General features: G+C 63.4%; 34 protein-coding genes, 2 other RNA genes and 3 pseudogenes. 12 read left to right on the top strand and 27 right to left on the bottom strand.

The features are described from left to right. Window positions 1–163: 163 nt before the first annotated feature. The 9 genes and pseudogenes from NX05_RS02645 to NX05_RS02620 form a co-directional block, all read right to left on the bottom strand. Window positions 164–2,059, bottom strand: a pseudogene (locus tag NX05_RS02645) (peptidase domain-containing ABC transporter); the annotation flags it as partial. Between the two features lie 3 nt (window positions 2,060–2,062). After that, complete coding sequence (locus tag NX05_RS21565) at window positions 2,063–3,106, bottom strand: rhomboid family intramembrane serine protease (protein WP_230597609.1); 1,044 nt, start codon at window positions 3,104–3,106, stop codon at window positions 2,063–2,065. A 329-nt stretch (window positions 3,107–3,435) separates the two neighbouring features. Then, on the bottom strand, window positions 3,436–3,837 hold the full coding sequence (locus NX05_RS02640) for a hypothetical protein (protein ID WP_126922605.1): 402 nt from the start codon (window positions 3,835–3,837) through the stop codon (window positions 3,436–3,438). A gap of 50 nt (window positions 3,838–3,887) precedes the next feature. Next, complete coding sequence (locus tag NX05_RS23505; RefSeq protein ID WP_126922602.1) at window positions 3,888–4,085, bottom strand: hypothetical protein; 198 nt, start codon at window positions 4,083–4,085, stop codon at window positions 3,888–3,890. A gap of 203 nt (window positions 4,086–4,288) precedes the next feature. Beyond that, window positions 4,289–5,008: a S49 family peptidase domain-containing protein gene (locus tag NX05_RS24650; RefSeq protein ID WP_253956507.1), complete on the bottom strand. Its 720-nt coding sequence runs from the start codon at window positions 5,006–5,008 to the stop codon at window positions 4,289–4,291. Window positions 5,009–5,101: 93 nt separating this feature from the next. Next, window positions 5,102–5,242, bottom strand: coding sequence for a hypothetical protein (locus NX05_RS23500; protein WP_155282145.1), 141 nt, complete (start codon window positions 5,240–5,242; stop codon window positions 5,102–5,104). 153 nt (window positions 5,243–5,395) lie between these two features. Beyond that, window positions 5,396–6,640: an HlyD family secretion protein gene (locus NX05_RS02630; protein WP_039431015.1), complete on the bottom strand. Its 1,245-nt coding sequence runs from the start codon at window positions 6,638–6,640 to the stop codon at window positions 5,396–5,398. Beyond that, entirely contained in the window at window positions 6,637–6,915 is a 279-nt protein-coding gene (locus NX05_RS02625; protein WP_039431017.1) for a hypothetical protein, read from the bottom strand. The genes NX05_RS02630 and NX05_RS02625 overlap by 4 nt, the downstream gene beginning before the upstream one ends. A gap of 323 nt (window positions 6,916–7,238) precedes the next feature. After that, window positions 7,239–7,446 (bottom strand): annotated as a pseudogene (locus tag NX05_RS02620) (hypothetical protein); the annotation flags it as partial. A gap of 343 nt (window positions 7,447–7,789) precedes the next feature. Here NX05_RS02620 and NX05_RS02615 point away from each other — a divergent pair. The 3 genes from NX05_RS02615 (at window position 7,790) to NX05_RS02605 (ending at window position 13,675) form a co-directional block, all read left to right on the top strand. Continuing rightward, complete coding sequence (locus NX05_RS02615) at window positions 7,790–9,253, top strand: glycoside hydrolase family 125 protein (protein ID WP_039431018.1); 1,464 nt, start codon at window positions 7,790–7,792, stop codon at window positions 9,251–9,253. Between the two features lie 140 nt (window positions 9,254–9,393). Next, the gene (locus NX05_RS02610) at window positions 9,394–11,736 is read left to right on the top strand and encodes a GH92 family glycosyl hydrolase (RefSeq protein ID WP_039431020.1); all 2,343 of its coding nucleotides are present in this window, start codon (window positions 9,394–9,396) and stop codon (window positions 11,734–11,736) included. A 97-nt stretch (window positions 11,737–11,833) separates the two neighbouring features. Next, window positions 11,834–13,675, top strand: coding sequence for a glycoside hydrolase family 35 protein (locus NX05_RS02605; protein WP_039431022.1), 1,842 nt, complete (start codon window positions 11,834–11,836; stop codon window positions 13,673–13,675). Window positions 13,676–13,724: 49 nt separating this feature from the next. On the opposite strand, the gene xopK is transcribed toward NX05_RS02605, so the two are convergent. Next, window positions 13,725–16,382, bottom strand: coding sequence for a type III secretion system effector XopK (gene xopK / locus NX05_RS02600; RefSeq protein WP_268989050.1), 2,658 nt, complete (start codon window positions 16,380–16,382; stop codon window positions 13,725–13,727). Between the two features lie 504 nt (window positions 16,383–16,886). On the opposite strand from xopK, the gene NX05_RS02595 reads away from it, so the two are divergent. Then, on the top strand, window positions 16,887–17,087 hold the full coding sequence (locus NX05_RS02595; protein WP_017113102.1) for a hypothetical protein: 201 nt from the start codon (window positions 16,887–16,889) through the stop codon (window positions 17,085–17,087). Between the two features lie 56 nt (window positions 17,088–17,143). On the opposite strand, the gene NX05_RS02590 is transcribed toward NX05_RS02595, so the two are convergent. Beyond that, window positions 17,144–17,470: a RebB family R body protein gene (locus NX05_RS02590; RefSeq protein WP_039431027.1), complete on the bottom strand. Its 327-nt coding sequence runs from the start codon at window positions 17,468–17,470 to the stop codon at window positions 17,144–17,146. A gap of 425 nt (window positions 17,471–17,895) precedes the next feature. Between NX05_RS02590 and NX05_RS02585 the strand changes: the two genes are divergently transcribed. Continuing rightward, on the top strand, window positions 17,896–18,999 hold the full coding sequence (locus NX05_RS02585) for a sialidase family protein (protein WP_039431028.1): 1,104 nt from the start codon (window positions 17,896–17,898) through the stop codon (window positions 18,997–18,999). A gap of 411 nt (window positions 19,000–19,410) precedes the next feature. Further along, on the top strand, window positions 19,411–21,111 hold the full coding sequence (gene xopL, locus NX05_RS02580; RefSeq protein ID WP_039431030.1) for a type III secretion system leucine-rich repeat domain-containing effector XopL: 1,701 nt from the start codon (window positions 19,411–19,413) through the stop codon (window positions 21,109–21,111). Window positions 21,112–21,212: 101 nt separating this feature from the next. Here the strand turns inward: xopL and NX05_RS02575 are convergent, their stop codons facing one another. Then, entirely contained in the window at window positions 21,213–21,944 is a 732-nt protein-coding gene (locus NX05_RS02575) for a copper homeostasis protein CutC (RefSeq protein WP_039431032.1), read from the bottom strand. Next, a complete protein-coding gene (locus tag NX05_RS02570) occupies window positions 21,941–23,005 on the bottom strand; it encodes a glycosylasparaginase (protein WP_039431033.1) in 1,065 nt (354 codons plus the stop codon). The genes NX05_RS02575 and NX05_RS02570 overlap by 4 nt, the downstream gene beginning before the upstream one ends. Window positions 23,006–24,723: 1,718 nt before the next feature. On the opposite strand from NX05_RS02570, the gene NX05_RS24530 reads away from it, so the two are divergent. Continuing rightward, window positions 24,724–24,882, top strand: coding sequence for a hypothetical protein (locus tag NX05_RS24530; RefSeq protein WP_208649247.1), 159 nt, complete (start codon window positions 24,724–24,726; stop codon window positions 24,880–24,882). Here the strand turns inward: NX05_RS24530 and NX05_RS02555 are convergent. The 9 genes from NX05_RS02555 to pilG form a co-directional block, all read right to left on the bottom strand. Further along, entirely contained in the window at window positions 24,850–25,473 is a 624-nt protein-coding gene (locus NX05_RS02555; RefSeq protein ID WP_039431037.1) for a GNAT family N-acetyltransferase, read from the bottom strand. The genes NX05_RS24530 and NX05_RS02555 overlap by 33 nt on opposite strands. A 20-nt stretch (window positions 25,474–25,493) precedes the next feature. Beyond that, window positions 25,494–25,569: non-coding RNA, sX9 sRNA (locus NX05_RS21555), on the bottom strand. 295 nt (window positions 25,570–25,864) lie between these two features. Further along, window positions 25,865–26,341, bottom strand: a complete 477-nt coding sequence (locus tag NX05_RS02550; protein ID WP_010364228.1) for a chemotaxis protein CheW — start codon at window positions 26,339–26,341, stop codon at window positions 25,865–25,867. 33 nt (window positions 26,342–26,374) lie between these two features. Continuing rightward, the gene (locus tag NX05_RS02545) at window positions 26,375–27,562 is read right to left on the bottom strand and encodes a chemotaxis protein CheB (RefSeq protein WP_039431039.1); all 1,188 of its coding nucleotides are present in this window, start codon (window positions 27,560–27,562) and stop codon (window positions 26,375–26,377) included. Between the two features lie 7 nt (window positions 27,563–27,569). Next, window positions 27,570–34,547, bottom strand: coding sequence for an Hpt domain-containing protein (locus tag NX05_RS02540; protein ID WP_039431041.1), 6,978 nt, complete (start codon window positions 34,545–34,547; stop codon window positions 27,570–27,572). 113 nt (window positions 34,548–34,660) lie between these two features. Then, the gene (locus NX05_RS02535) at window positions 34,661–36,697 is read right to left on the bottom strand and encodes a methyl-accepting chemotaxis protein (RefSeq protein WP_039431043.1); all 2,037 of its coding nucleotides are present in this window, start codon (window positions 36,695–36,697) and stop codon (window positions 34,661–34,663) included. Between the two features lie 39 nt (window positions 36,698–36,736). Further along, window positions 36,737–37,267, bottom strand: coding sequence for a chemotaxis protein CheW (locus NX05_RS02530; RefSeq protein ID WP_003482487.1), 531 nt, complete (start codon window positions 37,265–37,267; stop codon window positions 36,737–36,739). Further along, window positions 37,267–37,629 carry a response regulator gene (locus NX05_RS02525; RefSeq protein ID WP_010375173.1) on the bottom strand — a complete coding sequence of 121 codons (363 nt, stop codon included), beginning with the start codon at window positions 37,627–37,629 and terminating at the stop codon, window positions 37,267–37,269. Before NX05_RS02525 ends, NX05_RS02530 begins: the two co-directional genes overlap by 1 nt. A 17-nt stretch (window positions 37,630–37,646) precedes the next feature. Then, entirely contained in the window at window positions 37,647–38,048 is a 402-nt protein-coding gene (gene pilG, locus NX05_RS02520) for a twitching motility response regulator PilG (RefSeq protein WP_005913706.1), read from the bottom strand. A 236-nt stretch (window positions 38,049–38,284) separates the two neighbouring features. On the opposite strand from pilG, the gene gshB reads away from it, so the two are divergent. Beyond that, window positions 38,285–39,235 carry a glutathione synthase gene (gene gshB / locus NX05_RS02515; protein WP_010364206.1) on the top strand — a complete coding sequence of 317 codons (951 nt, stop codon included), beginning with the start codon at window positions 38,285–38,287 and terminating at the stop codon, window positions 39,233–39,235. Beyond that, window positions 39,232–40,107: a cell envelope integrity protein TolA gene (tolA, locus tag NX05_RS02510; RefSeq protein WP_039431046.1), complete on the top strand. Its 876-nt coding sequence runs from the start codon at window positions 39,232–39,234 to the stop codon at window positions 40,105–40,107. The genes gshB and tolA overlap by 4 nt, the downstream gene beginning before the upstream one ends. Before the next feature lie 301 nt (window positions 40,108–40,408). Here tolA and NX05_RS02505 read toward each other — a convergent pair whose 3' ends face one another. The 5 genes from NX05_RS02505 to mrcB form a co-directional block, all read right to left on the bottom strand. Continuing rightward, window positions 40,409–41,323: an ADP-ribosylglycohydrolase family protein gene (locus NX05_RS02505; RefSeq protein ID WP_039431048.1), complete on the bottom strand. Its 915-nt coding sequence runs from the start codon at window positions 41,321–41,323 to the stop codon at window positions 40,409–40,411. Next, window positions 41,320–42,039, bottom strand: coding sequence for a tRNA (adenosine(37)-N6)-threonylcarbamoyltransferase complex dimerization subunit type 1 TsaB (gene tsaB / locus NX05_RS02500; protein WP_039431050.1), 720 nt, complete (start codon window positions 42,037–42,039; stop codon window positions 41,320–41,322). Before tsaB ends, NX05_RS02505 begins: the two co-directional genes overlap by 4 nt. 13 nt (window positions 42,040–42,052) lie before the next feature. Beyond that, window positions 42,053–44,077 (bottom strand): DNA repair helicase YoaA, encoded by a 2,025-nt coding sequence (gene yoaA / locus NX05_RS02495; RefSeq protein ID WP_039431051.1) that lies wholly within the window; start codon window positions 44,075–44,077, stop codon window positions 42,053–42,055. Window positions 44,078–44,278: 201 nt separating this feature from the next. Then, window positions 44,279–44,803 carry a hypothetical protein gene (locus tag NX05_RS02490; protein WP_039431053.1) on the bottom strand — a complete coding sequence of 175 codons (525 nt, stop codon included), beginning with the start codon at window positions 44,801–44,803 and terminating at the stop codon, window positions 44,279–44,281. Window positions 44,804–44,816: 13 nt separating this feature from the next. Next, on the bottom strand, window positions 44,817–47,261 hold the full coding sequence (gene mrcB, locus NX05_RS02485) for a penicillin-binding protein 1B (RefSeq protein WP_039431055.1): 2,445 nt from the start codon (window positions 47,259–47,261) through the stop codon (window positions 44,817–44,819). A 225-nt stretch (window positions 47,262–47,486) separates the two neighbouring features. On the opposite strand from mrcB, the gene NX05_RS21550 reads away from it, so the two are divergent. The 3 genes and pseudogenes from NX05_RS21550 to NX05_RS02475 all read left to right on the top strand — a co-directional run. After that, window positions 47,487–47,560: non-coding RNA, sX9 sRNA (locus NX05_RS21550), on the top strand. A 24-nt stretch (window positions 47,561–47,584) separates the two neighbouring features. Next, window positions 47,585–49,687, top strand: coding sequence for a glycosyltransferase (locus tag NX05_RS02480; RefSeq protein WP_039431056.1), 2,103 nt, complete (start codon window positions 47,585–47,587; stop codon window positions 49,685–49,687). 307 nt (window positions 49,688–49,994) lie between these two features. Then, a pseudogene (locus NX05_RS02475) lies at window positions 49,995–50,429 on the top strand (transposase); the annotation flags it as partial. Window positions 50,430–50,557: the final 128 nt, after the last annotated feature.

Here is a 50,557-nt window from a genome sequence, read left to right as displayed (position 1 = left end):
GCTGACGCGCAAAGCGTTAATGCCTGCTGCGGGGAAGCTGTGCCTGTAACCCAGGCAACACCCCGCAAACGGCCGAAACCGGCAAAAAATCGGCGATTTGAGCGCCCTCAGCGCGGCGGATGCGGTTTGCTTGGTTTCCCGGTCGCGTTGATCAGACCATCCCTAGGAAGAGCAGCTTCGGTTGCCGATACAGCGCACGCGCGAGAATAATCCGCTGCTTCTGGCCACCCGAAAGCGAACTCCCCATGTCGCCGATCAGGCTGTGATAGCCCATCGGCATCGCGGCGATATCCTCGTGCACCGCCGCCAACTGCGCCGCCGCCTCGATCCGTTCCAGGTCGAAATCCGTATCGAAGAAACCGATATTGTCGGCGATACTGCCTGCGAACAATTGATCGTCCTGCATCACCACGCCGATCATCGCGCGCACATTGCGCGGGCCGAGTTTATGCAGATCGTGCCCGCCGATCCGGATCGTGCCCTCGCTGGGCGTGAGTAAACCCAGCAAGAGTTTCACTAGCGTTGTCTTGCCGCAACCAGACCCACCAATGATAGCCACCGATTCCCCCGGTGCAATCGTGAAACAGCAGTCCTTGACCACCCACGGCTCGCCGTCGGCGTAGCGAAACGACAGCCCTTCCACCGCGATGCTTGGCTCGGCGGGTGGCAGCGCGTGCGGTTGTGCGTGATGCTCTTCCGGCGGGGTCAACACGATATCGGCCAGCCGCTCGCCGTGCAGGCGCAGCATGCGGAACTCGATCCATTTATCGATCAACCCGCTCACGCGCATGGCGAACTGGTCCTTGTAGGCCAGGTAAGCGACCAGCATGCCGACCGAGAACACATTGTCCAGCGCCAACCTGGCGCCGATCCAGATCACCGCGATGCGCTCCAGGCCGAACACCAACTGGCTGGCCGTATTGAAGCCCAGGGACATCCGCGCCAGCTTCACGTCCTGATTGACGGTGTCGTTGAGTAAGTTCTCGTAAGTGGAACGGCGCACCGATTCTTCACCGGCCACTTTCAAGCTTTGCATGCCACGCAGCGATTCCAACAAATGCGTCTGTTGCTTGGCCGCGGCCACTAACTGTTGTTCGGTACGGTCGCGCATGGGCCGATAGGCAATGGCACGGATGACAAGATAGAGCGCGACCGCCAGCAGCGTCACCAATGCCAGCTTCCAGCTATAAATGAGCATCAGCACCAACGTCACCAGCGCCATCACGCCATCGATCATCGCCTCGACGAAGCTGGTGGTAAGCGTGTGTTGAATGGTCTGCACCGAGGACATGCGCGAGGTGACATCGCCCAGGTGCCGCTTTTCGAAAAAGTCCAGCGGCAACTTGAGCAGGTGCGCGAACACGTTGCCCATCCACTGCAATCCGAGTCTGGAGGAGAGAGACACCACCGACCAACCACGCAGCAGGCCAATGCAGACTTGCAACAGCAGCGCCAATCCGAACCCCAGCCCCAGCACCACGAGTAAGTCGCGGTCCGCCGACACCAGCACCTGGTCCACCACCCATTGCGTGTAGAACGGCGCCAGGATGACGAAGACCTGCAACGCCAGCGACAACAACGCGATCTGCGACAGCGCACTCCACAGCCCACGGATGGGGCCGGTGAGTTGGCGTGCGGAAATGGAGGGTGCTGCCTTGTGCTGTTTGAACTCGGTAGTAGGCGTCAGCTCCAGTGCCACGCCGGTAAAGTGCTGGGATACCTCGCTGAGCGATAACCTGCGCTCGCCGATGGCCGGGTCGAGGATAGTCGCTTTGGTTTTTCCAACCTTGGCCAGCACAACGAAGTGGTTGAGATCCCAGTGCAGGACGCAAGGCAGGGCGAGTTGATCCAGATGTTCCATCTCCAGCCGCAGCGGACGGGTGGAGAAGCCCAGCGTCTGGGCAATCTGGACCAACTGGTTGAGTCGGATACCCTTGAGCGACAAGTGGAAACGCCTGCGTAACTCGGGCAGGCCGAGTTGCATGCCATGCGCCGACGCCACCATTGCCAATGACGCCAGCCCGCATTCGCTTGCTTCTGCTTGCACAATCGCTTTCATCGCTCAGCTTGCTCCAGTGGCCGATGATGCCAATATTGGTTTTTTAAGCTCATGCTTGAATCCTATCTCCCAGAAGCCAATCGCAAGCCCCAACAGCAAACCTGATGCATGCGCAAACCAACTCGTGCGAGGGGAGAGCAAGGAGGAAGCCAGCATCGTTGCCAATGCGAAATATGCAAGCAGCCACCAGAGAGCCGGCGGGAATATCTGACGATTGCGTAGCGATATACCGACAATCCATCCATATAACGCAAATACTCCACCGGAGATGCCGAGGAATGCGTCCGAGCCGACCCAATGCGGGAGGAAGGTCAATAAAAATGCGGGCAACAATACCCCGGATAAGAACGTCAGCCAGATAACCAGCGCCCGGCCAAGCGAGAAAGAAAGCCCGGCTGCAACCATAAGTAAAGAAAAGTTAGAGGTCCAGTGTGCAACACCGGAATGCAGGAAAGGCCCACTGAAATAGCGCCATGGTTGGTGCGGCGCATCTTGGAAAACAAGCCCGTACTGCTCGATCAGGCCGAAAAGGCTGCCGGCGCGTGTCTGCAGGTAGAGTTGAATTCCACCGATCGCCATCATCATGACGGCGATTGAAAGCGGTTGCTTGCTCGGCTGCAGATAGCACCATGCGGAAAACCGAGAATATTCGCATAGACTGGATAATCTTCGAAAGATAAAAATATATTGAAGAAATAAATATATAGCAAACAATATAACGGCGGCACTTGCCTTGACGAAGTAGGTGGTGTTTTTTTCAAGGCTTAAAATTGCAAAGCATAGTGCCATGCACAACATCATGGAAAGTAATAAAATGCATTGAAAAAGGATTCTTTTTTGAATTTGACGCGCCATGCTTCCAAAGCAAATTGGGGGCAGCATTGATTTTTCGCCTGGGATCGACACGATGATCGGGTCGAATGGATGCCATTGCCAAGTCGCGCGTCGTACTGCTGATTCACCCTCTAATCGACGTCCCCAAGGCGGCCGCCATGCTGACCATCTGTCTGGCGTGTGGGGAAAACTCTCGTCTGAATTCCAATGCATGATGCATGTTTCCAATGCGCAATACTGCGCTATTATCCCGGTAGCCGACTGATCTGGTTAAATAAATTCTGAAATATTGGCCTTGGACATAATGTTCTTTATGGGAGTGAATTCCGAGAAATTTTTTTATATGCAAAGACTGAAATGATAACGCCAATAAAAATCACAATGCAGTAAGAATTATGTAATCATAAAGGATTGCGGAAATCATCCAGACTAGTAAACATATGCATAGAGCAGACAGGAGTGCAGGATTTTGTTCGTGTTAATGTTATTGATTGGTGATAAATAATCGCCTCCATTATTTTCCATGAATTAAATTTATATTTTCAATACTGGTCTCCCGAAAAGTAGTCTCGCCTTATTCCTGCCGATTTCTCCGCCTTTATTTTTGATTGATATGGGCGAACAATTAACCAGAGGGTAAAAACAATTATCGCGCCTGTAACCCAGTATCCAAGTCCAAGAAAAAATCCATAGGAACGGATTAGAAAGATGATTGACAAAAGCAAGTAAACTACCAGCATTCTGAAATATACGACATGCCCCTTGTGAGAGCCAAGGATGTAATTATAGATTGACATTAATCCAAGGGCATAAAAGAAAGTTCCAGTCAACCATCCAATTAGTGGAAATGGCCATTCTTCATGCACTATGAAAGAAATGGCAAACAATACAAATGAAACTATGGCTATCGTGCATGCAAGAATCTTCTTGTGAATGGCTTTCATTTTTATTTCCTGCATGATGTCCCCGAGAGTACTCGGGGACATCATAGTTATTAAAGCGAATCAGTAAGGACAAGAGCGAGCTTCATGCTTCCTCCCAGGCCGAGCGCGAATGCTCCAGCACCAGCTAGTACGCCCGTGCTTACAGCAAGTGCGCCTCCTGCAATAAGTAAATCCGCATAGCCATTGAACTGAGATGCAGGGCTGCCGCCACTCACTTCCATGATTTCTTCAGTTGTCATATCGCGCATCGTACTTCTCCACTGATGATGGTGCATACCTTGCACCGTAGGCGCCCGCTATTGGCTGGCGATCTCACTCACGAAGCGCCCTGAAAATCTTGATTACAGGCATCGCTCCGTCGATCCATCAAAATCATTCACTTACCAAGCGACAACAACGGTTCAAACAGCCACCTGTAAGCAGACCCATCAATGCATCCACTGGAAATGCCTTACTTGTCCAATACGAAGTTCGACTTGATACCAGCCTTCTTCATAGCATCTCGAACCATCTCGTCGGTATATTTCTGGCAATACTGTAGCCCATTAACTCCATATTTTTCCAGCGTAGCGCGCTGAGGCACCCATACAGACGGGGTGGTTGTATAGGTATACTCCGCGGTCTTTTCATCAAATTTGTACTCATCCAATTTTCCAGGATTCTTCCTTACCTGCTGATCCGCACGTTCCAGGATTTTATATTTCACGCCAGCACGAGTGTAAAAAACTCTCTCCTCGGCATGAAATTTCTCCAGCCAATCACGATATTTCGCCCCCAAAGTCCTGGGTCCTCCTTCCGCCATCAACATGGCCTCCCCCTCATTCCCGGTAGGCAACGTCCCATGCCAACCAAGAACCGCCCCACAATCGACAGTCAACGACGAGGCTGCCATCGCAATATAAGTGGCGCATGCTGATAGGCATATTCCATCGACTTTCACTTCAACCGGACGGCGTCGAACAATGTCTTCGGCAATTTTAAGCGCAACCAAGGGGTAGCCACCTAAGCTATGGACAACAATTTTTGAATAGCCGCCCTTCGCGATCTCGAAATATTCGACATCTGAATTTGAATCAACGTCACCGCGCAACTCTATAGCATCCGAAGAAACCCTCTTCCAGTCTGCATGCAGATTTCCACAGAAAAAAATAGTTACAAGAAGGAATGTCATCCGGATTGTAGAGTTAATCATTCGCAGGGCTCTTCGTGGATTTTCATAAATGAGGCATCGACACTAGGTCGATGCCTCATGGTGAATTAAAAATCAGCCTTTTGCGTGGCACTCAACCGTTGTTGTGGTCGTGGTGCTGCCATCGGGGTTTTTGGTAACAGTCTTGGTGTATGAACAACCGGCTTCAAGCCCGCCAGCAACAGCAATTGTTTCTTCAAGAGTCAACTCACGCATATAACACCTCTTACAGTCAATTTGACGCAAACCCTGCGCCGGGGAAAATCAACCTTCATTTCACATCTAGGAATATTCTCTGGCGATCTCACTTGCAAATCGCCCCTGAACATCTTGATTGCAGGTATTGGTCTATTGATCCATCGAAATCATTCACTTATCAAGCGAAAACAAAGGTTCAAACACCCATTCGATCAGCCTTCTGCGCTCGCCGATGATGTCGGCCTGCAACAGCATCCCCGGCTTGAGCATCTCGGGCTTGCCGTAGGCCATGACACTTTGCCGACCCAGCGCGACGGTGACGCGGTAATACGGCTCCCCCTGCTGGACATTGCCGATCAACGCACCCAGTTCACTCGAACTCAGCGCACTGCGGCTGATCCGGCTCAGTCGGCCTTGCTGGTGACCAAACTTCTGATACGGGAAGGCTTGATAGCGCAGCAGCACGGTATCCCCAGGGGCGATAAAGCCGATGGCGCGGCTGGGAACCAGTAATTCGGCTTCCAGGCGTCCATCGCCCGGCACCACGCTTAGCAGGGGTTGCCCGAGCTGGATCGCTTGCCCTGGTTTTGCCATCTGTGTGGCCACCACGCCTGCCACGGGCGCCGTCACCACCAAGGCGCCATTGACCTGGGTTTGCACCTGTTCCTGTTCCACCGCCGCCGCATCCCGTCGATAATCGGCCTGCACGCCCCCGCGTTGTCCCGGCAAGACACGCAGTTGCTGTTCGATCTGCGCCGCGCTGCGTCGCATTTCGGTCGCCTGCCGCTGCAAGGCCTGCATCTGGCTGGTGTATTCCAGCGCGCTGGATTCCTGCTGCTTGATTTGCAGCACGCTGACGTATTTGTCGTCCTGCAATTGGCGCCAGCGTTGCAGCACTTCATTGGCAAGCGCGATCTGGTTGCGACGGGTAGCGATTTCTGCGTCCACCTGCACCAATTCCTGGCGCAGATTGGCCAACTGCGCACGCAAGCCCTGTTCTTGTGCATCCAGTTGCTGCAACTGCGCTTGCTCGGACGATTTCAAGCCTTCGCCGCGCTGGCGCAATTGGTGTTGCAGTGCCGCCTGCGTGTCGCCGCTGCCCAGGGTCGCGCGCGGGACCGTGACCACGCCGAGTATCTGTCCGGCCTTGACCGGTTGCCCTTCGCTGACCTCCAGCCGGCTCACGACGCCGGTGGCCGGCGCCATCACCGTGGACAGGCCTTTGATCGGCACCAGGTGCCCGGTCACCGTGGAGCGGTGGGCATAGGTGCCCAAGCACAGGAAGACCACGACGGATGCCGCCACGATGACGGCGGCGCTGGCAAGCATCCATGCCCGCACGGGCTGCGCCAGGGAGATGCCGCCCAGCCAACTGTTGTGGCGTGCTTGCAGCACTTCCTGGCGGAACAGGGTCATGGGGCGTTCTCTCGACTGCTACGGCCGGTTGCATGGCGAGCGGACACCGCCATCGCGCACAGGGTGAATGCGCCGATCAACGTCGCGCATAGGATCGGTAACGCCTGCTCCGGTCGCCCGGCGGTTGCCTGGATGCAGCGTGCGCTCAGCATCGCCGCGAGAAGGGCGGCCAGCGTCGCCCAATTGAGCCGGACACCACGAAACCGGACGATGCCGATAATCGGCAGGGCCAGGACAATGCTGTCCAGCAATAGCGAGGAGAGAGATTGAAACATGTCACATCGATCCTTCGAAAACGGCCCACATGGAAAGCGAGCGCGCGGTGGCAATAGCCAGCCTTATCCTTGGCGCACATTCTTAACCAGCGAATGCGCAGCTGTAAAGCACAAAGGGCGTGTCGCCGCTCTTAACTTGAATTCGTACCTCCTGCGGTTATGTCTGCGGATGCCGAGGGTCTCCAAACATTTCGATAGAGCAGGCATTCACCGGTTTGCATCGCGCATCAATTCGATAATTACTAAATGAATATATTTCAGTTATTTTAATATCACTTATTGCGCAATTATGTTCGATCCCGACGGCTCAACCGTTGATTTTTTCATAATGCTCTTTCTTGGTTAGCTCGGACGCGCAGCCCATGCACCTTGCGTGCAATGCGCAGAACCGGCTCCGGACAGGTCTTGCACTTCATCATTGCCATGGCGAGTGGTAGCAGCATCCGGCGCAAGCAGGACCGGCGACTGAAACGGTAGGCAACGTCGGCATGGCCGTCTTGCGTATCGTGCTTGCGCGCAGGCGCGATGGACGCTGCGATGACGCATTCAACCTGCGGGAGCATCTCGCGGCGCATCGTGAGCGGGAAGGTGTCACCGCCCGCGCCTGGCGATGCTCGCGTGCCCGGCAGGCCGGTCAACACAGCCCCCCTCTGCATCTCCTCCGCAAGTGGTCCGTGTCAATCGCCGTTGGCGACGGCCCGGATACGGGCAGACGGCGCCGAATTGTGCGGCCGCACTATGCACATTCGGCGCACACGTTGTATGGTCATCGAGAATTGGTCATGCATAGGTCTCATCCTTAGCCGGCAGGTAGCGCGGCCCTGGAGCGGCACTGGCGTGCAGGCCTGCTGCCGAATCCAAGGAGTTCCAGGTCATGCATACCCGCCGCGACATCCTTCAGCTGCTGGGCGCAAGTGCCGGCGCCGGCCTGCTCGCCGGTGCCCTGCCCGCCTTTGCGGCCGCACCCGCCGCTGGCGCATCCAGCGCGGCTGGCGCCTTCGTCAGCAAGCGCCCGCCCAAGGCGCAGCGCCGTTTCGTCAGCAAGGCGGTCGAGCAACAGATTGCGCAGATCAAAGCGCGCATCGCCGACCCGGAACTGGCCTGGCTGTTCGAGAACTGCTACCCCAACACGCTCGACACCACCGTGGAAACCGGCACCCGCAACGGCAAGCCGGACACCTTCGTCATCACCGGCGACATCCACGCGATGTGGCTGCGCGATTCGTCCGCGCAGGTGCACCCGTACGTGCCACTGGCCAAGCACGACCCGGCGTTGCGGCGCATGTTCCATGGCCTGATCCAGCGCCAGGCTGCGTGCATCACGCTCGACCCCTATGCCAACGCGTTTCTGCCCGACCGCCAGACCCAGCGCCTGAAGTGGTCGCTCAACGACATCACCGAGATGAAGCCCGGTGTGGGCGAGCGCAAGTGGGAAGTGGATTCGCTGTGCTACCCCATCCGCATCGCGCACGCATACTGGCGCGCCACCGGCGACGCCGCACCGTTCGACGACGACTGGCGCGCGGCGATGCACGTGGTGGTCAAGACCTTCCGCGCGCAGCAGCGCAAGGACAACCGTGGCCCGTACGTGTTCCAGCGCCCGTCGCCGCTGGCCACCGAAACGCTGGTACTGGAAGGCTACGGCCAGCCGACCAAACCCAACGGCATGATCCACTCGATGTTCCGCCCTTCCGACGACGCCTGCGTATTCCCGCTGTTCGTGCCGGCCAATTTGTTCGCGGTCACCTCGCTACGGCAACTGGCGGCGATGAGCACGGCCTTGCATCGCGACACCGCCTTCGCCGCAGAGTGCACCGCGCTCGCCGATGAAGTGGAAACCGCCACCCGCCAGTTCGGCCAGCAGCGCGATGCCGACGGCCAGGCGTATTGGGCGTTCGAAGTGGACGGCTTCGGCAACCAGTTGTTTATCGACGACGCCAATGCACCCGGCCTGCTCAGCCTGGCCTACCTGGGCTGCTGCGACCGCGCCGACCCGGTGTTTCTGCGCACGCGCCAGCTGGCCTGGAGCGAACGCAACCCGTATTTCTCGCGCGGCAAAGCAGCCGAAGGCGTCGGCAGCCCGCACAGCGGCATGGGCACCATCTGGCCGATGTCGATCATTCAATACGCACTGGTCAGCGACGACGACGCACAACTGCGCCAATGCCTGCAGTGGTTGAAAACCACGCATGCCGGCACCGGCTTCATGCACGAAGCCTTCGACAAGGACAACCCGAGCACCTTCACCCGCGACTGGTTCGCCTGGGCCAACACCTTGTTCGGCGAACTGATCATCGACCTGCATCAACGCAAACCCCAGCTGCTGCGCAGCAGCTGATTATACGAAGCGCGCAATCTACCTTCCCAGGCCGATTACCGCGCAGCGCTTGATGTTCCCTTTTCCCGCCGGGAGAAGGTGCCCGCAGGGCGGATGAGGGTGCCCCGGCATCGGCCCGCAAAAATTCCGAGACCACACACATGGCAACACGACGCGGTTTTCTCCAAGGCGCTATCGCCGCAGCACTGTTCGGCAGCGTTGGCCTGCCCAGCCTTGCCCGTGCGCGCGCCGGCAATTACGCACTCCCGGCCGATGCGCGCACCCGTGCCGATCTCACCAAGCATGTGGATGTCTTCATCGGCACCGGCGGCCATGGTCACACCTTCCCAGGCGCCACATTGCCATTCGGCATGGTGCAGTTGAGCCCGGACACCTATAACGCGGTGTGGGATTCGTGCTCCGGCTATCACGAGTCCGACGGCTCGATCATGGGCTTCTCGCACACGCATCTGTCCGGCACCGGCATCGGCGACATGCTGGATGTCCTGCTGGTGCCCGCCACCGGCGAGGTCAAACTGGTGCCCGGCCCGCTCGACAATCCGGACGCCGGCTACCGCTCGCGCTACGACCATGCCGACGAAGCCGCATCGCCCGGTTACTACCGCGTGCGCCTCAAGGACAGCGGCGTGCACGCCGAACTCACCGCCACCGCGCGGGCCGGCCTGCACCGTTATCACTTCCCCAAGGGCAAGCCCGCGCACGTGTTGCTCGACCTGTGCCATGGCATGCAGGACAAGCCCGGTATTCCCACCCGCGTCAGCGATGCGCAGCTACGCGTGGTCGACGAACGCACGCTCACCGGCGGGCGCCGCGTGTACCAATGGGCGCAGGGCCGCTACATCTATTTCGCCATGCGCCTGTCGCGGTCCTTCAAACAGGTGCAGTTGTACAACGAGGACCAACCGCTGGCCGCCGGCACGCGTAGCGTCGACGGCACGCAGCTCAAGGCCGCACTGCATTACCCGGATGCCTCCGACGCCCCGCTGCTGATCAAGGTCGGCATCTCCGCCGTCAGCGCTGACAACGCGCTGGCCAACCTCGACGCCGAACTGCCGGACTTCGACTTCGCGCGCGTGCATGCGCAAGCCGTGGCGGCCTGGGAAAAAGAACTCGGCCGGGTGCGCATCGACAGCGATGACGAGGCGCAACGGCGCATCTTCTACACCGGCCTGTATCACAGCCTGCTGGCGCCCACGCTGTTCTCCGACGTGGATGGCCGCTATCGCGGCATGGATTTGAAGATCCACAGCGCGCCCAGCGGCTATCACAACTACAGCACCTACTCGCTGTGGGACACCTACCGCGCATTGCATCCCTTGCTGACGTTGGTGCAACCCGAGCGTGTGCCGGATCTGGTGCAATGCCTGGTGCGCGGTGCCAACGAATGCCCCGATGGCGTGGGCATCTGGCCGCTGCAGGGCGTGGAAACCGGCTGCATGATCGGCTACCACTCGGCCGTGGTACTGGCCGAGGCGCACGCCAAGGGCTTCACCGGCATCGACTACAAGGCCGCGTGGCCGGCGTACCGCAAACGTGCAATGGACGACACCACTCACGGTCTGGGCGAGTACCGCAAGCTGGGCTATATCCCCGCAGACAAGGTGGACGAGGCAGTCAGCCGCACGCTCGAATACGCCTACGACGACTGGGCCTGCGCGCACCTGGCGCAAGCGGCAGGCGCCAGCGCCGATGCACGCGCATTGCGCGAACGCTCGCGCAACTACCGCAACGTATTCAATCGCGACAGCGGCTTCGTGCAGGCGCGGCTTGCCGACGGCAGCTGGGCCAAACCGTTCGACCCGCGCGGCATGGGCCACTTCGCAAAATGGCGCGATTTCACTGAATCCAACGCCTGGCAGGCCACCTTCCTCAACCAACACGATCTGTACGGGTACATGGATTTGTACGGCGGCCGCGACGGCTTCGTCGCCAAGCTGGACGAGCTGTTTTCCACCAGCTCCGAACTGCCTGCCGATGCACCGCCGGATATCGATGGCATGGTCGGCCAGTACGCGCATGGCAACGAGCCCAGCCATCATGTGGCGTATCTGTTCGCCTACGCCGGCCAGCCATACAAGACCCAAGCGATGGTGCGCCGCTTGCTGCGCGAGCAATACCACGACGCGCGCAACGGCCTGTCCGGCAACGAAGACTGCGGACAAATGAGCGCGTGGTTCGTGCTCAGCGCGCTCGGTCTGTATGCAGTGGATCCGGTCAGCGGCAACTACATCGTGGGCAGCCCGTTGTTCAAGCGCGCCACGCTGGATGTGGGCAACGGCCGCACGCTGCGCATCATTGCCAACAACAACAGCGCGCAAAACGTGTACGTGCAATCGCTGAAGTGGAACGGCACACCGACCAACCGCGCCTGGCTGCGTCATGCCGATCTTGCCGCAGGCGGCACGCTGGAGTTCGAGATGGGCGCCAAACCCAACCCGGCCTTTGGCGCGAACAAGCAGGATTTACCGCCGTCGTTTTCGTAGTCAGAGCCGCTCTACGTATCGGCACGCATGCTGCCCGTGCTTTAGCGCCTAACTACGTTCCATGTCATCCATTCCGCGTTACCGTCGAGAATTGCCCATGTTGCGCACGACCCTTGCACCGCTCGTTCTGGCGCTCGCCTTCGCGTTACCTGCCACTGCTGCAGCCGCAGGCACAGCACGCTGGCCAAGCGTCGGCACGCAGGGGACGCAGTTCGTGCGCGACGGCAAGCCCTACCAACTGCTTTCCGGCGCCGTCCACTTCCAGCGCATTCCGCGCGCTTACTGGAAAGATCGCCTGCAGAAAGCCCGTGCGCTGGGCTTGAACACGGTGGAAACCTACGTGTTCTGGAACCTGGTCGAACCGCAACAAGGCCAGTTCGATTTTTCCGGTAACAACGATGTGGCTGCATTCGTGCGCGAAGCCGCCGCGCTAGGGCTCAACGTGATCCTGCGGCCGGGCCCTTACGCCTGCGCCGAGTGGGAAGCCGGCGGTTATCCGGCCTGGTTGTTCGGCAAGGGCAACATCCGCGTGCGCAGCCGCGACCCGCGTTTTCTCGCCGCCAGTCAGGCGTATCTGGATGCCTTGGCCAAACAGGTGCAGCCGTTGCTCAACCACAACGGCGGGCCCATCATCGCCGTGCAGGTGGAGAACGAATACGGCTCATATGCCGACGACCACGCCTATATGGCTGACAACCGTGGCATGTACGTCAAGGCCGGCTTCGACAAGGCCTTGCTGTTCACCTCCGATGGCGCCGATATGCTCGCCAACGGCACCTTGCCCGACACCCTGGCAGTGGTGAACTTCGCACCCGGCGAAGCCAAGAGCGCATTCGACAAGCTGATCAAGTTCCGCTCCGATCAACCGCGCATGGTCGGCGAATACTGGGCGGGCTGGTTCGACCATTGGGGCAAGCCACACGCCGCCACCGATGCCAAACAACAGGCCGACGAGTTCGAATGGATCCTGCGCCAGGGCCACTCGGCCAATCTCTACATGTTCATCGGCGGCACCAGTTTTGGTTTCATGAATGGTGCCAATTACCAGAACAATCCCAGCGACCACTACGCACCACAGACCACCAGCTACGACTACGACGCCATCCTCGACGAAGCCGGCCATCCCACACCCAAGTTCGCGTTGATGCGCGACGCCATCGCACGCGTCACCGGCGTGCAGCCACCCGCGTTACCAGCACCGATCGCGACAACCACGCTGCCAGACACGCCACTGCGCGAATCGGCCTCGCTCTGGGAAAACCTGCCCGCGCCGATCGCCATCGACACTCCGCAGCCGATGGAACAGTTCGGCCAGGATTACGGCTATATCCTCTACCGCACCACGGTCACCGGCCCGCGCAAGGGCCCGCTGTATCTGGGCGACGTGCGCGACGTGGCGCGCGTGTATCTGGATCAAAAACCGGTGGGCGGCGTCGAACGCCGGCTGCAGCAGGTCTCCACCAACGTGGATATTCCTGCAGGCCAACACACCCTGGATGTGCTGGTGGAAAACAGCGGCCGCATCAATTACGGCCCGCGCATGGCCGACGGCCGTGCCGGCTTGATCGACCCGGTACTGCTGGACAACCAACAACTCACCAGCTGGCAGGCTTTCCCGTTGCCGATGCGCGCGCCCGACAGCATCCGCGGCTGGACCCGCAAGACCGTGCAAGGCCCGGCCTTCCATCGCGGCACCCTGCGCATCGGCACGCCCACCGACACCTATTTGGACATGCGCGCGTTCGGCAAAGGCTTTGCCTGGGCCAACGGCGTCAACCTCGGCCGCCACTGGAACATCGGCCCGCAGACCGCGCTGTATTTTCCCGCGCCGTTCCAGCGCAAGGGCGACAACACCGTGGTGGTGTTCGATCTGGACGATGTCGCCGCCCCCAGCGTGCGCGGCCTGAAGCAACAGGTGTGGCTCAAGCCGGAGGAGTGAGGCTCACGAGGCGGCGGCTGCCGACCCGTGCGCGCTCGTGCAGCCGCCATCAGGTCGTGGACGCAGGGGCTGCGGCAGCGGCCTGTTCGCGGATGCGTGCTGCCTGGACTTCGGTCGCCAACAGCGTGCCGCGCACATGGGTCGTGTGCTGACGGGCCTGTTTCATACAGAACCGGTCAAAACCTGCAACGCCTTCTTGCGGCACGATCGCGTTCGAGGTCAGCACCCGGATCAGGCGCTGCTGCAAACCGGGCATCCTGGCGGCTGCGCGCGCCTGGCTTCGCGCATCGGGGCCTGCCAGCTCCTGCTCGGCCATCTCCAGTTCCTGCAGCATCAGGCTGACGGCACGCCGCTGGGTGTCGTCGCGCGAGCGCGCTTGCTGCAATTGCGCCAGCAGACGTTCCGGTGCCCGATCGCCCGTCGCATCGACATGAGAATGCGGATCATCGTGCACGTCGGGCTGCGGAAGGTCCGCCTGTGCGCTGAGCTTGGCGTCGAGATACTTCTTCTGCAGTTCGAGGCAGCATTGCATGTAAGCGATCTGCGACTTCACCGAGCCGGGCGTTTGCAGCCACTGCGCAAGCGCGGTTTCGGTCAGCACCGCGCTGTGCTTGGCATGGCTGCGCATCGCTTTGCCTCGCGCCTCCTGCGGCTTACCGGTCAATACCGCGCGTCCGTAGTTCGCTGCCGCATACAGGGCTGCATTGACGCGCCGACCCAGCGGCGCCCCATGTGCCGCTCGGCCCGAGCCCTTGCTCTGATCTGTCGAGCGCGGCTTGGCCGGATGCAATTTCTGCAGGTCGTCGGCACCGGTCTGCAGAAACGCGTCCAACGCCTTTTCCTGACCGTCGATGCAGGCGTAAAGCGCGCTCCGCAACTCGAAACCATGTTGGGGAACAGCGTTGCCTGCCGCTCTTGCGCCCGACCCGTCGGCAGTCGAAGCGGCGAGTTCCGGCATTGCCGGTTGAGCATCATATGCGGCGAACACGCCTTGGCGATGCTTCGGCTCCAGGCCGGGATCGACTTCTGCAATGAGATCGTCTTCATCGCTTCCCGCCGCTTCCTCCGCCACTGGCGTTAGTGCACCGTCCACCGCGGTTGGTTGCAACTGGTCGGCGAGGTTGGACGCTTCCTCGGCTGCGGCATTCTCTGCCTCGCGTGCAGGCAATAGATCCGCCACCGCCAGTAGCGCACGATCGACGCCGGGCATGTCCTCGGTCTGGTACCTGCGATAGCGCTTCTGCTTGCCGTGCGCCAACAGGAACTGATGGCTGCCGACCCCCATCGTGGCCGCACCGAGCAGACCTGCGCCGATGATCAGGCCGGTGCCCACCGGTGCGGCCACGGTGGCGCCAGCAACGACGGCCACGCTGACGCCGACCTTGGTCAACGTACTGGCGGTGTAGGTGACTCCTCCCACCACAAAGCCCTTGTTCCACTGGTTGAACCGATGCGCAAAGCGGTCGTACTTGCCCAACTTGGTGCTCACAAAGTGCTGGTAGCGCTGTGCGCCAGGACTGAGTTCGCTAGGTTCGAGGTCTTGCAGGAAGCGCTCGACCCTGCCGACATCCACGGCAACACGCGTCCTTTCCCGACGCGACTGGTGCAGGAAGGTACCCCCCAATGCGGTCGCCGCCACGCTCGCCAACGGCGCGAGCACGAAGGAGCCGGCGATGCCCGCCGCAGAGGCAACCCCTGCGGCAGCGGCGCTGTGGCCCACCAGGCCCGCTGCACTTGCGCTCTTGCTGGCGATTGCCAGCCCGCCCTGGATGCCGAGTTCGCTCGCTGCCTTGGTGAAGATCACCCCGGCCGAGGCCATGGAGCTCGCGGCGATGGCACCGTCCCGCGCATTTCGCCGCTGCAGGTAAGCGTTGGTATCGATCGCCTCGCTCAGTGCATGCACATGCGCATTTGCAGCGTCTGCAGGCGCTGCCGGGTCCAAGGCAGACTGCAGTGCCGCCTGCTCCGAGCGCAGGCGGCGTTCCCGCTGCCGCAGGTGCGTGCGCTGCTCGGCAACTTCACGGGTTTCCTTGTACGCGGCATAAATCGCAAGACTCGACAGCGGCAGCATCGCGCCGCTGATGCCCAGGCTCATCGCCAAATCGAATGCGCCTGCCGGCGCGCCTTCCTCGGCGAGGACGTGCAGGACGCCCTCCTTCGCTGCATGTCCAACTGCTTGCGGATCCGCCGGATTCCCGGCGCCGTCATGCGGCGCATGGTGTCCCTCTGGCGTCGGCGCATGCGGCGCATGAGCAGGGTGCGGCTGTGGGGGATGTGCGGTCTGCGGTGGGTGTGGCGGGTGGTGGCCATCCGGTGCCGGTGCATGGTCGGCCGGTGGGTGCGCGGGCGGATGCGCTGGCTCCCCGGCTTCGGCGGATTGCTCGGGTTCGCCGCGGCGGGGAATGTCGTTGATCAATTCGGCCAATTCGTCAGCGGTTCCGTGCAAGGGGTCGGCCAAGTACTTTGCGACCACGAAGACGTCATAGACCGCCTCCGCTTCGGCAACTCGGGCATTGGCATCTCCGTGGTGCGGTCGTCGCTCGCTCTCATCGCGGTGTGTGCGTTTGGGCTGTGGCCGCGTCTGCAGCACGTTCAACCCCAGTGGCCAACCCTGTCCATGTTGCGGCGATTCTGAAGCGGGCGGCGTTTCAATGGCCGCAGAATCGCGTGTGACAAGATGCTGTGCAGTGGATCGTTGAACACGCATGAGCAAACTCCAACCGATGTAGTGCGGCGATGGTGCGCTTGTCCTTTCCATCCAGTCTTGCTGCAACGAACTCGCAATTCCGGAAACGAATTCTCCGGCCCGGCTAGGCGGCGTGCGATTTATCCCCGAGAAAGCCCGCCATTGAGTACCTCCAGGCCAGATTGGCAAGATGCAAGCCGCCGCATGGATAGCCGGGCGGAGCTGGCACTGCGCCAGAACGCGCCGGCAGCGATCCAGCTGTTGAGTCGCCGCGTTCTTGCAAGTCGCCCAATCGCCTTCGGCCCTATTGGGCAATCAGAACGAAACGCCGGAGCGGATTTCTGCCGATGGCGCTTTAGACATGGACGCAGCCGCCGTTATCAGAACGTCCGGTGCCGCTGCGCCGCCCGCATACCGTCGAGGTATCGGACGGCACAGATTCCAGGCAATATCACCGGCTGACTCCGTTACGGATGCGCTTACTTGCGACGTAGACGGCTTGATTGCAGGTTCCAGGAGCGTTGCATGTCGTCGTCTACCGTTACACAAGAGTCCGTTCCCGCAGGTCCGGAGCACACCCAGCACGCCTTTGCAGAGCACATCCACAGCAAGCCTATGGGCAGTGCCGAGGCCGCGCACCTGATGACGTTCCTGTGCCAGACCGAATCGGCCAAGAAACCACAGACACTGCTGCCTCCGCAGGTACGCGACGACAACGCCGCCTGAGCAAAGCCTTGCGTCGGCGCACGTGGCGACAGCCGTGACGCTGTCGTCGCAGGCGGTTACTTCGCAGTGTTGAATGACTTGAGCACAGTGAGCAGACTTTTCAAATTGTCTGCGCTATCGCCTCGCGCAAGTTTTGGGACATCTGCCGCGGACGCGGCCGTCTCGTCAACGTAGGTCTGCATCAAGCCCTGATGGGTGGCCGCTGCGCCAACGTATTCTGCTGTTGTGCAGAGACTGCATTCTGAAACAAGGATGCCGGTCGAACGGGCCATGCTCTGGTAAATCAAACCGATCGCAGCGGCTGGCGCTTGGCCAACGACCTTGACGTTGGTCTGCGTGACGGCATCGGTGATCTGCGGATTGACTGCGGTTGGGAAAGCCATTGCTGCACTCCTAAGTGAATGGATGCACGGCGCTCTGGGTTGTACAGGCCAAGCAGCGCTGGACTCATCGGTTGTTTACCGCGTCGCCGCGCATCCACTGCACACCGTGCCATTTGATAACGGCCGGTACGCACGCAACTCAATCCGCGCAATGCCACTCCTCATTGCACGTCGCAGCACAACTATGATCGCGCCCATGTAGGCGATACCGGGTAGTCGCTGTCCATCCAGGCGCATGATTTTTACCCGGCTTTTCTGCAGTCCTTGCAAAACCTAAGTGCGGCCACTGCTCCCTACAGCGCAGCTGTCGTGACACCACGACGCATCGCAATGCGTCGACGACTAACCCGCTTGGATGGACTGAGCACCTGGTATTTCATAGATAATAAATAGGTCTATTAAAACTCGCACAGGACTAGACCACGATGCTTCTGCCACGCCTGCTGAGCCGCCTCGTTGCTAGCCTTGTCGCGAGCCTGGCTGCGTTTACTGCACAGGCGCAATCGCCTGAAGCACTGCCCTCGCCCATCGTGCTCAGCGAGTTCATCGCCGCCCCGGCCCCAACGCCGCAAGCACACGCATCCACGCTACTGGAAACGCGCGACGGTCACTTGCTGGCCGCCTGGTTCGGCGGCGCACACGAGGGTGCGGCCGATGTCGGCATCTGGCTCAGCCAGCGCGGCCCACAGCAATGGCAAACACCGCGTCGCATCGCCGATGGCGCACGTGCAGGCATCGATGGCGCTGCAGTGCCGGCATGGAATCCGGTGTTGTTTCAATCGGCCACCGGGCCGGTGCAGCTTTACTACAAGCTCGGGCCCAACCCGCGCCAATGGTGGGGGCTGCGTATCGTCTCCACGGACGATGGCGCGCACTGGTCGCCACCGGATCGATTGCCCGATGGCATTCTCGGGCCGATCAAGAACAAGCCGGTGCTGTTGCCCAACGGCCGCATCCTTTCGCCCAGCAGCAGCGAAGACCGCGGCTGGCGCGCGCATCTGGAATGGAGCGACGACGACGGCGCGCACTGGCAACGCGGCATGCCGCTCAACGATGCCAGCGTGATCGGTGCGATCCAGCCCAGCCTGCTGCTGTATCCGGATGGCCGGCTGCAGGCGTTGGGCCGCAGCCAGCAGAACAAACTCTTCAGCACGTTCTCCAGCGACGGCGGCCTGCATTGGCAGCCAATGCAATTGCTTGATCTGCAAAACCCCAATTCCGGCACCGACGCCGTGATGCTGCGCGATGGCCGCGCGTTACTCGTCTACAACCCCGGGATTGCAGGCAAGGACTGGTGGGAAGGCCGCGGCACCCTGGCGGTCGCCGTCTCCAACGACGGCACACACTGGCAACGCGTGCTGACGCTGGAAAACAGCGAAAAAGACGAGTTCTCTTATCCTGCGGTCATCCAGACCCGAGACGGCCTGGCGCACATCAGTTACACCTGGAAACGTCGGCACATCAAGCACGTGGTCCTCGATCCCACGCGGATCGACGCATCCGCCGCTGCCAGTCGTCCGTCCCCGTAGCGCTGTCTGAGCACTGCACAACGCGATGCGGCCACGCTGCCGATCCTTCGCTACGATAAAGATGACTTCGCCCCAAAGGCTTCGTGCTTAGCGTCGCATACCGATCCTCACCATCGAGCGATAGCCAAGATGAGGAAAGCGATGCGACGCGTCGATCAAACACGCCTGACGGGCACGCCTGTCGAGCTGCGGGAGCAGAATCCGTCCAATGCAGACGCGCCCGCGCGCGACGAGCCAGCCGCGCAGCCTGCGCCTGAACGCCCTGTTGGCATGCTCCGCGGCCTGGCCAGATATGTGACTTGTCACCGGTCTGGTCGTCCGCCAGCAAGGCCGGCCTCTGCCCAGACCTCCAGCCGGCCAACCACATCTGCTCCCCCTTCTCGCTACGGCGGAGCCGGCAGTTCCGTGCGGATGAACGAGCAGCCTGTAGATCCTTCGCAGCCACCGCAATTGCCACAACTCAGCAACATTGAACGCTCTGGCCTTAACTCCGTGGCCACAGATTCGCAACGGTTGCGGCGCGCGCCCGTGCCCCCAACCGTGGGCGCTTCATTACAGCGCTCCACAGCGATTCGCCCGTACAGCGACGTCTTGTCGCAATGGCAACAACACTACAACGCAGATCGCAACGGCTGGCACAGCGCATGGCGCGAGGCCAACCGCAACAACTCGGTGGTCGAGACAAGGACAAGCCGGGCACTGGAAGCAACAGCTGACATGCTGGAAAACGCGGCCCTCGCGGAAGGCGTATCGCTGGAGCTGCACTCAGTTCCCCTTCCGCAGTTTCCCGAGCAGGAATTCCGTTTTTCTCATCTGCAGCACATCACGATCAACGCTGCGGGGTTGATGAACCTTCCGGCGAACATGCAGCAATTCGCTGGCCTGGAAACACTAACGCTTGCACGCAACCCGCTTCGGTCGCTGCCTGCATCCATCTCAAGCCTTAGCCGATTACGCGAGCTCTCCATCCTCGCCTGCCCGACCTTGAAGGAACTTCCCGAACGCCTGGCCAGCACCAATGCATCCGGCGAGCACGAAGGGTTGGTCAACCTGCAGACGCTGCAATTGGAACAGACCGGGATCAAATCGCTGCCGGCATCCATCACCAGCCTGCAAAACCTGAAAAGGCTACAGGTTCGCAACTCGCCGCTGTCTTCCTTAGCCCCGGCCATCCATCACATGCCAAAGCTCGAAGAACTTGATTTGCAAGGCTGCACAGCGCTGCGCAACTATCCGCCGATTCTTGGCGGCAGTGCGCCACTGAAGCGACTGATTCTAAAAGACTGCAGCAACCTGTGCACGCTGCCGCTGGACATGGACACCCTGACGCAACTTGAAGAACTCGATCTGCGAGGCTGCGACAATCTCGCCAGGCTGCCCACGGCGATCGGCAGATTACCTGCCAATTGCACCATTCGGGTTCCCCCGCTTTTACAACCACAACTTGACCACCATCGCCTGAGTGCGCGCTCAGCCGAACTACAGCGGACTGGCCCGTCCATCCCAGGCCCCTCAGGCCATGGCGCCAGCGCATCCTCCTCGGTGACCACAACCGAACTCCTGCACAAGGCGGCGCTCGAACGTATCGAAGACACCGCACAGGCCATGCTGAGCACGGTCATCGATGAGGAAAGAAATCCCTTTCTGGAAGGTGCCCCATCCTATCTTCCAGAAAAGCGCCCGCCCAACACGCCCACCACTTTCGGCAAGATTCCGGTATTGCAGAAAATGCTGGAAGAAAGCAGGGATCGCCATTTCCTGGCACGGGTGAGCGAACTAGCAGGGCCATGTCCCCCACGACCCGGAGACAACGCGACCGAGGAAGACCACAACCGCTTCTTCATGGATGTCAGCAGCTGGAAGGCGCAGAAGAGCGCGCACCTGGGCATCGTCGATCATCAAGGGCAGTTCGTTTTTCGCCACGCAAGCCAGTTCGACGCAGCGACGCTGGCCAAGGCAGTCCAGATGTGGCAGACCCGGGAGCTGATCGTCAACGCACACCCGGAAGACCGCGAGCGCTTTCCCGCTTTCACGCTGCACATTCCCGAGCAGGTCAGCGACGACGCTGATGACCAACAGCCAACAAGCCCGGAACCTTCAGGCCATCCGTAGATGGCCAACGCGACAGGCGCAGCAGCCCATCGCGCATCTCCGTCAGCGTGCCTACGCAACGCAGGCAGCGCATCCCTGGCGAGCGGAGCGTTGCGCGCGTTTCACGTTTGCCGCAACACGTCCACCATCCGTTGTACCCGCGCGGTATCGGTCCGCTGGTAGTCTCCGCCCAGATCGTGGATATACGGGTGCGGCGACGGCACCTGGGCGGCGATCACGCCACGCGCCGACGCATGGAATTCGTGGGCGCCGGTGTGCTGCCGCAGGGTGCGGATGTTGTGCTCGGAAAGCCCGGCACCGGGCATGATGCCGATGCGCCCGGTTGCCTGCCGCACCAACGCGGCAATGGTGTCGATGCCCTCTAGCGCACTCGCACGCGCGCCTGAGGTCAGCACACGCTCGCAACCCAGCGCGATCGCATCTTCCAGCACACGCGATGGATTGGCGCTGACATCAATCGCACGATGAAACGTCACCCCCAACGACCCTGCTGCTTCGATCAACACACGCATCGTCGGCAGATCGACCTGCCCATGCCGGTCCAGCGCGCCCAGCACTACCCCATTGCAGCCAAGCCGCACGCACTGCTCCACGTCGCGACGCATCACCTCCACTTCGGCAGCGTCGAACACGAAATCACCCACGCGCGGACGAATCAACACATACAGCGGAATTCGCAACCGCTCGCGCACCGCTGCCAATGTGCCGAACGACGGCGTCAGCCCGCCGCCATCCAGCCCACCGCACAGCTCCACGCGCATCGCCCCGCCTTCTTGCGCCGCGAGTGCCGAGGCCACCGAATCGGCCGCCACTTCAAGACCTAATGCACTCATGCTGCCGGCTCGCTGGTGTAGTGGCTCTCGCCAGGCACCAACAGATCCTGCCGCTGCGCATCGCACACCGCGTAACTGAAGCCTTTCTGGATCGCAAACGCGCCTACTTCACCACGCTTGTTCATCGCCAAAAAGCCGACCTGCAATGTGCGCGTCAATTCCGGCTTACGGCGGATCAGCCGCATCACCACTTCGCGGCATGCATCGGCTGGCGACTTGCCCTGCCGCATCATTTCCACCACTGCAAAACTGCCCACATTCCGGATCACTTCTTCGCCCACACCGGTCGAGGTTGCGCCGCCCACGTCGTTGTCCACGTACAAGCCCGCACCGATGATCGGGCTATCGCCCACGCGCCCGTGCATTTTCCACGCCATGCCGCTGGTAGTGCATGCACCGGACAGATTGCCGTGCGTATCCAGCGCCAGCATGCCGATGGTGTCGTGATTGTCTTTGCCACCGGGCAACTTGGCATCGCGCCAGGCGCGGTTTTCGACATTGGCTTCCGGCGAATATTTCGACGTCTTCAACCACTCTTTCCACGCCGCTTCTGAACTTGGGGTCAGCAGCTTGGCTTTCGGAAAGCCCTGCTCCAACGCAAACTGCCGCGCGCCATCGCCGACCAACATCACGTGCGGCGTTTTCTCCATCACCGCGCGCGCTAAGGAGATGGCATGCACCACATCTTCCAACGCTGCCACCGCGCCGCAATTGCCCAGGTGATCCATGATGCAGGCGTCCAGCGTCACCCGCCCGTCGCGGTCGGGATAACCGCCCAGGCCGACGGTGGGGTTGGTCGGATCCGCTTCCGGCACACGCACACCGGCTTCCACCGCATCCAGCGCGATACCGCCGCTGCTGAGAATTTTCCAGGCCTCCTGATTGGCGGCAATGCCGAAGTCCCACGTGGAAATCACCCGCGCCGCACCACGCGGCAGCGCCGGCGGCCGCACGCCCTGCGAGGCGCCCACCGCGGCTTGCGCGCGTGCGCCCCAGCCGGCCAGCCCGGACGCGATCGCGCCCAGCGTGGCGCTCTTGAGGAAGTGACGACGTTGAATCATGCGGGCAACTCCATGATGGAAACGAGCGGCCGCGCAGTGCGGCACCAGCCTTCCATCATGCGGCAGCATCGCGTGCGGATAAACCTTGTTGCGGCGTTATCGCATGCGGATCCGTGCACAACCGTTGCATGTTGGTCCAGCCCTGGCTCAGCCGCAACGTGGCCGATTTATGGATCTGGCGGGCGACGGGCAACGAAAAGGACCATGCGCAGCCGCGCCGGATCACGGCTGCGCAAGCCGAACAAGCGCAGGCGGCACAACGCGCGGCTGCACAGGCACGCCTTGCGCAGGGCGACACCGCCGACCACACACTGGGCGCACCCCTGAGCGACGCTGCGCGCAGCTGGATTGCGCAACAGACTGGCAGCGCTGCCGATCCGATGCCGATGCGATGCCGATGCGATGCCGATGCGATGCCGATGGCGTCTGGTGCGTCGGAAGCGGCAGGTAGTTCCGACATTGCATCCGTCTCTGGATTTATCTCTGCATCAAGGTCTGTTGGCTCGTCTACAGCGCCACCGCTTTCGTCGCATGCGAATTCCGACGGGTCTTCGAATCAGGCTACAAGTTCTTTTGCTGCTTCTTGTGCTTCGGTCTCTGACACGTCTAAGGCCTCTGACACCGATAACGCCTCTGACGCGTTCATTGCCTCTGATGCCTCTGTTGCTGCTTCAACTTTCGCATCCGGTTCGAAGCCGGCTTCGGCAGCGTCAACTCCATCTGCTGCACTCGCAAAAGCTACCGTCAGCACAGCGCCCGCCCGACGCAGCGCCCGACGCCATCGCTGGATGACGCCCCTGGCGCTCGCTGCTTCGGTCACACTGGCAGTTGGCGTCTGCCTGCAATGGCAGGCCAGTCGACCTGTGCCGGATGCATCTACACCGGCTGCAGCTGTCTTTGCGACAACCGAATCAGAAAAAATGTCCGAGCGCCGCGCTGTGGAAGACAGAGCAGGTCGCACCTCAGAACGCGGCGTCCAAGGGCCTGAGCAGCGACCTGCCCCCGCGTCCGCCGACGAACCCGCTTCCGCAGAGCAGGTGGCAAGGCAACCAGCATCTTCACTGCAGGAACTGGCGCCAGCCGCCATGCCGGCCCCAGTCGGCGCACCACTACCTGCACGTGTGGTGACGCCGCCTGCCTCCGCGCCACCCGCCGAGATGATGTCCGACCAACCGGCGACGGCGTCGGAGCCAGCGCAAGACGATGCGCAACTCGCGATGGCGCCGCCGCCCCCGCCCGCCCCCATCGCCGCGAGCAATGACGACGTGCAGGCAAGCGGCGCGCTCGAAGCACCTACAGACAGCAGTGCGCCCACCCCATTACCAGCCAAGCGTGCACCAGCGCCTGCAGCTTCGCCATTGGTGTTGCCGGCACCGCCGCAGGATCAGTCATTGCGCGTCGAGCGCGCGGCAGCTAACCCACCTGCAACGAACGAACTGCCGAGAGCACGTGCAGCGCCGCTCACCGCGCCAACGGCTGCAACTGCACTAGGACGGGAACGGCAGGTCGCCAAGCCGCAGCCGGAAGCATCTCGCGCAACCTCGTCGCCGCAAACGACCGGCAACGCCGCCACACAGCAGGCACGACAGCGGAGAGATGAAGACGCGCGCGGCGCAACACACCGCACTACAGTGCTGAAGCTCTCCACATTGCCACGCGAGTGGCTTGCGGGCTACTCGGCCTCTGCGGGCATACAGGCGCCGGAAACAATCCGGATCATGGCTGCCACACCGAATGCAGCGGCAGTGCAGACCTGGGCGGCGCAGTTGCGCCATCAACTCAAACAACGTGGCTGGGCAACGCAGATCGCGCTTGCACAAGACAGCAATCTAGCCGTCGACGAATTACGGCTCGAGCTCTCGGGCGCTGCGCCCTAAACCCGGCCGATCATCCACCGCGCCTTCGCCAGGCGTGTCGTCGTCGCGCAACCTGCTGGTCAGCACATGGTCGCGCCAGTGGCCGTTCAACTGCAGGTAGCGCCGCGCGTAGCCTTCGATCTGGAAGCCAAGCCGCTGCAGCACACGCGCACTGCGCAGGTTCTCCGGAACGTATTGCGCCATCACCCGATGTAGGCCAAGCGGTCCGAAGGCAAATGCAATTCCCTGCGTGGCTGCCCAGTGGATCAACCCTCGCCCCTGCTGCGCCGCGTCCAGGCCGTAGCCCAGATGGCAAGCCTGAAATGCGCCGCGCTGGATCTGGGTGAACCCGGTGGTGCCGATCACCTGCTCATTCTGCAGCAACACCAGTTGCAACTCCCGCTCGCCAGGCACTGCGCTGCGGTATGCGATACACAAGCGGCGCCAACCGTCGACGGTATAGAACGCAGGCGGTCGCAGCGGCATCGCATCGGCGAGGTGGCTGCGATTACGCGTGTGGTAGTTTGCCATTGCAGCCGGGTCGACAATGGCTAGATCGCATAGCACCACGCCGTCGGCATGCCGGACCGGCGCAAATACCGGAAGACTCACGACTGCCGCGCCTCAAGAGCAGCTGACACAACGTAGCGAGGAGTCGTCAGGCAGGAATGGACGGCGCACAGGAACCGCGGTGGACGAGTGATAGATGCCGATGCCGGGCGCAGGCGGCGCGCGCCTGGCGGCTGTGCAGTCGTCTCGTTAGCTGCTCTAAGCTTGCACGCCTCAAACATGCACGCAATCTCGCCGCCACGTACATCCAGCTGATGCCATACAGATCAAGCTCCGCAAGCCTTCGCCGAAAAGCAGCGCACCATCTTGTGCCTGACCCAGAGCACCCGACTGCAACCCACACGTCATCACCGATCAATCAGTACAACGCGCGTCGCTGCACTGTATGACTGCGCTCGCCTGTCAGCGAGCACAGTGACTGCACCAACTGCGCTCAGGCCGCAGCGGCAGCAAAGACCTGACTGAGCTGCGCTTCGATAGCGTCCAGGTTGGGCAACAAGGCGCTTTGCTCGCCCAGTAGCACGCGCATGTGCACGCCGTCGGGCAGCGCATCTTCCGATGCGTCGGCCAGCAGGCCATCACGCGGCACCGAAATCAGCTGAGGGAACGAGGCGGTCAGCAGCGCGAAATACGGCAGCGCCGGATTACCGCCCAATGCCTTCAACACGATGACCTTGTTGTTGACCGCAGCGGGCTCTTCGCCCATGCCGCTGAGGCGTGCGAACGACAGCAGCGGCACTTTCCAGCCGTACCAATCGATACGCCCGACCACCCAACGCGGCATGTCGGGCAGCGGTTCCACCGCCACACGCGACATCACCTCGGCCACCGTGGCGTTCGGCAGCAGCACGCGCTCGCTGCCGGCCTGGATCAGGACGCCGCGGATTTCGTCGTTATTGGCGTAGCTCATCGCATGATTCCGATTCGAAAGGGAGCGCCCGGCTTATGCCGGCCAACGCTGTGCCAGCGCCTGCGCCAGCTGCGCAGGGTCGCCGGTCAGAATGCCTTGCCGCGCCAGACGCGCGGCGGCGGCGGGGTCGTAACAGCCGTCGGTGGATTGCCCGGCCAACCAGCCCCCCTGCTCCGCCAAGGCCAGCGATGCTTCCACCATCGCCTCGTTGGCACCGCTGAGCATCAGCACCGCACTGTCGGCCGGCGGCAGCGCAGCGATCAGGCCGGCCGGGTCGGCCGGCGCCAAGAATGCCAGCGCGCCAGCATGCTGGTGCACACCAACTTCGTCGGAGAGCACGTACACCTTGCCCGGTGCGACCACCTGCCCCGCCTCACCCAGTTCGACCGGCAGCGCAGACACGCGCCCCATCTGCCGCACCAGGTTGCCGTACTGTCCGCCATCCAGGGTCATGCGCACCAGCACTGCGCGCGGGAATTCCGGCGGCAAGGCGCTCAGCAGACGGCGGATCGCATCCGGCCCGCCGATGCCGGCCATCACCAGCACTGCGCCGGTGACGCTGCCGCTGTGCTCCAGATCCACCAGCGACAATCCGCCGGTCGACAGCGCAAACACATCCGCTTCGGCGCGCGGGCGCACCACCACGGTCACTTCGTCCACCAAGCCCCAGGTGCTGGAATCGCCCAGGCTCAGGCCCGGCTTTTCGGCAGCAGCTGGTGCCGTGTCATGCGTGGATGGACGTGCGAACAAGGCATCGCTGGGCATGCTTTCGAACGCATGCGCTGCGGCTTCCAGGTGTTGATCCAGCTGCAGGTCCGAATGCTGGCGCGAGGCCAGCGTCAAACCCGGCTCGGGCTGCAGCGACGGTTCGGTTTCGGTGCCCGGCGGCAAGACGTCGGCATGCCCGTGCAGTTTGGCGGCCAGATGGCGCACCCAGCGCTGCGCTTCCCAGCCTTCGCGCCGCACTGTCAGTTCGGCCTCGTCGAAGATCACCGTAACACCAGGCATGTTGAAGGCCGGCTCCAGCGCTTCGAGCGCGTCTTCGATCGACGGTTCCAGTGACACCAGCACTGCCACCGGCTCGACGTCGCGCAGCATCTGCACATCGACTGCGGATGGCTCGTCTTCCAGCACCACCTGCGCACCGGCCAGGCCAAGTGCTTCGCGCAGGCGCTCACGCGCCTGACCCGGACGACCCAGCAAAGCAACCGGAGTTCCCATTGCGCCATTAGTCTCGGACACGGGCGATCCCCAGCAGGTCATACACGTTTCGCATCAGATCCAACTCTTGGTAAGGCTTGCCCAGGTAACGCTGCACGCCAATCTCGAAGGCACGCTGGCGATGCTTCTCGCCACTGCGCGAGGTGATCATCACGATCGGCACCGCCTTGAAGCGCGGGTCGGCACGCATCGCGGTCGCCAGTTCATAGCCGTCCATGCGCGGCATTTCGATATCCAGCAGCATCAGGTCGGGCACGCGCTCTTCGAGCAGTTCCAGCGCCTCGACACCGTCGCGTGCGGTACTGACATCCAGGTTGTGGCGTTCCAGCACGCGGCTGGTGACCTTGCGCATGGTCAGCGAATCGTCGACCACCATCACCAGCGGCACCTGACGCTGCGCTTCGGTCTGCGTTTCCAGCGTCGGACTCGCCGGCTGGCTGAGGTAACGACGCACCAGCGGCGCGACGTCCAGAATCACCACTACGCGGCCATCGCCGGTGATGGTGGCGCCATAGATACCCGGCACCGAGGCGATCTGCAGGCCCACCGGCTTGACCACGATTTCGCGGTTGCCCAGCACCTGATCGATCGCCACCGCAGCGCGCAGGTCGCCTGCACGCACCAGCAACAATGGCACCTGCGCCTGGCCATCGGCACGTGCCGCGGCCTGGCCGACCAGCGAGCCGAGGTCGTGCAGTACGTACTCTTCACCGGCGTAGTGGTAACCGCCCTCGCCCGACTCGTAACGGGTGCGCGAGATGCGGCCGATACCGCTGACCGAACCCACCGGCACCGCGAAGGTGGTTTCGCCGATGCGCACGAACACCGCCTGGGTGACCGCCAGCGTCTGCGGCAGACGCAGAGTGAAGGTGACGCCCTGGCCGCGCACCGAGTGGATGTCCACCGAGCCGCCGAGCTGACGCACTTCGTTGCGCACCACGTCCATGCCCACGCCACGGCCCGCCAACTGGCTGACCTGCTCGGAGGTGCTGAAACCGGAGGCGAAGATCAGGCCATCCAGTTCGGCATCGCTGAGCTCCTGGCCGGGCTCGATCAGGCCGCGCTGTTCGCCACGGCGACGGATCGCCTCACGGTCCAGCCCGGCGCCGTCGTCGGCTACTTCCAGCACGATTTCCGAGCCTTCACGGCGCAGACGGATCGCGATGCTGCCTTCTTCCGGCTTGCCCGCATCGCGGCGTTGCTCGGGCGTTTCCAGCCCGTGCGCCACCGAGTTACGCAACATGTGTTCCAGCGGCGCGACCATGCGATCGAGCACGTTGCGATCGAGTTCGCCCTGGGTGCCTTCCAGCAACAGATGCACTTGCTTGCCAGTGTCGTTGGCCGCCTGACGCACCACGCGGCGCAGGCGCGGCACCAAACCATCGAACGGCACCATGCGCGCGCGCATCAGGCCGTCCTGCAGTTCGGAGCTGACGCGCGACTGCTGTTGCAGCAAGCTGTCGTACTGACGCGACAGATCTTCCAGCACACCTTGCAAGCCGCCCAAGTCGGCCGCCGATTCGTTCAGCGCGCGGCTGAGCTGCTGCAAGGTGGAGAAGCGGTCCAGTTCCAGCGGATCGAAGGTGCGATCACCCTGGTCCTGTTCGCGCTGATAACGCGCCACGATCTGCGCTTCGGTTTCCAGATCCAGACGGCGCAACTGGTCGCGCAGACGGGCGTTGGTGCGATCCAGCTCGCCCATGGCGCCGCGGAACGCGCCCAACTGCTGTTCCAGGCGCGAGCGGTAGATCGCCACTTCGCCGGCATGGTTGACCAGACGGTCGAGCAGATCGGCGCGCACGCGCACCTGCTCCTGCTGCACACGCGGCAGGAAGTCTTCTTCGGTCTGCCCTTCCACCGGAATCGGTGCGGACAGCGGTGCCGGCTCCACCGACGCCTTGGCGATCGCGCGGACATCGGCGTCGCTGGGCGGGGCGGCATTGCGGCCACGGGTACGGGTTTCGAAGGCTTCGACCAGATCGGTCGGCATCGCCACGGCGCGGTGCATGCCGGTACGGGTCAACAGCTGGTGCAGGCGGTCGAAGCCGCGCTCGAACAGACGCACGTCGTCGCGGTCGATGTCGGTACGGTTGGCCGCCACCGCTTCCAGCAGCGATTCGATCGCGTGACCGAGATCGCCGATGGCGTTGATGCCGGCCATGCGCGCACCGCCCTTGAGCGTGTGCAGGTCGCGTTGCAGTCCGTTGAGGACATCGCGGTCTTCCGGCACTTCGCGCATGCGGGCGATCAAACCATCGCAGTGGTCCAGCAGATCGCGGCCTTCTTCGACAAAGATGTCGACCAGCTCGCCGTCGAGTTGATCGAAGTTGAGTGGGCCGATATCGAATGCTGCGCCGGCGTCGTTGCTTGCCGCCTCAGCAGGCGCGGCGTCTTCCACCGGTGCGCTGAAGGCGGCAACGGGGGTGGCGTCTTCCGGCTCGGCTGCACTGTGGTCGGCTGTGGCGTGCTCGCTGGCGGCTGCGCGGTGCTCTGCGGAGTCGTTGGCGTGCTGGTCGGCAACGGCGTGCTCGCTAGCGTCCGTATGTTCTGCCTGCCCTGCCTGCTCGACGTGCTCTGTGTGTTCGGCTGCGGCAATCGCGTCGGCCGCTACATGCTCGTCGGCGTGCGCCGCGTCATCGGACGTGGAAGCCTGTGCGCCGTGTAGCTCAGGTGCAGTGTCGGATTGCGGATCACCCGCTTCTTCGACCTGGTCAGCTGCATGCGCCATTTCGAATGCCTGCACCGATTCGACGGTGTGACCGGGCATGGCGTCGGCGTTGGCCTGCTCGGCATGAGCGTGGTGCGTTTCTGCATGCTCGGCTTCGGCTTGCTCAGCTTCGGAGTGCTGTGCCTCGAAATGCTCGGCTTCGGCGCGCTCGTGTTCCGTCGCGTGCTCGGCTTCGCCCGCATGCGCGTCACTCTGCCACTGCTCGCTGGAATCGGCGTGCTGCTCCGACTGCACTTGCTCCGACTGCGAATGCTCGCCGGCGTGCTGCGTGTCCGCAGATGCGTGCTCGCCCGAATCCACCTGCTGATTCGAAAACGCGTGTGCGTCAGCGTCCGCGTGCTCGCCCAGCTGCGCCGCTTCTTCGGCGTGCTGCTGTTCGCCCGCATACGACTCGCCACCATGCAGCAGCGCGGTGTCGCTGTGCTGCGCCGCCTCATCTGCCGGCTGTTCGCCAGAGTGTGCGTGCGTGCCCGCGTGTTCCTGACCAATCTGATCGGCCGTGTAGCCGTCCTGGTCGGCCGACACGCTGTCCAGCGCTGCGGTTTCCGGCGTCCAGTCTTCCGCGTTGCTTGCGTTAGCGTCTTCAGCCAACGCAGTGTCTGCGTGCACGGACGTCAGTGCTTCAATGCTCTCGACCGCGTGGTCGGCGCCTGCTGCACCCTGATCGTCGTGCGTCGGCGCGTGATGCGCATGCGTGTCCGTAGCCTGCTCGGCATCGGCCGCAGCCAGCGTTTGCGCATCGCCCAACGCAGCTTCCGCGTCGGCTAGTTCGTCGACCGCAACGGTGTCGGCATGCGTGCTGATCGCGTCGGCATCGTGCTCGCTGGCAACGACATCAGCAGCTGCCTCAGCCGGCTCCTCTGCAGCGTGGTCGTGCGGTGCGGTCTGCGCATGTTGCAGCTCGGTCGCATCCCAGGCGACGGCTTCGACCAATGTGTGTGCCGCATCGTGCTCGGCTTCTGCCTCGGCCAGTTCGTCTACGGCAATCGGCGCGTCGTCCGACTGCGGCTGTGCGCCTTCGGCGTCTAGCGTCGGTGCGGGCGCGTCGGATGGCAGCGCGCTGGCATCCAGGTATTGCGACAGATCCTGCGCACCGGTCAGTTCGACCGAGGCAGTGCTGCCGTCTACCGTATCGCTTGCTGCATCGACATCGTCCAGCTCGTCCAGGAACACCTGCGGCGGCCATTGCGCTTCCGGCAAGGTGTGCACCAGCGCACGCAAGCGCTCGGTCAACGGTGCGAACGACGGAATCAACGGGGCATCGGCGCGCAGCGCGGTCACCGTGGTGGCGATCGCGGCAGCTGTGGCGGTAATCGCCTCAATGCCTTCCGCCGACGGCGTGACCGAAGCAGCCAGCAGGCGCTTGACGTAGCTTTCGGCCGGGCTTGTCACCAGAGTGATTTCCGGCACGTCGGTCATCGCGAAGGCTCCACTCATCGTGTGCACGGCGCGCAGCAGTTCTTCGGTCGCCAACTGCGGCTCGGCCTGGCTGGCCTGCAGCCAGCCGTTCACCGTGTCCAGATGCGTGGCGACCTCGGCTTCCAGGATCTCGCGTAGCACGCTGTCCACCGAGGCAGGCGTTCCACCGCTGGCGGCAAACACGCCTGCTGCAAGCGGAAGCGCGACAGCGTCGGCAGCCACCGGCGCGGCGGCCGCGGGCACGTAGTAGACCTCTTCGCCTGCGGCAACGCGCTCGGCAATGGCCTGGATTTCGGGCAGATCGGCGCTGATGCGGCCTTGGTCGCGTAGCGCGGCGTTGAACTGCGGCAGCACGTCGTGGGCCAATGCGACCATCGCCACGACCGCCGGGCTGGCCGGTCGCGAATTATCGAGCACGCGGTTGAGCATGCTCTCGATCTTCCAACTGAACTCGCCAAGCACACTGGCACCGACCAGACGCCCACTGCCCTTCAGGGTGTGGAAGACGCGGCGGATCGGGCGCAGGTGTTCCGGGCTGTTGGGTGCGGCGCGCCACACCGGCAACAGCTGGCCCAGGTTGACCAGTTCTTCGTCGAATTCTTCCAGGAAGACGTCGCGGATATCGTCGTCGATATCGCTGTCGCCGAAGCCGCCAAAAATGCCGGCATCGGCCGCGGTTGCAGCCTGAGTTGTTTCGCCAGACGCGGGTTCGGCCGGTGCCTGCGCGGTTTCAGCCTCGGCTGCGGCTACCGGTGCCTGTGGACGCTGCACATCGAACTGCGCGGCCGCTACATCGAGCTGGGCCAGGAACGCGGTAGATGCGTCGTCCAGTTCGAACTCGCTGACCACCGCCTGCTGCACGCGCGGAGCGGCCGGCTCGGATGTTGCTTCAGACGGGGCATCCTGCGGCTGTTCCACAGATTCGACGAATGGGTCGTCCAGTTGCTGCGGCGGAAGCGGCGGCGGCGAAAACGCATCTTCGATGCTGGTCTGCGCGCGACGCGCTGCATTCTCGGCAATGAAATCCAACGGCGCTTCGGTCTGCTCGGCATCGCCAGGCAGCTCGATCTGCTCGATCTGCAGCGGCGCTTCCTCGGCAACCACCGGCTCGGCGGCGTGTTCCTGCTCCAGCGCACTCAGATCTACGGTGTAGCTGACCTGCGCGGCCTCGCTGCCGTCCTGCTCCGCCGACACCGGGTCGAACGTAGAGGTGGCGATCGGCGCGGCCTGCTCGCTGGTTTCCATCTGCCAGTCGCCGGGCGCTTGCGCGCCGTCATCGGACAGATCCAGCGGCGCCACCGTGAACGGCACATGCGACTGGCCGGACACGGTTTCTTCAGCGGCCACCGGGTCGAACGAGAACACCGTATCGGTCGCGGCCGCGCCGGTGGCATGCACCACACTGGCAGCGAACGGGGTTTGGACTACGGTCTCGTTGGCCCATTCCAGCGACGGCGCGGGCGCGGCATCGTTGGCGGCCTGCGGCGTGTCGGCATGCTGCAACGGCGGGGCGGCCACCGGCTGCGGTTCGGCCACGCTGCCCGGTTGGTCGGCACCGATCGGCAAATCGGACGGCTCGCCCGACGGCAGCGGCCAGTAACGCAGCGTTTCCAGGCTGTTACGGGTGATGTCGAGAATCTCTTCGCGGCCGGGACGGCGCTCGCGCAGGGCTTCCAGGTAGTACTCCAGACTGGCCATCGCATCGGCCAGGGTGTCCAGCTGGCGGCCGCTGGGCACGCGCTGCTTGCCGATCAATTCCAGATCGACGTAACGACGCACACCTTCCAGATAATCGGCAGCCTGCGGCAATTCGAGAATGCGCAACGCACCACCGACTTCACCCAGCAGGTGCGGCACATTGGCCAGACGGGCGTGGTCCCAGTTGGTTTCGATGAAGGCAACGAAATGCTCGCGCGCCGTACCAAAGTTGGCGATCGCTTCCTGTGCCAGCACATCAACCGTACGACGCACTTCCGAGGAGTTGGCACTGTTGCTGACCTCGGTGCCATCGCCCGGGTCGGCACCAAGGCTGGCCACCTGATCGTCCAGCGATGCATCCACGTACAGCAGCGCGCCGGCGACATCCAGCAGCACGCTTTCGTCCATCCGGGTCTGGCCATCGACTACGCGCGCCAAGGCATCGCGCTGCTGTACGACGACATTGCGCGCCACACCCAAGCCCATCATGCCCAGGGTGTCGGCAACGCTGCCCAGATCCTTGACCTGGGTCTGCAGCTCGGCGATGTCGCCACCGGTGCGCAGATGCAGGTCCAGCGCGTCTTTCACGCGCAACAATTCTTCCTTGACCGCATTGCCGACGGTGTCGAGCAATTCGCGATTACGCCCGCTCAGGCTACCGCGCGCGTGATCCAGCTCGGCCTCGGTGGCAACACCGGCCTGCGGGTCGAACGCGAACAGCACGCTCTCGTTGAGACCCGGCTGGCCACGGGTGGCGCGGATCTCATTGAGCAGCGGCAACAACACGATCGGAATGTCGCGGTGACCGTTCTGCAAGCGCTCCAGATAATCTGGCAGCAGCACGGTGCCGCGCATCAGCATGGCGCAGGCTTCGTCATGGTCGGCAACCTCGCCCACCTGCACGGCCTTGGCCAGCAGCTCAAGCTCTTCGGCCACCATCGCCGGCGCATACAGCTCGACCATGCGCAGCGTGCCCTGCACCTGGTGCAGGTAGCCGGTGCAGAACCGCATCCGACTGGTGTCGGACGGTTCTTGGGCGAAGTATTCGATCTCGTTGCGCGCCTGGCGCAACGTCTCGTCCAGCTCTGGCTTGACCCAGCCCAGTGCGGCGTGACTCATCGCATCGCGAAGCGCACTCATTGCAGCCCCCTGACTACGACCGAGGTGCCGCTAGCGCAGCAACCGGTCACTTCCTGCATCGACGTAACGCTACTACGCGCCATCTGCTGATCCTTTCCCGTTCCGCGTCGTGGTCACGCCGGCAGCTTGAAGTCGGCGACCGAACGGCGCAGATCGGCAGCGAGCTGCGCCAGATTGCCGATCGATTCGGCCGTCTGCTCCGCACCCTGCGATGTCTGGCTGGTGATCTGACGGATCACGCCCATGGTCTGTGTGATATCCGTCGCCGCGGCCGACTGCTGGTGCGCAGCGATGGAGATGTTCTTAATCAAGTTATTCAAGGCGTTGGACACGCGCTCGATTTCGGTCAGCGCGGTGCCGGCGTCTTCGGCCAGGCGCGCACCGGACACCACTTCGGAGGTGGTCTGCTCCATCGAGCTGACCGCTTCGTTGGTATCGGCCTGAATGGTCTGCACCAAACCTTCGATGCGTCGGGTCGCACTGGAGGTGCGTTCTGCCAGGCGCTGCACTTCGTCGGCCACCACAGCGAAACCGCGACCGGCTTCGCCGGCCGATGCTGCCTGCACCGCGGCGTTGAGCGCCAGGATGTTGGTCTGCTCGGAAATGTCGTTGATCAGTTCCACGATCGAGCCGATCTCCTGCGAAGATTCGCCCAGCCGCTTGATGCGCTTGGAGGTTTCCTGGATCTGGTCGCGAATCTGGTCCATGCCTTGGATCGTCTCGCGCACCACGCCGGCACCTTCGGCGGCGATGACCACCGAGCGCTGCGCCACTTCGGCCGACTCGGTGGAGTTGCGCGACACCTGCTCAATGCTGGCAGCGATTTCGCTGATGCGCTCGGAAGCCGTGGTGATCTGGTTGGCTTGTTGGCCGGCCGCGTCGGCCAGCTGCATCGCCGTGGCCTGGGTTTCCTGGGTCGACACGGCCACCTTCGCGGAGGTGTCGTTGATGGTGGTCACCAGGTGGCGCAGTTCGTCCACGGCGTAGTTGATGGCGTCGGCGATGGCGCCGGTCATGTCCTCGGTCACCGACGCTTTCACGGTCAGGTCGCCCTCGCCGAGCGAGCTGATTTCGTCCAGCAACCGCATAATCGCCTGCTGGTTACGGCTGTTGAATTCCACCTGCGACTGGTAGCGCACGTCCTGCTCGCGGGTTCGCACACGCACCGAGCTCCACACGAAGCCGATGATCGCCAGCAGCGCGAACAGGCCGGACACCACGCCCAGCCAGAAGTTCGGGAACAGGCGCGTGTCGCGCACCGAACCGAACGCGGAGAAGGCGTCGAACAGCTTCTTGCTGTCGACGAGCATCTTGCCGGAGCCATCCGTCAGCGCATCGGCCGAGGACTGTGCGGCGAACAGGTTGCGCGAGCTGGCGAGGATGGCGTCGACATCTTTCTTCATCGTCGCCCACTGCGCCTGCGACTGCTCAAGCGCCGACAACGCAGCGGGGTTGTGCACCGCGGCGATGCCGAGTTCTTCGTTGCCTGCGCGCAGGCCGTCGAGCATCTGCGTGAACACCACCGAGTCGCGTGCCAGCGCGTCGCCTGAGGCGGCCGCATTGTCTTCGCCGGCGCGGATTTCGGTCACCCGCCGCGCCATGGTTCCGGCCACCACGACCTGCTGCAAGGTGTTGTAGATCTGCGAAGCCGGCGCGCCGCTGACGGTCATCGCACGCACCACTTCGTTCAACTGCGCCTGCAATTGCGGGACGCTGCCGGAGAAGCGGTTGGCGTTGTCTGCGATCGCCAGCACCGCCGGTTCGCTGGAGATGACCTGATCGGCGTTCTTGCTCAGTGGCAGCCAGGTCGCCTTGAGCTGCGCCATCGCGCTGGCGATCGAGCCTTCCTGGCCGTAACGGCCATCCAGTTCGCTCACCGTGCTGTCGATGCGGCCCTTGGTCTCCTTGAACGCGGCAAAGGCCTTGGTGTCGCCGGACACCGCTTCGCGGCCCTGGTTGGCCAGCTGCTGCGAGAGCACCTGCAAGTCGGCCGCGCCGGTGCCGGCACCGGCAAGACGACTGCCCTGCCAGGTCGCGACGCCGGTGTTGGCGCCAAACACGATCATCGACAACACCAGCAAGCCAAGCCAGAAGCTGGTGCTGACGCTGCCGAGCTCGTTGGTCTTGCGGGCGTCCGGGGCGGTACTCATGGTTCGACCTCAATCTGTATGACGTGGCGGGGTCGCGGCTTAGGCCGCGGCCTGCCGGAATTCAGGAGTGCGCGACAGCAACGCCAGGGAAAACACACCCCAGTCCTGCGTCTCGTTGCGGAAGGCGCGGTCGATGAAATGGGCGTAGCGGCCTTGCGCCAACTCGCCGGGTTCCACCGCCTGGACCTGCTCGAAGCTGCGTTGGCCGTACAGCTCATCGATGGTCAGCGCGACGTCGCCGCCGCTCTGACGCATGATCAGCACACGCTGGCCTTCCTGGAGCACCGTGCGACGGCCCTCCAGGAACTGCTTCAGATCGATCACTGGGAACAGATTGCCGCGCAGGTTGCCTACGCCCAGCAGCCAGGGCTGTGCGCCCGGCACCGGAGTGACCGGCGGCATCGGCACGATTTCCGCAACTTCGCGGAAGTCCGAGACCAATCGCCGGGTCCCGACGCGATACCCCACGCCGCGCCAGATATCGGCCGAGAACTGGCGTTCCGGCAGCGGCGTGGCGTGCGCCAGACTACGACGCTCGTAGTCTTCGAGAATGTCGAATGGAGAGCGCATCAACGCACCAATTGTCTGATGCGCGCGATTAGATCGTCTTCGCGCGGCGGCTTGACGATGTAGTCGCTTGCACCTTGTCGCAGACCCCAAGCCCTGTCGGTTTCCATGCCCTTGGTGCTGACCAGCAGCACGGGAATGTCCTTGGTGGCCTGGTCGCGTGCAAGTGCACGCGTTGCCTGGAAGCCGCTCATACCGGGCAACACCACATCCATCAACACAAGATCGGGCGCCTGGCTGCGAACCAGCTCAAGTCCCTCTTCTGCGGTATCAGTGGCGACGACCGTATGGCCTGCTTTTTCCAGCCATTGACTGAAGACTGCCCTGTCGGTGGGCGAGTCCTCGATCAATATAATTCGAGCCATGTTGCCTTTCCCCCTGGTCAGGCGTGGACGTACGTGCGGATCGCGCTCAGTAGTTCTTCGCGAGTGAACGGCTTGGTCAGATATTGCTCGGAACCGACGATGCGGCCGCGCGCCTTGTCGAACAGGCCATCTTTGGACGACAACATGATCACCGGCGTCGATTTGAAGAGCTGGTTGCCCTTGATCAACGCGCACGTCTGGTACCCATCCAGGCGCGGCATCATGATGTCGACAAAAATGATTTGAGGTTGCTGGTCCGCAATTTTGGCCAGTGCCTCGAAACCATCCGTTGCTGTCACTACTTCACAACCTTCCCGCTTCAGCAGCGTTTCGGCGGTGCGGCGAATGGTCTTCGAATCATCGATCACCATCACCTTCAGTCCTGCGAGTTCCCCACCCGCAGCAATGTTTTCACTCATCCAAATATCCCCGGGCGCGCGACGCTTCATCCCTTCCGACGTCGCTACGAAACTGCATGTATATCCCAAGACCCGCATCGACTGTCAAGGGCGCATTGCCGGGGCCCCGCCAGGCGGACGTTCCGACCACGTCTGGGTGCGTCCCGGCCGGCAAGTCGCGCACTACGACCCGCCGGGCGCGCCATCGCCCATCGCTTGAAGTTACCATCGGCAGCTTGTTCGAAAGGTTTAGCCCCATGTCGCTCGACGTCGTTGTGGTGATGGATCCCATCGCCTCCATCAAGATCGCCAAAGACACCACGTTTGCCATGTTGCTGGAAGCCCAGCGCCGTGGTCACCGTCTGCATTACGTGCGCCCCGGCGGGCTCAGCCTGCGCGAAGGCCGCGCGGTGGCGCAGGTCGCGCCGCTGAGCGTGCGCGAAGACAAGACCAGCTGGTTCACGTTGGGCGAGTTCGCCGAGCTGGCATTCGGGCCCGGCCAAGTGGTGCTGATGCGCAAGGACCCGCCGGTGGACGCGGAGTTCGTCTACGACACCCAGGTACTGAGCGTGGCGCAGCGTGCCGGCGCGCAGATCGTCAACGACCCGCAGGGCCTGCGCGATTACAACGAAAAGCTGGCCGCGCTGCTGTTTCCGCAGTGCTGCCCGCCGACGTTGGTCAGTCGTGACGCTGCCGCGCTCAAGGCGTTCGTGCTGGAGCACGGTCAGGCGGTGCTCAAGCCGCTGGACGGCATGGGCGGGCGCTCGATCTTCCGCAGCGGCACCGGCGACCCCAACCTCAACGTGATCCTGGAAACGCTGACCGACGGCAACCGCAAACTGACCCTGGCGCAGCGCTTCATCCCCGACATCACTGCCGGCGACAAGCGCATCCTGCTGGTGGACGGCGTGCCGGTGGACTATTGCCTGGCGCGGATTCCGCAGGGCGATGAATTCCGCGGCAACCTGGCGGCCGGCGGGCGTGGCGAAGGCCGGCCATTGTCCGAGCGCGACCGCTGGATCGCCGCGCAGGTTGGCCCGGAAATGCGCCGTCGCGGCATGCGCTTCGTCGGCCTGGACGTGATCGGCGATTACCTCACCGAGGTCAACGTCACCAGCCCCACCTGCGTGCGCGAGCTGGATGCGCAGTTCGGCCTGAACATCGCCGGGCTGCTGTTCGACGCGATCGAGGCCGGCACCGCGCAATGAGCACGGCCGCGGCCCCGCCGGCACCGAGGGACGACGGTCGCCGGCTGATGATGACGCTGGTGATCTCGCTGCTGCTGCACGGCGCGCTGATCCTGGGCGTGGTGTTTGCGGTCAGCGAAGACGCACCACTGGTGCCAACGCTGGATGTGATCTTCAGCCAGACCAGTACACCACTGACGCCCAAGCAGGCCGATTTCCTGGCCCAGGCCAACCAACAGGGCGGCGGCAATCACGACACCGTGCAGCGCCCGCGCGACAGCCAGCCGGGCGTGGTGCCGCAGGACCGCACCGGGCTGGCGCCACAGGCGCAACACGCCACCAGCGTGAATGCGCCGGAGCCGACCCAGACCCGCGTGGTGACCAGCCGGCGCGGCGAGCAGGCCGTGCCGACGCCGCAACCGAATCCGCAGACCGACCCACTCACTCCCGCCGATGCGCAACGCGTACAGCGCGATGCCGAAATGGCCCGGCTCGCGGCCGAAGTGCATCTGCGCTCCGAGCAGTACGCCAAACGCCCGAACCGCAAGTTCGTTTCGGCCAGCACCCGCGAATACGCGTATGCAAACTATCTGCGCGCCTGGGTGGACCGCGCCGAGCGCGTGGGAAATCTGAATTATCCGGACGACGCCCGCCGCCGCCGGCTGGGCGGCAAGGTCGTCATCAGCGTGGGCGTGCGCCGCGACGGCAGCGTGGAAAGCAGCCGCGTACTGGTATCCAGCGGGGTTCCGTTGCTCGACGATGCCGCGTTGCGCGTGGTGCAACTGGCGCAGCCGTTCCCGCCGCTACCCAAGACCAAGGACGATGTGGACATCCTGCAGGTCACGCGCACCTGGTTATTCCTGCCCGGCGGCGAGCTGCACGACGATCGCTGAGGCTGCGTGTGCGCTGATTGCGCAACGCACTTCATCGCTCCGCGTTTTGACAGCACTGACCGGACAGAGACCGGAAATGCGGCAGCATCGAAGCTGCGGCGTGGGCACGATCCTGCTGCTGTTCGGTTCAGTGGCAAGGCCACCAGCACGGCAACCTCACACGTGCGCATAAGTCCGGCACCGCGATTACGCTTGATCGGTTCCAACTTTAATCGGCTCCAATCGCGGACAGCACGCGCAATGCCAGCGCATCAGCTGCCATGTGCTGCAGCTGTGCCGGAATTTGGGCTGTGACTGCGGCTCAGGCCACCTGTGCCGCGGCGTGCAGCCGGTCGGCCAACTCCACGATCTCTGCCGCATCCTGCACGCGTTCGCGCCAGGCAGCAGGGATGCCGTCGATGCCGTAAAACGCGCCGGCGAGCTGCCCGCAGATCGCTGCGGTGGTGTCCGCATCGTCGCCCAGGTTGGCGGCACGCAGCACGGCCTCGACAAAGCTCTCGGTCGTTGCGAAGCACCACAGCGCTGCCGACAGCGAATCGATCACATAGCCCGTGCCGCGGATCTGCGCGGCGGGCACGGCCACATGGTCGCGGATAGCCAATGCATGCACTGCTGGCGTCAGGAATGTGTCCGGCTGCGCATGCAGCACCTGATCGCGCGTGCCTCCAAGCAGCGCGGCGCGCAGTTGGACCGCGAACAAGCGGCACGCATCCAGCGCTTCGGCAGCGGCATGCGTGGTGCGCGAACTGTCGGCCGCGCGATCGGCCAGTTCGTCGGGGCGATGCGCGTAGTACATCGCCACCGGCGCCAGCCGCATCAACGAGCCATTCCCAGCCGAGCGCGGATCGGTGCTGCCACTGAAAGCCGGGCCGCCATCCAGATAGTGCTCCAGGGCCTGGCGCACAGTCGCCCCAATATCGAAGCAGGCACCGGTGCTGCTGAGATAACCGTGCTGGTACCAGTTGCAATAGCGGTTCATCTGGTCGGCCGCATCAAACCCCTGCCGATACAGCAGGCTATGCGCCAGACACAAGGCCATCGAGGTGTCGTCAGTCCACTGCCCGGCCTGCAAGGCGAACGGGCCGCCACCGCGCATGTCGTCGATCGGCGCAAAGCTGCCCGGCGCGCAAAATTCGAGCGTGGTGCCCAGCGCATCGCCCACCGCCAGACCAAGCAGGCAACCGCGAAACCGAGCGCGCTGGGCAGCGTCGGTCACGGCGTTGCGCCGGCCGCCTTCGCTGCGCGGGCAGCCTGTTGCTCGACCAGGGTAAGCGCGACGTTGTCGCGCAGATAGGCCGGTTCCACCCGCTCCGGCGCCACCCCTTCGCCGCACAACAATGCCGGCAGCGCGAGCGTGAGCAGATCGGCGGCACGCGGGAGCGCGGCCGCATCAACGCTGCTCAGGCGCGTCGCAAAGCGTTGCTGCAACAGTGCATCGGCTGCCGCCAGACCGGTGCCGACACCGGCCATCAGCGCCGCGGTCTCGGGTAGCACGAGTGTGTCCGGTGCGCAGACCACTTCCGGTGCCAGTTCCAGCAGCGCATCGCCACTGCGCGCAAAGACACCGGCATACACCTCGCCCATGCGTGCATCGATGCAGGCCAGCACATGGCTCACCTCGGCCGGCGCGCGCAAGGCCAGCACCTGCAGCGTGGAAACGGCCAGCACCGGCACATCCAGCGCCAAGGCGATGCCCTGCGCAATGCCGATCGCCAGACGCACACCGGTGAACGCGCCGGGGCCCCGGCCGACCGCAATCGCATCGAGCTGACGGCGTGAGATACCTGCATCGGCCAGCAGTTGTTCGGCCCATGGCAGCGCCAGTTCGGCGTGGCGGCGCGGCGCAAGTTCGAAGCGCTCGATCACGCGACCGTCAACATGCAAGGCGACGGAACAGGCTTCGGTGGAGGTCTCGAATGCGAGGACGTTCATGGCAGGGCCGCAGTCAGAAAGAAGAAGATTGATCATCGCCGAGCGGCAACGTGAGCACGCCATTGTCGCCTACCGGCTGTTCAACGCCAAAAAACGCCTGCACATCGGCAATGGCATGGGTGCGTGCGAATGGCGGCAGCGATTTCATGAAGGTGCGGCCGTAGCTTTTGTTGACCAACCGCGGGTCGCACAGCACCAGCACGCCACGGTCGGTTTCGCTGCGGATCAGCCGCCCCACGCCCTGCTTGAGCGCGATCACCGCCTGCGGCAATTGCTCGTCGCGGAACGGGTTACCGCCCTCGCGGCGGATTGCATCCAGGCGCGCTTCGAACACCGGATCGTCGGGCGCGGCGAACGGCAGCTTGTCGATCACCACCACGCTCAAGGCATCGCCGACCACGTCCACCCCTTCACGAAAACTGGCCGAGCCCAGCAGTACGCCGTTGCCGGAATCGCGGAAGCGCTGCAGCAAAGTCGCGCGGGGTGCTTCGCCCTGCACGAATAATGGCCACGGCGCGCCGCGCAAGGCCTCGGCGGCTTCGCGCAGCGCGCGGTGCGAAGCGAACAACAAAAACGCGCGGCCGTTGGAAGCTTCCAGCACCGGCGTCAGTGCGCCGATCAGCGCGGTGCCAAAACCGCGTGCGGCCGGATCGGGCAGATTCGGCGGCAGGTAGCACAACGCCTGACGCGCCCAGTCGAACGGGCTGGGTTGCAGCAAGGTCGCCGGATCGCTCAATCCCAGCCGCTGCGCGATGTGGTCGAACTCGCCGCCCACCGCCAGCGTGGCCGAGGTGAACACCCAGGCCGCGTGCGATTTTTCGCGGTGCTCGCGCAACGGGCCGGACACATCCAGCGGTGTGCGCTGGCAGCGAAAGCCGCGCGGACTGAGTTCGTACCAGAGCACGTCGTTGTCGACTGCTTCTTCCGGCAGATCCTGCGCGAAATCGGCTACCGGCAGGTCTTCGCCCAACCAGCGCGACAGGCGATTCAAGGCTTCTTGCGCACGTGCAGTGCAGCCGTCAAAACCGGGCGAGGCTTCTCGTAATGGCAGCAGAGATTCGCCCAACCGTGCCAGCGACGACAGCACGGCGTCGAATCCTTCGCGCACCTGCGGTTTGGCCAGCGCGCGCCATTGCGTGCCGCGCGCCGGCAGGCCTTCCATGCCGGCGCGCAGGCTGCGCAAGGCTTCGTCCAGGGCAAGGATCGGCGCCTGCAAGCTTGCCTGTGCACCAGCCACTAGACGCGCTTCGACCATGCAATCGCGCGCCAGCTCCTGCCACGGCCGCATGCCGAAACTTTCGCCGAAGAAATTGGCCGCCAGCTCCGGCAATTGATGCGCCTCGTCGATGACGAAGGCCTGCGCGCCGGGCAGGATTTCGCCGAAGCCTTCCTGCTTGAGCGCCAGATCGGCCAGCAGCAGATGGTGATTGACCACCACCAGATCGGCCGCCTGCGCACGCTGGCGCGCTTGCACCACGAAACATTCGCTATAGAACGGGCATTCGGTACCCAGGCAGTTGTCGACGGTGGAGGTCACCATCGGCAGCAGCGGCGAGTCGTCCGGCAAGGCTTCAAGCTCGGCCATGTCGCCGAACTGGGTGCGTCCGCTCCAGGCCACGATGCGCTGGAATTGCGACACCTGTTCGGGCGTGGCAAAGCGCGGCTCGCCGCGCGCCTGCTGGGTGCGGTACTTGCACAGATAGTTGGCGCGCCCCTTCAGCAACGCACTACGCCGGCCCACGCCCAGCGCGGCGCGCACGCGCGGCAGGTCGCGATGGAACAGCTGATCCTGCAGCGCGCGCGTGCCGGTAGAAACGATGGTCTTGAGCCCGGACAGCAACGCCGGGACCAGATAGGCGTAGGTCTTGCCGGTGCCGGTACCGGCCTCTGCCAGCAACACATCGCGCTGCTCGAATGCTTCGGCAATTGCCCCTGTCAGGCGCAACTGTGCAGCACGTGGCGCGAAGGCGTCGAGCTGATGCGCAAGCGCCCCGCCCTGGCTGAGCGCCTCGATACTGGCAGTGGCAAGTTGGGACATGAGACCAGACGGAAAGCGGACAGGAAGCGCGACAGCCTAGCGCGTACGCTGTGACGCAGGCTTGGGTGTAGGCGACGACGTGCTGCTACACGCAGGCGCACTGCCTGCACTGCGCACCCGAAAGACGCGCCACATCAGACGCACTCGTGCCAGCAGAACGCGCACCGCCGGCACGCGATCCGCACCGCCGGATGTCAGGTCTCAGTACCGCTTCATCCCCGGCACCGTGCAACCAACGATCTGCGCCCTGGCCGATGCAGCGTTTTCCTTTTCGCCACGCGCCAGCCGCGACTGTTCGATGGTGGCCCAATGGCGACGGCACAGCGGGCCGGTCTTGGAACCCAGCTCGATCGCCTGCTTGGCGAAGCGCTCGGCGGCGGGCCAGTCGGCCTGCAGCACGGACACTTCGGCGCGCTCCTGCAGAATCGCCGGGTCGCCCGGCACCAGGCCCAGCGCCTGATCCAGCGCCGCAGCCGCAGCAGCCAGATCGCCGGCCTGGCGCTTGCTCTTGGCGGTGTCGCGCAAATCATCGACCTGCGGGTCGCGCAGCGGCTGCACCGACAGTTCGGTGTCGTCCGCGCCGGCCTCGCGTTCGATCAGCAACAGGCGCTGGGTCGGCGTGGTCGGGTCCACCGGCGTCGGCGGCGGTGCGGGCGGTGCGCTGACGCAGGCAGTGAGTGCGGCCAAGACGCCGATCAGGGCGAGCAAACGGTGCAGTCGGTTCATGGGGTCACTCCAATCAATGCGCGGGTGGGGCCGTGGCAGGCGCCGGGGCAGGTTCTTCGGGCTTCTTTTCCAGACCGAAGAAACGGCGCCAGCCACCGCCGCTGGATTGTTCGGCAGGTGCGGCCGCTTCGCCGGGTGCACCTTCGATCAACGGTGCATTGCCGGCACACGGGGCATAGGCCGGCGTGAAGCCGACCACGAACGGGAACTGGCGCGCGCCTGGGCAACCGGGGTCGGTCACGCCGGTACCGCTGGCGTCCACCCACTGCCAATCCAGGCCTTTGCCGCTGACCTTCAACGGCGCGCTCGGCAGGCGGGCGAAGATGCTCGACCACACCCGCATCGCGCCGGTGGCGCCATACAGACCGGTCTCGGCGTTCTGGTCGTTGCCCATCCAGATCACCGCAAGATGATCGCCGGTATAGCCGGCATACCAACTATCGCGGCCATCGTTGGAAGTGCCGGTCTTGCCGGCCGATGACAGGCGCCCCAAGCCATCGCCCAGCAGCTGGCGCGCGGTGCCGCCACTCACGACCTGCTGCAAGCCGATGCTGATCAGGTTGGCAGCGACCGAATCGCCTTCCTGCGCCGGTGCCGGGGTCTTGTCGTAGCGTTTGAGCAGCTTGCCTTGCGGGTCGAGCACACCGCGCACCGCGTGCAGCGGCTGGATCTCGCCGCCGGCCGCCAGGAACTGGTACAGCTGCGCCATGCCGTACGGGCTCTGGTCGGTGGTGCCCAGGATCAACGCCGGATTGGGCTCGGCCTTGATGCCGGCCAAGACCTGGATCAGCTGCGCGACGCGGTCTGCACCGACCTGCATGCCCACCCGCACCGTGGCCTGGTTGTAGGAATGCGCCAGCGCATCGACCAAACGCACGGTGCCGTGGCTGCGGTTGTCGGAATTGCCGGGCGACCACGTCTTGCCGCGGCTGAGCTGCACGGTCACCGGCGAGTCATCGACCCAACTGGACAGCGCCCAGCGGTCCGGCGAAGCCAGCGCCAGCATGTACACGAACGGCTTGATCAACGAGCCTACCTGACGCTGCGCTTCCACCGCACGATTGAAGCCCGGCTTGGCCACATCGCGGCTGCCGACCACGGCCAGCACATCGCCGTTATGCACGTCGGTGAGCACCAGCCCGGCTTGCAGCGGCGGGCGCTTCTTGTTGTCCAGCCGCTTGATGGTGCCGGTGACTGCACCTTCGGCATACGCCTGCGCAGACGGCGACATACCTGTGAGCACGCTCATACCGGCGCCCTGCAGCACGCCTTCCGGGTAATCGTGCGCCAACTGGCGCCGCACCAGGTCGACATAGGCGGGGAAACGATTGGCTGCGACCAGACCAGGCTCGGTGGGCACGCCTAACGGCGCGGCCAGCGCGCGCTTGTACTCGGCATCGTTGATCAAGTTGCTTTCGTGCAGCTTGCCGAGCACGAAATTGCGCCGGTCCAGCGCGCGCTCCGGATTGCGCCGCGGGTCGTAATACGAGGGCCCCTTGACCAGGCCGATCAACAGCGCGATCTGCTCGGTGGTCATCGAATTGAGTTCGCGGCCGAACCACAGCTCCGCACCCGACGACACCCCATGGATCGCCTGCCCGCCGCGCTGACCCAGATACACCTGGTTGAGATAGGCCTCCAGGATGGTGCGCTTGTCGTAACGCGCCTCCATGATCAACGCGTACAGAATCTCGTTGAGCTTGCGCGTGAGCGTCTGTTCCTTGCCGATGCCGAGCAGGCCACTGCGCGCCAACTGCTGCGTCAAGGTGCTTGCGCCCTGGCGGACCTGGCCGCCGGAGCGCGCCATGATCCAGGCCGCGCGCACCATGCCGCTCAGATCGATGCCGTGATGGCTGTTGAAATCGCGGTCTTCCACCGCCTGCAGGCCGGTGACCAGCAACTCGGGCACTTCTTCCATGCGCACCAGGCGGCGCTCCTCCTGCTTTTGCCCGTACAGCGTGGCGATGCGCGCCGGGTCCAGACGTGCGCTTTTGAGCGTCTTGCGGTCGTTGGCGTCGCGCAGCGCGGCCACGCGTCCACCCGCCAGGCTGACGTCGATCCGGCGCGCCGGCACACGCCCATCCACATCGATATAGCCGCGGCTGGCGATGGTGAAGCGGCTGCCATCCTGCTGATAGGTGCCAGGCAGCTTCGCCTGACCGTCGTCACGGTACGAGGCCGCATCCAGCTCGGTCTTCAGCGTGGCTGCATCCAGCGCGATGCCGGGCACCAGCACCAATGGCCGCCCGTACACGCGGGTCGGGATCTGCCAACGCAGCTCGCCGAAGCGCTGGGTGACCTGCTTGTTCAGATACACCGTATAGGGAATCAGGAAACCGAGCGCCAGCGCGAACGCGGCAAATCCCCAGACGATGAGTCTGCGTTGCCAGCGGGAGCCTTGCTCGTTGATGTCGTCCTCGAAATCGTCGGGAGCGTCGTTGTCGTGGCGTCGGGGCACAGGAATGCGAGAATGTAGAGTCCGGCGAGTCTAGCGCAGCGCTGTCATGGCTGTGACCCACCGGGCCCTTCCAACCTTAAGAGCGGCTAACAAAACTGTCGATGCCGCTTCGCTGGGAGCGACGTGTTCTCGGCAGCAGCGGGCACGGCTCGTACACTGCTTGGACCAGCTACCAAAACGACTGCGCTCACCGCCAGGCCGGCGCGGCCGGTGCTCGGAATCGGCATGTACCGCTCGTACACTCAGGTTCCTAAGCGCCGTCCACGCCCACCTGTCGACTGCTCGCTACGTTTACTGCCATACCACGCTGGAGTTCCAACGCAATGTCGATGTCTTTGGCCGATGCGCGTTATCTGTTCAATCGCGTCCTTGGCCTGATCCACCGCAGCGTGGCCAGCATGCGCACGCGCGGCTGGCGCGCCACCTGGCAGCGTATTCGCGTGCACACGCAGGCGCCGCCGGTCGCGCTCGGCACGCCGTTGTGGCTGCCGCAGCCCGCCCCGTTCGCCGTATTTGCGCTGCCGCACAGCGCCGCGCCGCGGGTGTCGGTGGTGATTCCGGTCTACAACCACATCGCACATACCCTGGCTTGCCTGCGTGCGCTGGCGGCGCATCCGCCGTTGGTGAGCGTGGAAATCATCGTGGTGGACGACGGCAGCAGCGACGCCACCGCGGAACAATTGCCGCACATTGCCGGCCTGCACTATCACCTGCGTGCGAGCAACGGCGGTTTCATTGCTGCCTGCAATGACGGCATCGCGTTGGCGCGTGGCGATTTCGTGGTACTGCTCAACAACGACACCATTCCGCAGCCCGGCTGGCTGGATCGGTTGATCGACACCTTTGCCCAGCATCCGACCGCCGGCCTCGTCGGCGCGCAACTGATGTACCCGGACGGGCGGCTGCAGGAATCCGGCGGTGTGGTGTTCGGCGATGGCAGCGCCTGGAGTTACGGCCGCTTCGAATCGTCCGACGACCCGCGCTATGCCTATGTGCGCGCAATGGACTACTGCTCGGGCGCGGCCATCGCACTGCCACGCACGCTGTTGCAAACGCTGGGCGGGCTGGATCGGCGTTACATGCCGGCGTACTACGAAGACACCGACCTGGCGTTTGCGGTCCGCGCGACGGGTTATGAAGTGCTGGTGCAGCCGGCCAGCGTGGTAGTGCACGACGAAGGCACCAGCAACGGCACCGACACACGCACCGGAGTGAAGGCTTACCAGGTACGCAATCAAAGTGTCTTTGCCGAAAAATGGCAGCAGCCGCTGAAAGCGCAGTTGCCGGTCGGTAGTGTGCCCGGTCCTGCGCTTCTCCACCGCGGCCAGCGCCAGGTATTGATTCTGGACGAGTGCGTGCCGCAGCCGGACCGCGATTCCGGCTCGCTGCGGCAGTTCAACCTGATCCGCCTGCTGCGCGAAGAAGGCACACATGTCGTGTTCGTGCCGACCCGCCGCGAACACGCCGGGCGCCACACGCAGGCATTGCAGCAGCTCGGGGTCGAAGTCTGGTACGCACCGTTTCTTGAAGGCATCGGCAGTTGGCTGCGCACGCATGGCGCGCGGTTTGCGGTGGTGTTATTGGTACGCCACCACGTGGCACATGCCTGCCTGCCGTTGCTCAAGCAATACGCGCCACAGGCACGCACCTTGTTCGATACCGTCGACCTGCATTACCTGCGCGAACGTCGCGGTGCCGAGTTGGCCGGCGATGCCAATCTGCTGCGTAGCGCAGAGCGCACACGCCTGCGCGAGCTCGAGATCATGGCGGCCACCGATGTCACCTTGCTGGTATCGGCCGCAGAACAGGCGCAACTGCGCGCAGATGCGCCTCAGATGCGCACTGCCCTGCTTTCCAACCTGCATGAAGTCGCCGGCAGCGGCCACAGCTTCGCGCAACGCCGCGACCTGGTCTTCGTCGGAGGCTTTCGCCATCCGCCGAATGTGGATGCAGTGCAGTGGTTCATCAGTGCCATCTTTCCGCAGGTCCGTGCGCAGCTTCCCGATGTGGTGTTTCACTGCATCGGCGCCGACCTGCCCGATGGCTTGAAATTACTGGCTGACGAATGCCCTGGCGTGCAGTTGCATGGACACGTCCCGGATCTGGTTCCGTTCATGGACAGCGCACGCATCGCGGTGGCACCGCTGCGTTTTGGCGCTGGCGTGAAAGGCAAGATCAATCTAAGCATGGCGCACGGCCAGCCGGTGGTCGGCACCACCTGCGCGGTGGAAGGTATGCACCTGCGCGATGGTGAAGATGTGTGCGTGGCCGACGATGCGGACACGTTCGCCGCTGCGATCGTGCGGCTCTATCAGGACGCAGCGCTGTGGCAACGTCTGGCCGACAATGGCTTGCGCAACGTGGCCGAGCATTTCTCGTTGGATGCAGCGCGTGACACGGTGCGGGCGTTGTTTATTGCTGAGTGAGCAGGTGGTTGTGTGCCGGTGTGAGGTGGATCGTTTGTACCGCGAAATGCCGCAATACACTGCGTGATTGGTCATTGATCCGCCTGCGCCGCATCGCGCGGCTTCGCACGTACCCTGATCCGCCCCTTCGGGGCACCTTCTCCCGGTGGGAAAAGGATTGCGCGTAGCAGAGTGCGCTGCAGTCTTAATTAGTCGCCCCTGAAAAACCCCAACCACCCAACGACCGCAAGGCCTTGATGTCTGCACCGGCGTGCTAAAACTACCAGTGTTCGCTACGCTGAAGGCTGGTTTCTTGCAATTTCCGCCCATGCGTACACGCCGTCCTGCTGCCGAAGACAGACCCGCCGACGAGTTGTTCCGTTCGCGTCTGGAGAATCAGATCGATCTGCAGCATCCGCTGGCGCAGCTGAGCCAACGGATGCCGTGGACGGCGTTGGAGCAAGCACTTTCATCGCGCTTGCCGGCCACCCCGGCCGGTGGCGGTCGGCCGGCATTGCCGGTGCGGCTGATCGCTGGTTTGCTCTACCTCAAGCACGCCTACGACCTGTCCGATGAAGCGGTGTGCGAGCGTTGGCTGGAAAATCCGTACTGGCAGTTTTTCACTGGCGAGGTCGTGTTCCAGACGCGCTTGCCGTGCGATGCCAGCTCGCTGACGCGTTGGCGGCAGCGGCTTGGCGAAGCGGGGATGGAAGAGTTGCTGGCGCACACCATCAACGCCGCGCATGCCATGCAGGCGGTGGACGTGTCGACTCCCCGTAAAATTGATCCATCCATAGTTAGAGGTCTCCGGCACACTAGCCACCAAGGAGACCAACGATGCGCAAGAGCAAGTTCACCGAGAGCCAGATTGTCGCCACGCTGAAGCAGGTG

This window comes from Xanthomonas vasicola (genome assembly GCF_000772705.2).
Lineage (GTDB): Bacteria > Pseudomonadota > Gammaproteobacteria > Xanthomonadales > Xanthomonadaceae > Xanthomonas > Xanthomonas vasicola.
This window is presented reverse-complemented; position numbering and strand designations above follow the sequence as displayed.

Bases quoted from the DNA above. Each gene is read 5' to 3' on its own strand.
- NX05_RS21565 (WP_230597609.1), bottom strand. From the start codon at position 3,106: ATGCATTGGAATTCAGACGAGAGTTTTCCCCACACGCCAGACAGATGG.
- NX05_RS02640 (WP_126922605.1), bottom strand. From the start codon at position 3,837: ATGAAAGCCATTCACAAGAAGATTCTTGCATGCACGATAGCCATAGTT.
- NX05_RS23505 (WP_126922602.1), bottom strand. From the start codon at position 4,085: ATGCGCGATATGACAACTGAAGAAATCATGGAAGTGAGTGGCGGCAGC.
- NX05_RS24650 (WP_253956507.1), bottom strand. From the start codon at position 5,008: ATGACATTCCTTCTTGTAACTATTTTTTTCTGTGGAAATCTGCATGCA.
- NX05_RS23500 (WP_155282145.1), bottom strand. From the start codon at position 5,242: ATGCGTGAGTTGACTCTTGAAGAAACAATTGCTGTTGCTGGCGGGCTT.
- NX05_RS02630 (WP_039431015.1), bottom strand. From the start codon at position 6,640: ATGACCCTGTTCCGCCAGGAAGTGCTGCAAGCACGCCACAACAGTTGG.
- NX05_RS02625 (WP_039431017.1), bottom strand. From the start codon at position 6,915: ATGTTTCAATCTCTCTCCTCGCTATTGCTGGACAGCATTGTCCTGGCC.
- NX05_RS02615 (WP_039431018.1), top strand. From the start codon at position 7,790: ATGCATACCCGCCGCGACATCCTTCAGCTGCTGGGCGCAAGTGCCGGC.
- NX05_RS02610 (WP_039431020.1), top strand. From the start codon at position 9,394: ATGGCAACACGACGCGGTTTTCTCCAAGGCGCTATCGCCGCAGCACTG.
- NX05_RS02605 (WP_039431022.1), top strand. From the start codon at position 11,834: ATGTTGCGCACGACCCTTGCACCGCTCGTTCTGGCGCTCGCCTTCGCG.
- xopK (WP_268989050.1), bottom strand. From the start codon at position 16,382: ATGCGTGTTCAACGATCCACTGCACAGCATCTTGTCACACGCGATTCT.
- NX05_RS02595 (WP_017113102.1), top strand. From the start codon at position 16,887: ATGTCGTCGTCTACCGTTACACAAGAGTCCGTTCCCGCAGGTCCGGAG.
- NX05_RS02590 (WP_039431027.1), bottom strand. From the start codon at position 17,470: ATGGCTTTCCCAACCGCAGTCAATCCGCAGATCACCGATGCCGTCACG.
- NX05_RS02585 (WP_039431028.1), top strand. From the start codon at position 17,896: ATGCTTCTGCCACGCCTGCTGAGCCGCCTCGTTGCTAGCCTTGTCGCG.
- xopL (WP_039431030.1), top strand. From the start codon at position 19,411: ATGAACGAGCAGCCTGTAGATCCTTCGCAGCCACCGCAATTGCCACAA.
- NX05_RS02575 (WP_039431032.1), bottom strand. From the start codon at position 21,944: ATGAGTGCATTAGGTCTTGAAGTGGCGGCCGATTCGGTGGCCTCGGCA.
- NX05_RS02570 (WP_039431033.1), bottom strand. From the start codon at position 23,005: ATGATTCAACGTCGTCACTTCCTCAAGAGCGCCACGCTGGGCGCGATC.
- NX05_RS24530 (WP_208649247.1), top strand. From the start codon at position 24,724: ATGGCTGCCACACCGAATGCAGCGGCAGTGCAGACCTGGGCGGCGCAG.
- NX05_RS02550 (WP_010364228.1), bottom strand. From the start codon at position 26,341: ATGAGCTACGCCAATAACGACGAAATCCGCGGCGTCCTGATCCAGGCC.
- NX05_RS02545 (WP_039431039.1), bottom strand. From the start codon at position 27,562: ATGGGAACTCCGGTTGCTTTGCTGGGTCGTCCGGGTCAGGCGCGTGAG.
- NX05_RS02540 (WP_039431041.1), bottom strand. From the start codon at position 34,547: ATGAGTGCGCTTCGCGATGCGATGAGTCACGCCGCACTGGGCTGGGTC.
- NX05_RS02535 (WP_039431043.1), bottom strand. From the start codon at position 36,697: ATGAGTACCGCCCCGGACGCCCGCAAGACCAACGAGCTCGGCAGCGTC.
- NX05_RS02530 (WP_003482487.1), bottom strand. From the start codon at position 37,267: ATGCGCTCTCCATTCGACATTCTCGAAGACTACGAGCGTCGTAGTCTG.
- NX05_RS02525 (WP_010375173.1), bottom strand. From the start codon at position 37,629: ATGGCTCGAATTATATTGATCGAGGACTCGCCCACCGACAGGGCAGTC.
- pilG (WP_005913706.1), bottom strand. From the start codon at position 38,048: ATGAGTGAAAACATTGCTGCGGGTGGGGAACTCGCAGGACTGAAGGTG.
- gshB (WP_010364206.1), top strand. From the start codon at position 38,285: ATGTCGCTCGACGTCGTTGTGGTGATGGATCCCATCGCCTCCATCAAG.
- tolA (WP_039431046.1), top strand. From the start codon at position 39,232: ATGAGCACGGCCGCGGCCCCGCCGGCACCGAGGGACGACGGTCGCCGG.
- tsaB (WP_039431050.1), bottom strand. From the start codon at position 42,039: ATGAACGTCCTCGCATTCGAGACCTCCACCGAAGCCTGTTCCGTCGCC.
- yoaA (WP_039431051.1), bottom strand. From the start codon at position 44,077: ATGTCCCAACTTGCCACTGCCAGTATCGAGGCGCTCAGCCAGGGCGGG.
- NX05_RS02490 (WP_039431053.1), bottom strand. From the start codon at position 44,803: ATGAACCGACTGCACCGTTTGCTCGCCCTGATCGGCGTCTTGGCCGCA.
- NX05_RS02480 (WP_039431056.1), top strand. From the start codon at position 47,585: ATGTCGATGTCTTTGGCCGATGCGCGTTATCTGTTCAATCGCGTCCTT.